Source organism: Neobacillus sp. Fa239 (genome assembly GCF_055395235.1).
The window spans coordinates 5595001-5652671 of the sequence record NZ_AP041611.1 but is presented as its reverse complement, the minus strand read 5'-3'; the positions used below and the strand labels follow the sequence as shown (position 1 = coordinate 5652671).

Here is a 57671-nt window from a genome sequence, read left to right as displayed (position 1 = left end):
CTGAATTTGCAATATTGGAACTTATAACATGATGATCTTGCTGGAGCCGGGAAACAGTGGTTTTAAGCTGAGACATATCGTTTGTTAGCTGAACGTTCATTTCACGTGCGGCCGCGAGTTCATTCGCTAAAAACATTAAAACTTCTTTTATTTGATTAGGGTCTTGTGGTAATTGGCCATATGTATCGTGTATCGCCATTCCTGTTTCATTTGGCCCTTCCAATATTTCTTGTTGTTGATAGACAATCTCTTTGGCCGTATCGTCCAGAGGCTTATCCGTATCGCGTAACGCTATAAGCGCTTCGATATCGGATTGAACAAAGATACGCCGATCGCCATCTTTTAAAAACTCATATCCATTCCGTTCTAAGATCTGACCATACTTCCGGACAGTGGGTGTAGCAATTCCCACCTCTTCAGCCGCTTCTTTCGTAGTGAAAGCACGTTCATTCGGTTGTATATCACGTCGCATATCGGACCTCCTTTTCTTTTAAATATGAAGGTTTTCAAGAGTTTTTGCAACACATATCGGCATGCGATACAAAAAAACTTCATTCCTGCAATCAAAAAGACCCCCAACTGAATTAGTTGAGAGCCTTTGAACGCATCATTAACGTTTTAATGTATTAAAATGTTTTACAACTTCTTGAGTAAGGTCGTCGTTTTCATCCAGTTCGCAAACTCCTTGAAGTACCTGTAGAACACCTTTCTCTTTAATCATCTCTTGAAGTTTTACTGCCTCTTCATCTTCCTTATTATCAAAAAGTAAGGCTGAGGCTATCGCCTTTGCAAGATTCGAGAAAGATAGACCTGCTTTCTTAGCTTCGGTTGCCGGACGGACCAAACGATCATTCGGCCCAAGTTTACGAAGAGGTGAACGGCCTACCCTTGTTACAGCATCATTCAAAATTGGATTTTTAAAACGGGAGATAATTTTGTTAATGTATTGTTGATGTTCTTCTGCATCCAAGTCATATTGTTTTATTAAATATGCACCAGTCTCAACAAGTGTCGCTTGAACCTGGGCAAGAATCTCTTCATCTGCTAAAGCCTGATCAATCGTAAATGCTTTGTTCTTAAGATAACCAAGGTAGGCAATCACTGCGTGTCCTGTATTAACTGTGAATAGCTTTCTTTCGATAAATGGGCCCAAGTCTAAAACAATTTTCATTCCGTTAATTGGCGGAATGGTTTCATCCGTTTCTACAACCCATTCATAATAAGGCTCAACCAGAACATCAAGTGAACCCTGATTGTTTTGAATTGGAACAATCCGGTCTACGGCAGAATTAAAGAAATATACTTGATCAAGTAAAGCAGCTTTTGTTTGTTCATCCAAATTTTCTGTTATGTAATTCTGTAAAAGGTCAGTTGCTGAAATTTGATTTTCACAGGCAATAACATATAATTTTTCGTCATTCGACTTCACTCTTTCTGTTAGACCCTTTGCAATTAACGGAGCAATGCGCGGAAGAATGGTTGGTCCAATCGCAGTTGTTAAAAAGGTTGCCTTCTTTATAGCTTCTATGACTTCATTTTCCTGTGTCATATTATTTAGCCCTGATACATTGGAAATAGTTAAATCTTCTTGTTGTTCTGTAGCCAATTTCACTTGATACTGCCTTTTCTCATTTAATTGATTTATAACTTGATCAGCAATATCAACAAAAGTCACATGATAACCGGATTGTGAAAAAAGAGCTCCAATAAAACCTCTGCCAATATTTCCTGCGCCAAAATGTACTACTTGTTTCATTTTTATCATTCCTTTATCACATTGTTGTATAGATATTCTAAAAAAATCTTCTCTAATCTATTTCGAATTAGATCTTCGTTCGATGATGAGAAAATCATAATTGCTTCATTATTCTCAATTAAACTCGTGCTTATCAAGCTTATTATTTCCTGCCTTCTAAAGCTCAATTCCTCAGGTGCTATCATTAACAGCAGATGCCTCATAGGCATCTCCTTCCCATCCATACCTTTTATTTCAATGGGTTCTTCTATTGAAGTGATTTGAAATATTAGCTCTTCGACGTTCTTATGTCTGCAATGGAAAAAGCCCATTTCCGTATTAGGTATTCCAAGACCGCCTAATCTTTCTCGATCCTTAAGTTCTTTCATAACAGCTTCTGGATCAATTAAAAGTTTTTCCTCCTCCGCTTCCTTTACCATCATTTTAATAATCTGTTCATGGCTTTTTAAATTAGAAAGCGGGTAGACTCGAAAGTGATGTAGAACAGATTTAATAGTTTGCCCAACATCATTTAAGTCCTGCAAAATCTCGATAATCCCTCCTTTTTCTATACCGGCTGGAGGGGATTCCTTTTGTTTTGTTTTTAGGTAATGTTTATTTGCAGTTACGTTCTCAATATTATTTCTTAAAAAGGTTCTTATTGTCTTAACATTTTCATCGGTTAATAGAGGAGAAACCAATATATAATCTTTGTTTATAAAAGGCAGACGAACCGTGGAAATGATAATATCAAAATTTTTAAAGCTCTCCTGCTGCTGTATTTCTTTAATAGAGCTGATTTCCACCAAATCAATCTCATTTATTTCCTTTTTTATTCGGCTGGCAAGCATTTTCGAGGTACCTATACCAGTAGGGCAGACCACAAGGGCCTTTATCGATATATCTTCTTCCCTCATAACGAGCGCTGAACCAAAATGGAGGACAATAAAGGCAACCTCATCATCAGGAATGAAGTCAATCTCTTTTAATTCCTTTTCTACACTGTTCTTTACTGCCATAAACAGAAGCGGGTACTTCCTTTTTATTTCCTCTGCTAAAGGATTATATAGGCCTACTTTTTGTTTAAGGCGAAATAGAGAGGGTTCCATATGTGCAAGAAGCCCTTGAAACAAAGAGAAATCATTTGTGAAATCAACATGTAGCTGTGAAGAAACACCACGGATTATATTCTTCACCATCTGGTTGAGTACAACACGATCATAAGGAACCGCATCCACTGCTTGAAGTTTAGACCCTTTAAATATGACAGCTAAATAGATAAGATCCTCTTTTGTGAAAGACACTGCATACATTCTTTCTAATTCCTGACATATTTTAATGATAAGATTATATTCATTTGTCAGTTCGTTTGAGTAAACGACCTCATCTTCTAAAAGAAAATCATCTTCCGTCCTTTGCATTGAAATGCAAATTTGTACAATTAACCCTATGTAATCACTATCTGCCAGGCGTGGTTTAATTTGATGAAATGTACTATTTACCACCCTGTTTATTACATCAAGATAACCCGCTTGAAAATAATACAAAATAATTTTTTCAGGGACTTTTCCTTTTTCTAATAAAAAAAGACTTTCAATTAGTTCGTCATTGAAATACTGTAAAAAAAAGCTTGCAAGAGCTTGACGTTTATTGGATTCCAATCCAAAAACGTCAACCCCTACCCCTTTTTTTCTGGAAATGTCAATATGGTAATCTTTTATCCAATCGGTCAATTCATCTAAAAATGCTGTTAATGTTGAAATACTGATACCAAGATAGGAAGCTAATCCCTGAATTTTGTAGGATTCTTCTTCGAGCAATGCTAAAAGGAGCAACAATTTTCTTTCCTTAGGCGTTTGGTCAACAGTGTGAGCAGCCGTTAAGTGCTGAATTAGCTTAAATAATTGTTCATTCCTTCCCTCAATAACAAGTCCTTTATTGGTATTACGTGATAGTTGAAGCTCAAAAGATTCAAGAACCTTTTCAATCGTTTTCAGATCACGATGAACCGTTCGAACACTTACATTTAAATAGGAAGCAATAGAAGAAGCAGTATGTTTTCCAGTTGTTTTAACAATTAACTCAATGATTGCTTTTTCCCTTGAGGTAATGTGCATGCTACCCACTCATTTCTGGAAAGAAATAATGAATAAAAAAGCGCAAATTGCGCTTTTTTATTCATTAGAATGAACTAATTCTTCTTTATCATTTAAGATATTCATTATTTCTTGTGCTGTTTTCGCTTTTACCATTTTTTCAATATTGGCTATATCTGAACATGTAACGGCAATTCCAGACAGAATCTCAAGATGTGTGCCATCTTTTCCGGCAATTGCGAAAATCATCCGTGCCATGTTGCCATCACCAAAATCTACTCCTTTTGGTACTTGTAAAACAGTGAATCCCGATTTAAGAACCTCTTTTTTGGCATCTTCCGTTCCATGCGGGATGGCAACATCATTCCCCATAAAGGTTGAGGTTAATTTGTCGCGCTCAATCATTGCTTCAATATAGCCTTCGTTTACATATCCTCCATTCACCAAGGCTCTTCCAGCAAAACGAATTGCTTCTTCCTTAGTGGCGAAGTCTTGGTTTAAGAAAATATTTTTCTCAAGCAGCAAGTCATCATTATGATCATTATAATCGTCCGATTTAGCGAGGTTATCTTCAGCATCGTCTACATTTTCCTGAAGTCCATTTTCACCTTGATGCTTAAGGCGGTCAATTAATTTGTCGTATTCAGGGCTGGCTAAGAAGTTATCCACCGATACATGATACGCATTTGGGACTTTATCCTTTGCCCGAGGAGTTAAACTTTCCTGGGTCACAATAATCTGGGCATCTAACGGAAGATTACTGATCGCCGTGTTTGTAACGGTAACAGGCAGTCCGGCCTCCTTAACCTTTTTGCGAAGAAGGGAAGCTCCCATCGCACTTGAACCCATACCTGCATCGCAAGCAAAGACAATTTTCTTTACATTCTCTGGGAAAACTCCCGGATTGGCTGCAAGAGCACTTGCTACTGAGCTTTTCTTACCTTTCATTTGTTGCATTTTTTCCGCTGCTTCTTCAATATTTTCATCTGTTTGTTTACTTGTTTTAAGAATGACAGAAGAAACGAGGAATGACACGGCCGCAGCTACAAAAACACCAGCCAGCACACCAAGGTAACCACCTTTAGGTGTCATTGCCAAAACAGCAAAGATACTTCCTGGTGAAGCAGGGGCTACAAGACCAGCATGAAATACTGAAAGTGTAAAGACACCAGAAACTCCACCTGCCATAACAGCAAGAATGAGTAAAGGACGCATTAATATATACGGAAAGTAAATTTCATGAATCCCACCAAGGAAATGAATAATAACTGCACCAGGAGCAGATTGTTTAGCATTCCCTTTCGCAAAAAACATATATGCAAGAAGGACGCCTAAACCAGGTCCCGGGTTTGCTTCAAGCAAGAACAAAATTGATTTCCCGGCTGCTTTTGCTTGTTCAATTCCTAATGGAACCAAAATTCCATTACCGATAGCGTTATTTAAGAATAGGATTTTTGCTGGTTCAATAAATATATTTGCTAATGGAATTAGATGGTGTTTAATTAAAAAGTCAACACCAGAGGCTAACAGATGACTTAAAAATTCAACTGCAGGACCTATTCCAAAATAAGCAAGGATCGCTAAGATAGCGCCTACAATTCCTGCCGCAAAATTATTGATAAGCATTTCAAAGCCTTGACGGATTCTATTATGGAATAACCTATCTACTTGTTTTATACAGTAACCGCCCAGAGGTCCCATAATCATAGCACCTAAAAACATCGGGACATTGGTACCTACGATGACACCAATCGTTCCGGCAGCACCTACAACGGCCCCTCGATCCCCATAAATGATTTTCCCTCCAGTGTATCCAATTAGGAGCGGTAATAAATAAGTAATCATTGGACCTACGAGTGTAGCTAGATGCTTATTCGGCAACCATCCCGTAGGTATAAATAATGCAGTAATAAGGCCCCAAGCGATAAACGCTCCGATATTCGGCATAATCATGGAACTTAATGAGTTCCCGAATTTTTGCACAGCTAGCTTTATATTTGATTGAGCCATTTGCTTCTCTCCTTTATCCTTTAAGTTACATCTTATTTTTAATCTTAAAACAGGTAACTTTGGCATTCAATAAAGAGTAAAACTGACATTGTCGCACATTAATAGACAAAGTTAGTTTTTCTCCCGACAGTGGCGAATATTCTACTATTTGAATAGGGATTTTTCCCTTCACTATCTTTTCCCGCATTTTTGCGCTTAAACAATCGGTTAATATAAAAAAGACCCCCAAGCAAAATGCTTGGGAGTCTTTGAAACATTGATAATTAACGTTTTGAGAACTGAGGCGCACGACGAGCACCTTTAAGACCGTATTTTTTACGCTCTTTCATACGTGCATCACGAGTTAATAAACCTGCGCGTTTTAAAGTTGGACGATATTCTGGATCAGCTTGAAGTAATGCGCGGGCAATACCGTGGCGGATTGCGCCAGCTTGACCAGTGTAACCTCCGCCGCTTACGTTTACAAGAACGTCATAGCTGCCAACAGTTTCAGTAGCTACTAACGGTTGATTAACAACAACACGTAAAGCTTCGAATGGGATATAATCTACGATGTCACGACCATTAACTACGATTTTACCAGTGCCTGGAACTAAGCGCACACGTGCGACAGAGCTCTTACGACGGCCAGTACCAATATATTGAACTTGTGCCAAGTTAATTCCCTCCCTTTAAATTATCCACGAAGTTCGTAAACTTCTGGTTGTTGTGCTTGGTGCTTATGTTCGCTACCAGCATATACATGTAATTTTTTAAACATTTGACGACCAAGAGAATTCTTTGGAAGCATACCTTTAACAGCAAGCTCAATCATTCTCTCAGCATAGTTTGTACGCATCTCAAGAGCAGTTCTTTGCTTTAAACCACCTGGGTGTAAGCTGTGACGGTAATAAATCTTGTCAGTAAGTTTTTTACCTGTAAGTTCTACTTTAGAAGCATTAAGAATGATCACATGATCACCAGTGTCAACATGTGGTGTAAAAGTTGGTTTGTTTTTACCACGTAAGATTGATGCAACTTCAGAAGCAAGGCGACCTAAAGTTTTACCTTCAGCATCAATCACGTACCATTTACGTTCGATATTATTAGCGTTAGCCATAAATGTTGTACGCATGAATTTCCCTCCTAATTATATCCTTTAAAGATTATTATTTCGCACAATATTTGCCATTCTGTTCCGGGAATGACACATGTGCGTTCAAGTTTCGAATTCACATATTTTCAATCACGATGAAGACTTTCCGGGGCTTTATCGTGGGATTAAAAACACACACATGTAATATAATATACTCTCACAGTCCACATGTCAAGTGTATGTTACACCTGGATAGGTTGTTTTACAAAATTTATACATACATTACTTTCCAAAGGTACAACCCGTGGGCTGGAGCAGTTTTTCCTGCAAAACGGCGATCTTTTTTTTCTAATATCTCAAGTATATCTGTTGGTTTTCGCTCTTCTGAACCAACTTCTAATAAGGTTCCTACTAAAATTCGAACCATATTATACAAAAATCCATTTCCAATAAACCTGAAAGTTAAAAACTCGCTGTCCACAACTAGTTCAATTGTTTCTATGGTACGGATTTTATCTTCCACCTCTGTTTTCGCTGAACAAAAACTCGAAAAATCATGTGTTCCAAGTAAAAGCCGCGAAGCCTCCTGCATGGAATCTATATTGAGCCTATAGGGATACCGATAGGAAAAATGCCGCTGAAAAGGATCCCGTTTTGAAGATAAATAAAGAAAATAGCGATATTCTTTCCCTATTGCATCAAAGCGGGCATGGAATTGTTCATTTGCTTTTTCAACCGATAACACAGAAATATCGTCAGGCAGCAAGGAATTGAGTGCAATTTCCCATTTTTCCTCAAGGATCATCAGCGGGGAATCAAAATGAATCACCTGACCCTTCGCATGGACGCCTGCATCCGTTCGCCCAGAGCCAGAAACCCTGACCTGCTGTCCTTTATGGATTTTGGTTAATACCATTTCCAATTCCCGTTGCACGGTCCGCTTATTCGGCTGAACCTGATATCCGGAGAATCCCGTTCCATCATATGAAATAATGCATTTATACCGCTGCATAACTTCGCTCCATTATGATCGTAGTAAAAATAAGAAAATGGCTAAAACAACAATTACTATTAATTGCATAGAATCTCTTAAATTCCAGCTTAATTGCCGATACTTCGTCCTGCCTTCTCCACCGCGATAACCTCTTGCTTCCATCGCAATGGCAAGCTCCTCTGCCCGTTTGAAGGAACTTACGAATAGCGGGATCAATAAAGGGATTACCGCCTTCATTCGCTCTCGTATAGGTCCGCTTGAGAATTCAACCCCTCTGGCCATTTGCGCCTTCATTATTTTATCCGTCTCTTCCATTAGCGTTGGAATAAAACGTAAGGAAATGGACATCATTAAGGCCATTTCGTGGACAGGAAACTTGATCTTTTTTAATGGATTCAACATTGTTTCAAGCCCATCTGTCATTTCAATAGGCGTTGTCGTCAACGTTAATAAGGATGTCATTAAAATTAAGAAAAAGAATCGCATGGAAATGAAGATCCCCTGCCTTAATCCTTCATCATATATTTTGACAGGTCCTAGTTCGTAGACGATATGCCCTTCCTTCGTAAAGAATATTTGAAGGAGAAGGGTAAACAAAACTAGCCAAATGACCGGCTTCAAACCACCATATAAAAATCGAAATGGAATCCTTGATAAGCTTAGCATTAGAATCGCATATAAACCAATAAGGCCATAAGTTATCCAGTTGTTTGCAACAAATATGATACAGACAAATAAAAAGATAATAACCAGCTTTGAACGGGGGTCCATTCGATGAACAGGGGAGTCAACTGGTACGAATCGGCCGAAAATCATTTTTTCCATCATCGGCGCTCACCTCTGTTCAAATACTCGGCAACTGCACTTGATAACTGATCGATGGACAAATATATTTTGCCCAATTGTACTCCGATTTTTTCTTCCAGCTTCAGCTGAAAACGTACCACTTCCGGAACATCAAGCCCCATTTGAATCAATTTTGCAGGATGGGAAAAAATCCGTTCAGGGGTTCCCTGGTTAACCACTTTACCTTGCTGCATGATGACAATTTGATCAGCATATCTGGCCGCATCTTCCATGCTATGCGTAACCAGAATGGTGGAAAGATTTCTTTCTTTATGGAGAGCATAGAACATATCCATGATTTCTTTTCGCCCTCTTGGGTCTAAACCGGCCGTTGGCTCGTCCAAGACGATAATATCAGGCTCCATGGCCAGTACACCGGCAATCGCAACCCGACGCATTTGCCCGCCAGATAAATCAAAGGGTGATTTTTCTAATATCTCTTCCGGTAATCCAACATGCTTTAGTGCTATTCGGGCTTTTGTTTTTGCATCCATTTCAGAGACACCAAAATTCATGGGTCCGAAAATAATATCCTTTTCAACGGTTTCTTCAAATAATTGGTGTTCGGGAAACTGAAAGACAATGCCAACCTTTTGACGGATCGCCCGAAGATTTTTATTCTTTTGCTTTGCCTTAATCTCATGGCTTCCGATCACAACGCTGCCCTTTGTAGGCCTCAATAGGGCATTTAAATGCTGAAGAACCGTTGATTTTCCGGAACCTGTATGACCGATTATCGCCATATACGTACCGGATGGAATATCGATGGAGACATCCTGAATCGCAATTCGTTCAAAAGGTGTTCTTATCTGATAACGGTACTCTACGTTTTGGAGCGAGATATCCATAGCTCTTTCACCAACTCTTCTTCCGATAAATAGTGCTTTGAAAAATCAATTCCCTGTTCACGAAACGCCTTGCTCATCTTTACTGAAAAAGGAATATCAAGACCTAAGGAAATTAATTGCTCATCCATTGAAAAAATATCTTCAGGCGTACCTTCCCGATACACTTCACCTTTGTTCATGACTATAATGCGGTCAGCCTTGGCTGCCTCCTCTAAATCATGTGTAATTGAAATAACCGTTAAAGATTTCTCCTCTTTTAACGCTCTAACCGTTTCTAACACTTCTTCCCTTCCCCGCGGGTCAAGCATAGAAGTGGCTTCATCTAAAATGATAATAGACGGTCTTAAGGCGAGTACACCTGCAATCGCAACCCGCTGTTTTTGTCCACCAGAAAGATGGTGGGGCTCTTGATTAAGAAATGGATCCATTTTGACCTTTTGCAAAGAATCTTTTACCCTAAGGATCATTTCATCCCTTGGAATTCCATGATTTTCTAACCCAAAAGCCACATCATCCTGAACGGTTGTACCTACAAACTGATTGTCCGGATTTTGAAAAACCATCCCAAGCTTACTGCGGATCTCCCAAACTGATGTTTCATTCAAATCAATACCGCAAACTGTTACCTTTCCCTGTTTTGGGAACTGTAAGCCGTTTAAAAGCTTCGCCATTGTAGACTTGCCTGAACCATTGTGGCCGACAATTGCCAGCCATTCTCCTTCATAAACTTCAAAGGAAACATGGTTAAGGGCGTTTCTTTCTTGCGTCTCATATTGAAAGGTTACATTATCAAGGGTAACAACAGGCTTTTTCAACGATACATCTTCCCCTCGCCTCAGGCTAAACTCTCCTCAAAATTTACCACAAAGAAAAAAAGCCTGCACCTCCCCCTTGCAGAAACGATCATCACTCTGCTAATAATTCGGGATTTCTAAAAATAGAAATGGGAGGAGGTGCTTGAGCTAGACGAGACGTGAAAAAGAAAACAGTTTCTTTCCATGTAGAAGGGAAACACCCTTCCGATTTGCTCCTTTAGGAAGGAGTCACGCTCATCATAACACTCGTTTGGCTTGTGTCGCAATTCGATATAATTTTAAAATACAGCAAAAGGGCATAGAACAAGTTTGTGTGTAAACTGTCCAGCGCCCTTGTTGTCTGTTAGTGTATTAAACTAACTCGATAATTACCATTGGTGCACCGTCACCGCGGCGTGGTCCAAGTTTCATGATACGAGTATATCCACCTTGACGCTCTTGATAACGTGGAGCGATGTCAGTGAAAAGTTTTTGTAATGCACTTTGATTATTTTCAGCATCAGCAACTTCATTACGAACATATGAAGCAGCTTGACGACGAGCATGTAAATCACCGCGTTTACCTAAAGTGATCATTTTTTCAACAGTCACACGAATTTCTTTCGCGCGAGTTTCTGTTGTTTCAATGCGCTCGTTGATAATTAAATCTGTTGTTAAATCACGTAGCATAGCTTTACGCTGTGCACTTGTGCGTCCTAACTTTCTGTATGCCATGAAGGGTTCCCTCCTTTGTTGAAGTCATAAACGGAATAGTATGCTGCTCGAGGAACTAAATGTTTAGTCGTCTCTGCGCAAACCTAATCCAAGCTCTTCTAGTTTCGCTTTCACTTCTTCCAGCGATTTGCGACCTAAGTTCCGTACTTTCATCATATCTTCTTCAGTTTTATTAGCTAATTCCTGAACAGTATTAATGCCAGCACGCTTTAAGCAGTTATAAGAACGAACGGATAGATCCAGTTCTTCGATAGTCATCTCAAGAACTTTTTCTTTCTGATCTTCTTCTTTCTCTATCATAATTTCAGCATTTTGAGCTTCGTCAGTTAATCCAACAAAAATATTCAAATGCTCGGTCAAAATTTTCGAACCAAGTGCGATCGCTTCTTTTGGCCCAGTGCTTCCATCTGTCCAAACATCAAGCGTTAGCTTATCATAATTTGTCATTTGACCTACACGCGTATTTTCTACCTGATAAGATACTCGAGAGACTGGTGTATAGATAGAATCAATCGGAATGACACCAATCGGTTGATCCTCACGCTTGTTTTGGTCTGCAGGTGTATAACCGCGTCCGCGTTTAGCTGTTAAACGCATACGAAGATGTCCATTTGTAGCCAATGTCGCTATATGAAGATCTGGATTTAAAATCTCGACGTCACTGTCATGAGTAATATTACTTGCTTTGACAGGTCCTTCACCTTGAACATCAATTTCAAGAGTTTTCTCTTCATCAGAGTAAATTTTAATAGCTAATTTTTTAATGTTTAAAATGATGGATGTTACATCCTCTACGACGCCTTCAATTGTTGAGAACTCATGAAGTACCCCATCGACCTGAATCGATGTAACAGCGGCACCTGGGAGTGAAGATAATAGGATACGACGTAAGGAGTTACCCAAAGTGGTACCATATCCACGCTCAAGTGGTTCTACGACGAACTTTCCGTACTTGGCATCATCGTTGATCTCAACCGTTTCGATTTTTGGTTTTTCTATTTCGATCATCAAATAACCCTCCTTCAAAACGTCGAACCTCGATTAATTAACTAATCGAAATTCCCCCATGTATACGTTCCCGTTTTGTGCACAACAACTGGAATAAATATTCTGTATGAACGGAAAAATTAGTATCATATCCCATTATAGACGCATGATACAAAATCTATACAGAAAAATTAAACACGACGACGTTTTGGCGGACGGCATCCATTATGAGGAACAGGTGTAACGTCTTTAATTGCTGTAACTTCAAGACCAGCAGCTTGAAGAGCACGGATTGCAGCTTCACGCCCTGCGCCAGGTCCTTTAACTGTTACTTCCAACGTTTTCATACCATGTTCAATGGATGTTTTAGCTGCAGTCTCAGCTGCCATTTGCGCTGCGAATGGAGTAGATTTACGAGAACCTTTAAATCCAAGCGCACCTGCACTTGACCAAGAAATTGCATTACCATGAACATCAGTGATAGTTACAATTGTGTTGTTAAATGTTGAACGGATATGTGCGATACCAGATTCAATATTCTTTTTAACACGACGTTTACGTGTATTCGTTTTACGTGCCATTTAAATAACCTCCTTTGCCGATTACTTCTTCTTGTTCGCAACAGTCTTACGAGGACCTTTGCGTGTACGAGCGTTGTTTTTCGTATTTTGTCCACGAACCGGTAAACCACGACGATGACGCAATCCACGGTAGCAGCCGATTTCCATTAAACGCTTAATGTTAAGAGAAATTTCACGGCGAAGATCACCTTCAACTTTTAACTTGTCGATGATGTCACGGATTTTGTTTAATTCGTCTTCTGTTAAATCACGCACACGAGTATCTTCAGAAACAGCTGCTTCTGCCAAGATTTTTTGTGCTGTATTTTTACCAATACCATAGATGTAAGTTAACGAGATAACTACACGCTTTTCACGTGGAATATCTACACCAGCAATACGTGCCATAATGAGCGCACCTCCTTCAAATTAACCTTGTTTTTGTTTATGTTTAGGGTTTTCACAGATAACCATAACTTTTCCGCGTCTACGGATAACTTTGCACTTTTCGCAGATCGGTTTGACAGATGGTCTTACTTTCATTATCCTAACCTCCTTAGTGGTACGGAGTGCATGCAGATTATTTAAAGCGGTAAGTAATTCTTCCGCGTGTTAAGTCATATGGAGAAAGCTCAACAGTGACTTTGTCACCCGGAAGGATTCGAATGAAGTGCATTCGGATTTTGCCGGAAACATGAGCAAGCACGGTATGACCATTTTCTAATTCTACCTTAAACATTGCGTTTGGCAAAGTTTCAATTACTTTACCCTCAATTTCAATTACATCATCTTTGGCCATCGGTCTCGTCTCCCTTCTCTTAATCAGATTGTTCAATAAAAAACTTTCAAGTGCAAAACGAAGCTCAACCATACGATTATAGCACAGGATGAACATCACGTCAGCTAGTAACTATTAGAAATTGTTAGATCCATACCAGGCTGTAGACGCAGTCCGTGTTGTAAAAAGCTGTGTCTTCATGTAAGTCTTACCAAACACCGTGTCCTGCATACTCACGTACAATTAAAAGCCGTTTGCATCCTCATAAGTTTGTTTCTTTTGGAGATGTTCGAGAGACGTTCGCCTGGTTTTCCTAAGGATCATTACATGATATCCCTAAGTAAATCTTCAATATCAGCAAATACTTTATGAATATCCTGCTGACCATTGATTGTTCGCAAATAACCCTTTGATTCATAAAAATCCAATAATGGCTTGGATTGTTTAATGTTAACATCTAAGCGATTTTGCACAGTCTCTGCATTATCATCTGCTCTTTGATAAAGCTCACCGCCGCAGCGGTCGCAAACACCCTCTTTTGCAGGAGGATTAAAAACAAGATGATAAGTAGCGCCACACTCTTTGCAAATTCGACGCCCTGTTAAGCGTTCCATTAAGATACTCTTATCAACGTCAATATTAATGACAAAATTGATTTTTCGATCTAACTCTGAAAGAAGAGTTTCTAATGCTTCAGCTTGTGGTACGGTTCTAGGAAAACCATCAAGTAAAAAGCCCTTTTGACAGTCCTCTTTACTTAACCGTTCACGAACAATCCCGATGGTTACTTCATCTGGAACAAGTTCGCCTTTATCCATAAAGGATTTAGCTTGTAATCCTAGTTCTGTTCCTTCTTTCATCGCTGCACGGAACATATCTCCAGTAGAGATATGAGGGATGCCGTATTGCTCGACAATTTTTTCGGCCTGCGTACCTTTACCAGCACCCGGAAGCCCCATTAAAACTAAATTCACACGTATTCCCCCTCGTGCTTTAAATGGGTTTTTAGGGGCATTTAGTTCCCCTAAAACCATTTATTTAATAAAACCTTTATAATGGCGTTTTACCAATTGTGCTTCAAGCTGCTTCATTGTATCAAGGGCAACACCCACGACGATGAGCAAGCTTGTTCCACCGATTTGAGCTGTTTGCGGCAAATTCGCAATATTTATGAAAAGCACCGGCAAAACAGACACAACAGCTAAGAAAATCGAACCAACAAATGTTAAGCGATACAATACACGCGTTAAATATTCTTGAGTGCTTTTACCCGGACGTATACCAGGAATATAGCCGCTTTGCTTCTGCAAGTTTTCTGCCGCTTGTTCAGGGTTTACTTGAATAAAAGCATAAAAATACGTAAAGGCGATAATCAATGCTGCGTAGAGAATCATTCCAATTGGATGGGTATAATCAAATACATTTTGTATCCAAGTCGTTACATTATTTGTTGGAAAAAATGATGCAACCGTTCTTGGAGTAACTATAAAGGAAATCGCAAAGATGACCGGGATAACCCCAGCAGCGTTAACCTTTAAAGGCATATGAGTTGATTGTCCCCCAACCGGATTACGCCCTGCAACCACACGTTTAGCATATTGAATTGGAATTTTTCGATTAGCCTGCTGGATAAATACAACTCCAACGACAACAGCGATAACTGCAATAGCAATCAGCAACAGGGTAACAATTCTTATAAATAATTGTCCGCCAACATTGGTAAATTGCTGAACAAAAATTTGATTGACTGTAGTAGGAATAGCGGAAACAATTCCGGCAAAGATGATAATCGAAATTCCATTACCAACTCCAAATTCGGTGATTTGCTCCCCTAACCACATCAAGAAACAAGTTCCTGCTGTTAATGTAATTGCAATTAAAAGATACGTACCGATTCCCGGATTTTCAATCAATTGGCCGCCAGTTAAATTATTAAAGCCATAAGCCATTCCCAGCGCTTGAATGAAACCAAGGACAACAGTAAAGTATCGGGTGAATTGAGCTGTCTTGCGACGTCCAGCCTCCCCTTGTTTAGACCATTCCGTAAATTTCGGAACAACGTCCATTTGCAAAAGCTGAATGATAATAGATGCTGTGATATACGGCATGATTCCCATAGCAAAGATGGAGAATTTTTTTAACGCTCCACCGCCAAAGGTATTTAAAACCCCGAAAACACTTAGTTTATCTTGAGCACCTAATACATCTGCATTTACATTTGGAACAGGAATAAAGGTACCTAAACGGAAGATGGCTAACATTAAAAGGGTGAATACGATCTTCCGTCTTATATCACCCACGCGCATAAAATTGGAGATTGTCTGGAACATTAAATCACCTCAGTAGTTCCACCAGCAGCTTCGATAGCTTCCTTAGCAGCAGAGGAGAATTTATGAGCTTTAACAGTCAATTTTTTCTCAATCGTTCCATTTGCAAGTACTTTAATTCCTGCTTTTTCGTTTTTAACAACACCTGTTTCGATAAGAAGTTCTGGAGTAACTTCTGTACCTTCTTCAAAGCGGTTAAGAACGGTTAAGTTTACAACAGCATATTCTTTACGGCTGATGTTTGTAAATCCACGTTTTGGTAAACGACGGAATAGAGGGGTTTGACCACCTTCAAAACCAAGTCGTACACCGCCGCCGGAACGGGCGTTTTGACCTTTATGACCTTTACCAGCAGTCTTTCCTTGGCCAGAACCGATCCCACGTCCTAAACGTTTACGTTCTTTACGAGAACCTTCCGCAGGTTTTAATTCATGAAGTTTCATATTGGCACCTCCTTATGAAAGAAAACAATTAATTATTGTTCTTTTACTGTTACAAGGTGAGCAACTTTGTTAATCATACCGCGAATAGCAGCGTTATCTTGATGCTCAACTGTTTGATTTACCTTACGTAAACCTAATGCAGTAACTGTTGCGCGTTGATCCTCAGGGCGACCAATTACGCTGCGGTTGAGGGTAACTAATAGTTTATTCGCCATTTGAATTCCCCCCTTATCCTAACAGTTCTTCTACTGATTTACCACGTAATTTTGCTACGTCTTCAGCACGTTTTAATTGTTTTAAACCATCAACTGTTGCACGAACCATGTTGATTGGTGTGTTTGTTCCAAGTGATTTAGAAAGGATATCAGCTACCCCAGCTAATTCAAGAACGGCACGGACTGGGCCTCCTGCGATAACTCCTGTACCTTCAGAAGCAGGTTTTAGAAGAATTTCGCCAGCTCCAAAACGTCCAATTACTTGGTGAGGAACAGTTGTTCCAACCATTGGCACCTCAACTAAGTTTTTCTTAGCATCTTCGATAGCTTTACGGATCGCATCTGGTACTTCTTGTGCTTTACCAGTACCGAAACCGACATGACCGTTTTTATCTCCAACTACTACAAGAGCAGAGAAACGGAAACGACGTCCGCCTTTAACAACTTTCGCAACACGGTTTACCGTAACTACGCGTTCTTCTAGTTCAAGTTTGTTTGGATCAATACGACGCATCTTTTTGTGTCCCTCCTTTGTCTATTAAAATTGTAGGCCGTTTTCGCGGGCAGCATCAGCTAGTGCTTGAATACGTCCATGATAAAGGTATCCGCCACGATCAAAGATAACATCAGTGATACCTTTTTCTACTGCACGTTTAGCAACTAATTCTCCGACCTTTTGTGCAGCTTCAACATTACTTGAAGACTCAAGATTAAAATCTTTATCTAATGTAGAAGCACTTGCTAAAGTAACTCCATTCATGTCATCGATAATTTGAGCATAAATGTGTTTGTTAGAACGGAACACATTTAGACGTGGACGAGTTGAAGTACCGCTAAGTTTCGCACGAACACGAGCATGTCTTTTCTTGCGAACAGCGTTTTTATCAAGCTTCGTAATCATTTACGTCACTCCTTTCGTTTACCCAATAAGGCTATTACTTACCTGTTTTACCCTCTTTACGACGAACAAATTCGCCTTCGTAACGAATTCCTTTACCTTTGTAAGGCTCTGGAGGACGAACTCCGCGAATATTGGCAGCTAATGCACCAACACGTTCTTTGTCTGTACCTTTAACAACTACTTTTGTATTTGATGGTACTTCAATTTCAAGACCATTTTCAGGTTCGATTTCAACTGGATGAGAGTAACCAACGTTTAATACAAGCTTGTTACCTTGCTTTGAAGCACGGTATCCAACCCCGATTAATTCTAGATTTCTTGTGAATCCAGTAGAAACACCTTCAACCATGTTTGCAATAACCGCACGTGTTGTACCGTGCAATGCGCGGTGTTCTTTTGCATCTGATGGACGAGTGATCGTAACTACGTTTTCTTCAACGTTAATGGTGATTTCAGGATTAAAAGAGCGAGAAAGTTCTCCTTTAGGTCCTCTAACAATAACGGAATTATTATTAACAGTAACTGTAACTCCAGCTGGAATTTCAATCGGTTTTTTCCCTACGCGAGACATTTAGTGCACCTCCATTCATTCAGAAACTCTTTTACCAAACGTAAGCTAATACTTCTCCGCCAATTTGCTTAGAACGAGCTTCTTTATCAGTAATAACACCTTGTGATGTTGAAACTAACGCGATACCAAGACCGTTAAGTACACGAGGTACCTCAGTTGATTTTGCGTAAACGCGAAGACCAGGCTTGCTTATGCGCTTCAGACCAGTAATAACACGTTCGTTATTTGCACCGTATTTTAAGAAGATACGGATGATACCTTGTTTATTGTCTTCGATAAATTCAACGTCACGTACGAAACCTTCACGTTTTAAGATTTCAGCAATTTCTTTTTTCATATTAGAAGCAGGCACTTCTAACTTTTCGTGACGCACCATATTCGCATTACGAATGCGAGTAAGCATATCAGCAATTGGATCTGTCATGACCATTATTTTTACCTCCTTCCACAACTCTGGTTTTTACCAGCTAGCTTTTTTGACACCAGGAATTTGTCCTTTGTATGCTAATTCACGGAAACAAATACGGCAAAGCTTAAATTTACGATATACAGAGTGTGGACGGCCGCAGCGTTCGCAGCGAGTGTACTCTTGTACTGCATATTTAGGCGCGCGTTTTTGTTTCGCAATCATTGACTTTTTAGCCACGTTTTCGCCTCCCTTATTTAGCGATTACTTTTGGAATGGCATTCCAATTTGAGTTAACAGTTCACGAGCTTCTTCATCAGTGTTAGCAGTCGTAACGATAACGATATCCATACCACGAATTTTGCTTACTTTATCGTAATCAATTTCAGGGAAGATTAATTGTTCCTTAATACCCAAAGTATAGTTACCGCGACCGTCAAATGCTTTCTTAGATACACCACGGAAGTCACGTACACGAGGTAAAGAAACAGAAACTAATTTATCCAAGAATTCGTACATACGCTCTCCGCGAAGAGTTACCTTCGCACCGATCGGCATACCTTCACGAAGACGGAAGCCAGCGATAGATTTCTTTGCACGAGTTACTAATGGCTTTTGACCAGTAATTGTAGCAAGTTCTTCTACTGCATTATCTAGTGCTTTAGCGTTTTGAACAGCGTCACCAACGCCCATGTTCAGAACGATTTTTTCAATTTTTGGTACTTGCATAACTGATTTATAGTTGAATTTGCTCACAAGAGCAGGAGAAATTTCTTTAACAAATTTTTCTTTGAGGCGGTTCACTTATTGTACCTCCCTTCTTAATTTAAACTATTTATCTAAAACTTCACCGGATTTTGCTACGCGCACTTTCTTGCCATCAACCGTTTTGTAACCTACGCGAGTTGGGTTACCAGACTTAGGATCGATAGGCATAACGTTTGATACATGAATAGGAGCCTCGAAGCTTAAGATTCCGCCCTGCGGATTCGCTTGAGAAGGCTTAGAATGCTTTTTGACAATGTTTACGCCTTCTACTAGTACGCGGCTTTCTTTTGGATAAGCTGCTAGGATAACGCCTGTTTTGCCTTTATCCTTACCAGAGATGACTCTTACTTTGTCACCTTTTTTCACATGCATCTGTTCGCACCTCCTTAAAGGCATTTGAATTTAAAATTATAATACTTCTGGAGCTAATGATACGATTTTCATGAAGTTGTTATCGCGAAGTTCGCGGGCAACTGGTCCGAAGATACGAGTACCGCGTGGGCTCTTATCATCTTTGATAATTACACATGCGTTTTCGTCGAATTTAATGTAAGTACCGTCAGCGCGTCTAGCACCACTTTTAGTACGAACAATAACAGCTTTAACAACGTCACCTTTTTTAACAACGCCACCTGGTGTTGCTTGTTTTACTGTACAGACGATCACATCGCCAATACCTGCAGTTTTACGGCCTGAACCCCCAAGTACTTTAATGGTAAGTACTTCACGTGCACCAGAGTTGTCAGCAACTTTTAAACGTGATTCTTGTTGAATCATGTGTGTAACCTCCCTTCGGAATCAAGCTTTTCCGAACAATTAAATAATAACAGCTTTTTCTACTACTTCTACTAAACGGAAGCGTTTCGTAGCTGAAAGCGGGCGAGTTTCCATGATACGTACGATATCGCCAACTTTTGCCTCGTTTTGCTCATCATGAGCTTTAAACTTTTTAGAGTACTTAACGCGTTTACCGTATAATGGATGCTTTTTGTGTGTTTCGACTAAAACAGTAACGGTTTTATCCATTTTGTCAGAAACAACGCGTCCAGTGTAAACTTTGCGTTGGTTGCGTTCACTCATCGGGTGAACCTCCTCTCAATATTACTTGTTTACGCTGATTTCTCTCTCACGAATCACAGTTTTCATGCGAGCAATCGCTTTGCGTACTTCACGGATACGAGCAGTATTTTCAAGTTGTCCTGTCGCCAATTGAAAGCGAAGGTTGAAAAGCTCTTCTTTTAAGGATTTAACTTTTTGTTCAATTTCAGCAGTGGTAAGGTCACGAATTTCATTAGCTTTCATTTGATTCACCACCAATTTCTTCTCGTTTTACAAACTTACATTTAACTGGAAGTTTGTGCATTGCAAGACGAAGAGCTTCACGAGCGATTTCTTCTGAAACGCCAGCGATCTCAAACATAATTTTCCCTGGTTTAACGACGGCTACCCATCCTTCAGGTGCCCCTTTACCAGAACCCATCCGCACCTCAAGAGGCTTAGCAGTATATGGCTTATGAGGGAAGATTTTAATCCAAACTTTACCGCCACGTTTCATGTAACGTGTCATCGCAATACGGGCAGCTTCGATTTGACGGTTCGTGATCCAAGAAGCTTCTAAAGCTTGTAGACCATATTCACCGAATGTTACTTCAGTGCCGCCTTTTGCGTTACCACGCATTTTCCCACGGTGTTGACGGCGATATTTTACGCGTTTTGGCAATAACATATTATTTGCCTCCTTCCTCAGTTTTCTTCTTAGTAGGAAGGACTTCTCCACGATAGATCCATACTTTTACGCCAAGCTTACCGTAAGTGGTGTCTGCTTCAGCCGTAGCATAGTCGATGTCGGCGCGAAGTGTATGAAGTGGAACTGTTCCTTCGCTGTAGTGTTCTGAACGAGCAATATCTGCACCGCCTAAACGACCGGAAACCATAGTTTTGATACCTTTAGCACCTGCACGCATAGCACGTTGAATAGCTTGTTTTTGTGCACGACGGAAAGATACACGATTTTCTAATTGACGAGCAATATTTTCAGCAACTAGTTTTGCATCAACATCAGCTTTCTTGATTTCAAGAATGTTGATATGAACACGTTTGCCAGTTAATTGATTTAATGCTTTACGAAGTGCTTCAACTTCCGTACCACCTTTACCGATAACCATTCCTGGCTTCGCAGTATGAACAGTTACGTTCACACGGTTAGCAGCACGTTCAATTTCTACTTTAGAAACAGAAGCATCTTTTAAACGCTTCGTGATGTACTCACGAACTTTAAGGTCTTCGTGTAAAAGATCAGCAAAGTCTTTACCTGCGTACCATTTAGATTCCCAATCACGGATGATTCCGATACGCAAACCGACTGGATTTACTTTTTGACCCACTGATTATCCCTCCTTCTTTTCTGATAGAACGATTGTAATGTGGCTTGTGCGCTTATTAATTTGGCTAGCACGACCCATTGCGCGAGGACGGAAACGTTTTAACGTTGGTCCTTCATCAACAAAAGCTTGAGTTACTACCAAGCTATTAACGTCCATTTCATAATTGTGCTCGGCATTTGCCATAGCAGATTTTAATACTTTTTCAACGATTGGAGAAGCAGCCTTAGGTGTGAGATTTAAAATCGCCACAGCTTCACCAACTTGCTTTCCTCGAATTAAATCGACGACTAAACGTGCTTTACGAGGAGCAATTCGAACTGTTCTTGCAACAGCTTTAGCTTGCATTTGGATGCCCTCCTCTCTTAACGTCTTGTTTTCTTATCATCATTACCGTGACCTTTGTAAGCACGTGTTGGAGCAAATTCTCCAAGTTTGTGTCCTACCATGTCTTCAGTAACATACACAGGCACATGTTTGCGGCCATCATAAACAGCGATTGTGTGGCCAATAAATTGTGGGAAAATCGTAGAACGACGTGACCAAGTTTTAACAACTTGCTTACCATCGGTTTCATTTAACTTTTCAATCTTAACCATTAAATGATCATCAACGAATGGTCCTTTTTTTAAGCTGCGACCCATGAATGAACCTCCCTTCGTGACAGTTCTACGGTTCCGCATTTGAACCGTAGCCAAGTCACGTTATTTTTTACGACGACGTACGATAAACTTGTCGGATTTATTTTTCTTCTTACGTGTTTTGAATCCAAGAGTTGGTTTACCCCATGGAGACATTGGTGATTTACGTCCGATTGGAGCGCGACCTTCACCACCACCGTGTGGGTGATCATTAGGGTTCATAACAGATCCACGAACAGTTGGGCGTTTGCCTAACCAGCGGTTACGACCTGCTTTACCAATCTTAATTAGTTCATGTTGTTCGTTACCAACTTGACCGATTGAAGCACGGCACTCAGATAGTATCATACGAACTTCGCCAGAAGTCAAACGTACAAGTACGTATTTTCCTTCTTTACCAAGAACTTGTGCAGAAGTACCTGCAGAGCGTACCAATTGTCCGCCTTTACCAGGTTTTAACTCAATGTTGTGTACCACAGTACCAACAGGAATATTTGCTAATGGAAGAGCGTTACCCACTTTAATGTCAGCCTCAGGACCAGACATAACCTCCATACCTACTTGAAGGTTTTTTGGAGCTAGGATATAACGTTTTTCTCCATCTACATAATTGATTAATGCAATGTTTGCAGAACGGTTTGGATCATACTCAATTGTGGCAACGCGTCCTGGAATGCCATCTTTTGTACGTTTAAAGTCGATTAAACGATATTGACGCTTATGGCCGCCACCTTGATGACGAACAGTTAACTTACCTTGGTTATTACGGCCGCCTTTTCTCGTTAATGGAGCTAATAGAGATTTTTCTGGTGTGCTAGTTGTGATTTCTGCGAAATCAGAACTTGTCATACCGCGACGACCATTAGAGGTAGGTTTGTACTTTTTAATCGCCATTTTATTTCCCTCCTCTTCTTGTTAGATTCTTACGACTCAAAGAATTCGATTTCTTTGCTGTCAGCAGTTAATTTTACAATTGCTTTACGACGTTTATTTGTGTAACCACCGAATTTGCCCATGCGCTTAAATTTACCTTTATAGTTCATGATGTTAACTTTCTCAACATCAACGCCGAAGATTTCTTCAACAGCATCTTTAACTTGAGTTTTGTTAGCTTTTACATCAACTTCAAATGTATATTTTTTCTCAGCCATTAGGTCAGTAGAACGTTCAGTGATAACGGGGCGCTTAATGATATCGCGTGCATCCATTATGCAAGCACCTCCTCTACTTTTTCAACCGCTGCTTTCGTCATGATCAACTTATCATGATTTACAACGTCTAATACGTTGATTCCATCAGCTGTTACAACAGTTACACCAGGAATGTTACGAGCAGATAATGCTACGTTTTCATCTAGGTCAGCAGTAACGATAAGTGCTTTCTTCTCTACAGAAAGACCACCTAATACTGATTTGAATTCTTTAGTTTTTGGCGCATCGAAAGTTAAGCTTTCAAGTACCAAGATTTTTTCGTCTAACACTTTAGATGAAAGTGCAGATTTGATCGCTAAGCGACGCACTTTTTTCGGTAATTTATAGCTGTAGCTGCGTGGTGTTGGACCGAATACAGTACCACCTCCGCGCCATTGTGGAGAACGGATAGACCCTTGACGAGCACGACCAGTTCCTTTTTGACGCCATGGTTTACGTCCACCGCCGGCTACTTCAGAACGACCTTTTACTTTATGAGTTCCTTGACGTAGTGAAGCACGTTGCATAACGATTGCTTCAAATAATACGTGTTGGTTTGGCTCAAGACCAAATACTGAATCATTAAGTTCGATTTCACCAACTTGTGATCCCGCTTGGTTTAATAATGCTACTTTAGGCATGCTTTTGTTCCTCCTTTCTTACGACGTAATTATGCTTTAACCGCACTTTTAATTTTTAATAGAGCTTTTTTCGCTCCTGGAACATTACCTTTGATTAAAAGCAAGTTGCGCTCAACGTCAACTTTGACAATTTCAAGGTTTTGTACAGTTACTTGTTCTCCACCCATACGTCCAGGTAATGCTTTACCTTTAAATACACGGTTAGGAGCAACAGGTCCCATTGAACCAGGACGACGATGGTAACGAGAACCGTGAGCCATAGGGCCGCGAGATTGTCCGTGGCGCTTGATCGAGCCTTGGAAACCTTTACCTTTTGAGATTCCTGTTACATCTACAGTTTCACCTGCAGCAAAAATATCAACTTTGACTTCTTGACCAACTTCATACCCTGCTAAGTCAACTCCGCGAATTTCGCGAACGAAGCGCTTAGGAGCAGTATTTGCTTTCGCAACATGGCCTTTTTCTGGTTTGTTAGCTAATTTTTCACGTTTGTTTTCAAATCCTACTTGGATAGCTTCGTAGCCATCAGTTTCAACTGATTTCTTTTGAAGAACAACGTTCGCAGCTGCCTCAACCACAGTTACTGGGATTAAATTGCCGTTCTCAGCAAATACTTGAGTCATACCAATCTTTCTTCCTAAGATTCCTTTGGTCATTTAGTCACACCTCCTATATTATATCTTGATTTATTGTTATTAAAGTTTAATTTCGATATCAACACCAGATGGTAAATCTAAACGCATTAATGCATCAACTGTTTGTGGAGTTGGATTAACGATGTCGATTAGACGCTTATGTGTCCGCATTTCGAATTGCTCACGAGAATCTTTGTACTTATGAACCGCACGAAGGATCGTGTAAACTGATTTTTCAGTCGGAAGTGGAATCGGACCAGATACGGCTGCACCAGAACGTTTCGCTGTTTCCACGATTTTTTCAGCTGATTGATCAAGAATTCTGTGATCATATGCTTTTAAACGGATACGAATTTTTTGTTTTGCCATTATTTTCCCTCCTTTATCGCCTATTTTCTAAATAGACATACTCAGTGAAAATTTCCCACACACTCGCCATGGCAAAGCGGCCGGGTGTGTCAGCAACCTTCCACATCATCGCAGTCAAAGACCAACATTGTCTATTATACATAAAAGTTATATCAAACGCAACATATATCTTGATTTTCTTTTATGTTTCTTGTGCTCTAGCACACTTTTATTATTATAACGACTCGGCAATGGTTTTTCAAGTAATATTCGCGTTCTCCAATAATATCCTAAATTTAAAGATCAAATGTGTCATTTTAGTGAGTTTTCAGGACCAATGCACTTCCATATAGAAGTATAAAAATTCATTCAATATATAATAGAAGAAACTCGTTTTTGTTTGATCAAAATAAAAAGCAGGTGGATCGTCACCCACCTGCTTTTTTATAAAAAATTATTCTTGGATTGTAGTGATTGAACCTGAACCTACAGTACGTCCGCCTTCACGGATAGAGAACTTTGTACCTTCTTCGATTGCAACTGGAGCGATTAGCTCAACAGTCATTTCGATGTGGTCACCAGGCATAACCATTTCTGTACCTTCTGGAAGATTACAAATACCTGTAATATCAGAAGTACGGAAATAGAATTGTGGACGGTAGTTTGTGAAGAATGGAGTATGACGTCCACCTTCTTCTTTAGATAATACGTAAACTTGTGCTTTGAACTTTGTGTGTGGAGTGATTGACTTTGGTTTAGCCAAAACTTGTCCACGTTCGATTTCTTCACGAGCTACCCCACGAAGAAGTGCACCAATGTTGTCTCCAGCTTCTGCAAAGTCAAGAAGCTTACGGAACATTTCTACACCTGTTACAGTAGTAGATTTTGGCTCTTCAGTGAAACCAACGATTTCAACTACGTCACCAACTTTAACTACACCACGCTCTACACGTCCTGTAGCAACAGTTCCACGACCAGTGATTGAGAATACATCCTCAACTGGCATCATGAAAGGCTTGTCAGTGTCACGAGTTGGAGTTGGGATAAATTCGTCAACAGCAGTCATAAGCTCAATGATTTTTTCTTCCCATGCAGCATCGCCTTCTAATGCTTTAAGAGCAGAACCTTTGATAACTGGAGTGTCATCGCCAGGGAATTCGTATTCAGAAAGAAGGTCACGGATTTCCATTTCTACTAATTCAAGAAGTTCTTCGTCATCAACCATATCACACTTGTTCATGAATACTACAAGGTATGGAACACCTACTTGACGAGAAAGAAGGATGTGCTCACGTGTTTGTGGCATTGGACCATCAGTTGCAGATACAACAAGGATACCGCCGTCCATTTGTGCAGCACCAGTGATCATGTTTTTAACATAGTCAGCATGTCCTGGGCAGTCTACGTGTGCATAGTGACGAGCATCAGTTTCATATTCTACGTGTGCAGTAGAGATTGTGATACCACGTTCTCTTTCTTCTGGAGCACCGTCGATTTGATCATATGCGCGTGCTTCTGCTTTACCAGATTTAGCAAGAACAGAAGTGATTGCAGCTGTTAAAGTTGTTTTACCATGGTCAACGTGACCAATTGTACCGATATTTACGTGTGGCTTTGAACGGTCGAATTTAGCTTTACCCATTAGGAAGTCCTCCTTTAAATTATAAAAGTTTAAGTATAGTTATTTATGGAAGCTGCATAATGGTTGTCGCAGCTTCCATGCTTACATTAGTAGTTATACTTTAATGAAAGGTGAAAATCAATTATTCACCTTTATTTTTTTTGATAATTTCTTCAGAAACTGATTTTGGTACTTCTTCATAGTGGTCAAAGTGCATAGAGAATACTCCACGACCTTGAGTGCTTGAACGAAGTGCAGTTGCATAACCAAACATTTCTGAAAGTGGAACCATTGCACGAACAACTTGAGCGTTACCGCGAGCTTCCATACCTTCCACACGGCCGCGTCTTGCTGTGATTTGACCCATGATATCCCCTAGATACTCTTCAGGGATAACAACTTCAACTCTCATAACAGGCTCTAAGATGACTGGTTGACACTTAGAAGCTGCGTTTTTCAATGCCATGGATGCGGCAATTTTAAACGCCATTTCAGAGGAGTCAACATCATGGTAAGAACCGTCGAATAATCTTGCTTTAATATCAACTAATGGATACCCAGCAAGAACACCGCGATTTAGAGCATCTTCAAGTCCAGCTTGAACTGGAGCGATGTATTCACGAGGAACAACACCACCGACAATACCGTTTTCAAATTCGAATCCTTTACCTTCTTCGTTAGGTGAGAATTCGATCCAAACGTGACCGTATTGTCCACGACCACCAGATTGACGAGCGAATTTACCTTCCACTTGTGCAGAAGCACGGAATGTTTCACGGTAAGCAACCTGTGGTGCACCTACATTTGCTTCAACCTTAAATTCGCGACGCATACGGTCAACGATGATATCAAGGTGAAGTTCACCCATTCCGGCGATGATAACCTGTCCAGTTTCTTGGTCGGTATGTGCACGGAATGTTGGGTCTTCTTCTTGAAGCTTTTGCAATGCAGTTGTCATTTTGTCTTGGTCTGCTTTTGATTTTGGTTCAACAGAAAGTTGAATAACTGGTTCAGGGAATTGCATAGATTCTAGGATAACAAGGTTTTTATCATCACATAGAGTGTCGCCAGTTGTTGTATCTTTTAAACCTACTGCTGCTGCAATATCACCGGCATAAACCTTAGAGATTTCTTGACGGCTGTTTGCGTGCATTTGCAGGATACGTCCTATACGCTCACGCTTGCCTTTAGTAGAGTTCTGAACATATGATCCAGACTCTAGAGTACCAGAGTAAACGCGGAAGAACGTTAATTTACCAACATAAGGGTCAGTCATAACTTTGAATGCAAGAGCTGAGAATGGCTCTTCATCACTTGAATGACGTTCAATAACTTCTTCTTCATCATCAATAGCGTGACCTTTAATAGCAGGTACATCTAATGGAGATGGAAGGTAGTCAATAACGGCATCTAGCATTAACTGAACACCTTTGTTTTTGAAAGCAGATCCACAGATTACTGGGTAGAATTCAACATTAACAGTACCTTTACGAATCCCTGCTTTAAGTTCTTCTTTGGTGATTTCTTCACCGCTAAGGTATTTTTCCATTAATTCTTCATCTAGTTCAGCAACCGCTTCAACTAATTTCTCATGATATTCATCAGCTTGCGCACGGTATTCATCAGGAATTTCACGAACTTCAATGTCAGTACCTAAGTCATTACCATAGAATACAGCATTCATTTCCACTAGGTCAATGATTGCTTCAAACTGATCTTCAGCACCGATTGGAAGCTGAATTGGGTGAGCATTTGCTTGTAAGCGGTCATGAAGTGTTCCTACAGAATATAAGAAGTCAGCTCCAATTTTGTCCATCTTATTAACGAATACTACACGTGGTACTCCATAAGTTGTTGCTTGACGCCAAACTGTTTCAGTTTGAGGTTCAACACCTGATTGCGCATCAAGAACGGCTACAGCACCATCAAGTACACGGAGGGAACGTTCAACTTCAACTGTGAAGTCTACGTGTCCTGGAGTGTCAATGATGTTAACGCGGTGACCATGCCATTGCGCAGTTGTTGCTGCGGAAGTAATGGTAATTCCGCGCTCCTGTTCTTGCTCCATCCAGTCCATCTGAGATGCACCTTCGTGTGTTTCACCGATTTTATGAATTTTACCAGTGTAATAAAGTACACGCTCAGTGGTGGTTGTTTTACCGGCATCGATGTGAGCCATGATGCCGATATTGCGAGTATTTTCCAAGGAGAACTCTCTTGCCATTGGGTCTTTCTCCTTCCTAGTATGAAAGTTTTTATATTGAAGGTTAAATTACCAACGATAGTGAGCAAACGCTTTGTTTGCTTCTGCCATTTTGTGTGTATCTTCACGTTTCTTAACTGATGCGCCAGAGTTGTTAGCTGCATCCATGATTTCGTTAGCTAGACGCTCTTCCATTGTTTTTTCACCGCGAAGACGCGCATAGTTAACTAACCAGCGAAGACCTAGTGTTGTACGACGGTCTGGGCGCACCTCAACTGGTACTTGGTAGTTCGCACCACCTACACGGCGTGCTCTTACCTCTAGTACTGGCATGATGTTTTTCATTGCTGCTTCGAATACTTCCATAGGTTCTTTTCCAGAACGTTCACGAATTGTATTGAATGCAGAATAAAGAATTTCTTGTGATTTACCTCTTTTACCGTCGATCATCATTTTGTTGATCAAACGAGTCACTAGCTTTGAGTTGTAAAGTGGATCTGGTAATACATCTCTTTTTGCTACAGGACCTTTACGTGGCATATTTTTTCCTCCTTTCAAAGAAGCTGTTATTTATATCGATTATTTTTTAGCAGCTTTTGGTCTCTTAGTACCATATTTTGAGCGTCCTTGCATACGGTTGTTAACACCAGCTGTATCAAGTGCTCCACGTACGATGTGATAACGTACCCCTGGTAAGTCTTTTACACGTCCTCCGCGAATAAGAACAACGCTGTGCTCTTGAAGGTTGTGGCCAATACCAGGAATGTATGCAGTCACCTCAATACCGTTCGTTAAGCGTACACGAGCATATTTACGTAACGCTGAGTTCGGTTTCTTTGGAGTCATTGTACCAACACGAGTACATACTCCGCGTTTTTGTGGTGAAGATACATTTGTTTGTGATTTTTTAAAGCTGTTATAGCCTTTATTAAGCGCAGGTGATTTTGATTTTTCCTCTTTTGTTTGACGAGGTTTGCGCACTAACTGATTAATAGTAGGCATGATTTTTCCTCCCTTCATAAATTGTAAGCCCACACATCCAGGCGGTTCATTTTTTTGCAAAAACAAAGTTTTTGCAGACTACTCTATCTACAAAAACAGTTTTTAACGGATAATAGCAACAGCAGAAGCACCAACTTCAATTCCACATGCATTTCCGAGTTTGTACATCGAGTCAACATATTGGATTGGTACACCTGTTGCAAGAGCTTGATTTATAACAATAGCTGTCACTCTCGCTTCAGCATCGTCAGCAACGATCAATTCTTGCACCTGACCTTCTTTAAGTGCTTTTACTGTTTGTTTTGTTCCTATAACGAGCTTTTTAGCCCGTAATACTTTTTCATAAGACATTTTCATATCCTCCAAAGTACTAGGTGAATAGGAGCACCTTTGATATATTAACACCTTAGTAAAAAGATGTCAACTAAAGTTCAAAAAAATATTTAAGATTACTCTTTAAAATGAGGATGACTTATGAGTCATCCTCATTCCAAAAATTTGTTTAGTCAATCGTTACCGTTTCATCTGAAAGTGAATCTGTTAAGACCGGTTCAGCTTTACGGTACCTCTGCATACCAGTACCTGCTGGTACAAGCTTACCAATGATAACATTTTCTTTTAAGCCAAGCAATTCATCGCGCTTGCCTTTGATCGCTGCATCGGTAAGAACCCTTGTGGTTTCTTGGAAGGATGCCGCAGACAGGAATGAATCTGTTTCAAGGGAAGCCTTCGTAATACCAAGTAATACTGGACGTCCAGTTGCAGGTAATTTACCTGATAGCAACGCTTTTTCATTGGCATCAGTAAATTGGTGAATATCTAAAAGTGTACCCGGAAGAACATCAGTTTCACCCGCATCAATCACACGTACTTTGCGAAGCATTTGTCGTACCATTACCTCAACGTGTTTATCGCCGATTTCTACCCCTTGCATACGATAAACCTTTTGTACTTCACGCAATAGGTATTCTTGAACAGCGTTTACGTCTTTAACCTTGATTAATTCTTTCGGGTCAATTGAACCTTCTGTTAATTCTTGACCACGGGCCACTTGATCATTCACAGCCACTTTCAAGCGTGCGGTGTATGGAGCATTGTAAGTCCGAGACTCCACTTCACCTTGAACCACAATTTCATGCTGACGGTCGCGTCCTTCGTTAATACCGACGACAATACCATCAATTTCGGAAATAACGGCAACCCCTTTAGGATTACGAGCTTCAAAAATCTCTTGAATACGTGGTAAACCTTGAGTGATATCGTCTCCGGCAACCCCGCCTGTATGGAATGTACGCATGGTTAACTGTGTCCCTGGTTCACCGATAGATTGTGCAGCAATAATACCAACTGCTTCACCCACTTCAACCTCTTGACCAGTTGCTAAGTTACGGCCATAACATTTTTTACATACACCATGGCGTGTGTTACATGTAAAGGCTGAGCGGATTTTAACTTCTTCAATTCCTGCTCCAACAATGATTTCAGCTAAATCTTCTGTGATCAAGCCGTTTTCAGGTACAAGGACTTCCTTCGTTTCAGGATGTTTAATTGGATTTCGAGCATAACGGCCAATTAGACGTTCTTCTAATGATTCGATAACCTCAGTACCATCTTTTAACGATCTGATTAACAATCCTCGGTCTGTTCCACAATCATCGTCACGGACAATAACATCCTGAGCCACATCAACCAGACGACGTGTTAAATAACCTGAGTCAGCTGTTTTAAGGGCAGTATCGGCAAGTCCTTTACGCGCACCGTGTGTGGAAATAAAGTATTCCAATACCGTTAATCCTTCACGGAAACTTGATTTAATTGGTAATTCGATAATACGTCCAGCCGGGTTGGCCATCAGTCCGCGCATACCAGCAAGCTGTGTAAAGTTCGATGCGTTACCACGGGCACCTGAATCACTCATCATGAAAATTGGATTGGTCTTGTTCAAGGATTTCATTAGCTTTCCTTGAATGACATCCTTCGCCTGACTCCAGATTGCAATGACACGGTCATAACGCTCATCTTCCGTGATTAAACCACGTCTGAATTGTTTCATAACATTATCAACTTTCGCCTGTGCTTCATGAAGGATTTGCTGCTTCTCGCCAAGAACGACGATATCCGCAACACCAACTGTAATACCAGCTTTTGTTGAGTGCTTAAATCCTAAGTCTTTCATGCGGTCAAGCATTTTAGACGTTTCGGTAATTTTGAATCGCTTGAATACCTCAGCGATAATATTTCCAAGAATTTTCTTCTTAAATGGATCAACGATTGGCATTTCTTTAATTCTTGCTATAACATCTTCCCCTTTTTCAACAAAATACTTTTCAGGGGTTTTCACCTCTAAATTGTCCCTTGTCGGTTCATTGATATATGGGAAAGATTTCGGCAGAATTTCATTAAAAATTAATTTACCTACCGTGGAAATGAGAAGTTTTTGATTCTGTTCTTCAGTAAAGGTCTCATTTTTTAAAGAACCGGCATGCACGGCAACGCGTGTATGGAAATGCACATAGCCATTCTGGTATGCAAGTATTGCCTCATTTGTATCTTTAAAAATCATTCCTTCACCGACTGCACCGTCTCGTTCCAACGTCAAGTAATAGTTACCAAGCACCATGTCCTGGGAAGGGGTAACAACTGGCTTTCCATCTTTCGGATTCAAGATATTTTGAGCAGCCAGCATTAACAAACGTGCTTCAGCTTGCGCTTCTGCAGATAGTGGAACGTGTACCGCCATTTGGTCACCGTCAAAGTCGGCGTTATAGGCTGTACAAACAAGCGGATGAAGGCGAATCGCCCGTCCTTCAACAAGTGTCGGTTCAAATGCCTGAATCCCTAATCTATGCAATGTAGGGGCACGGTTTAATAGAACCGGATGCTCTCTAATGACATCTTCGAGCACATCCCACACTTCTGGTGACACTCTTTCAATCTTCCGCTTTGCAGACTTAATGTTGTGAGCTAAGCCCTTTTCAACAAGTTCTTTCATGACAAATGGTTTGAAAAGCTCAAGAGCCATTTCTTTTGGAAGTCCGCATTGATACATTTTTAAGTTTGGACCTACAACGATAACGGAACGTCCTGAATAGTCTACACGTTTCCCAAGCAGGTTTTGACGGAAACGGCCTTGTTTCCCTTTTAACATGTGGGAAAGTGATTTTAATGGACGGTTACCAGGTCCTGTAACTGGTCGGCCGCGGCGGCCGTTATCAATAAGTGCATCCACTGCTTCTTGTAACATCCGCTTTTCGTTTTGAACGATGATGCTTGGTGCACCAAGGTCTAATAAACGCTTTAGACGGTTGTTACGATTGATTACACGACGATAGAGGTCGTTTAAGTCGGACGTAGCAAATCTTCCCCCGTCTAATTGAACCATCGGGCGAAGTTCTGGAGGTATAACAGGCAGTACATCAAGAACCATCCATGACGGCTCATTTCCTGAACCACGGAAAGCCTCTAATACTTCAAGACGCTTAATCGCACGAGTGCGGCGTTGTCCTTGAGCTGTTTTTAATTCTTCTTTTAAACCGTCTACTTCTTTATTTAAATCAATATCCGATAAAAGCTTTTTAATAGCCTCAGCACCCATGGAAGCTTGGAATTTGTTTCCGAACTTCTCGCGATATGCCCGATATTCCTTCTCGGATAAGAGCTGCTTCTTATCAAGAGCTGTATCTCCGGATTCTGTCACAACATAGGAAGCAAAATAGATTACTTCTTCCAATGCGCGAGGAGACATATCTAATACTAGCCCCATCCGGCTCGGGATTCCTTTGAAATACCAAATATGTGATACAGGAGCTGCAAGCTCAATGTGTCCCATCCGCTCACGGCGCACTTTTGCACGAGTGACTTCTACACCGCATCGATCACATACTACACCTTTATAACGAACCCGCTTATATTTTCCACAATGACATTCCCAGTCCTTTGTAGGACCAAAAATTCTTTCGCAGAATAAGCCGTCCTTTTCTGGCTTCAACGTACGATAGTTAATGGTTTCTGGCTTTTTCACTTCTCCGAATGACCATGAACGGATTTTATCCGGTGAAGCAAGGCCAATCTTCATATACTCAAAATTATTAACATCCAGCAAGGGGCCTACCTCCCTTTTGATCTCCAGGTTTTACCCTTATGAAAAAGAAAAACAGCAGCGCACTCGAATATGCCAACTTTATTAGTCTTCCCATGCAAGTGCACTGCTTAAATTAATCTACTCTTTTGAACCAACTTTTTCCGATTCAAAGTTCTGGGCTTCAGGAACAATGTTTAATGTATCGACCTGCTGTAAGTCGTCTTCATCTTCCAAATCACGCATTTCAATTTCCTCTTCATCGCCGGAAAGGATTTTCACATCCATACCAAGGCTCTGAAGTTCTTTAATTAGAACCTTGAATGATTCTGGAACACCTGGCTCCGGAACATTTTCGCCTTTTACAATTGCTTCATATGTTTTCACACGGCCGACAACATCGTCTGATTTAACCGTAAGAATTTCCTGAAGCGTATAAGCTGCACCGTATGCTTCCAGTGCCCAAACCTCCATCTCACCAAAACGCTGACCGCCAAATTGCGCTTTACCGCCAAGAGGCTGCTGCGTAACAAGTGAATAAGGTCCAGTGGAACGGGCATGCAATTTATCATCAACCATGTGAGCAAGCTTGATCATATACATGACCCCAACTGATACACGGTTATCAAATGGCTCACCGGTACGGCCATCATAAAGAACCGTTTTGGCATCACGAGCCATACCTGCTTCTTCAATAGTTGACCAGACGTCTTCTTCACGCGCACCGTCAAATACCGGTGTTGCTACGTGAATGCCGAGCGATCTCGCCGCCATACCTAAATGGAGTTCAAGCACCTGCCCGATATTCATACGGGAAGGAACCCCTAATGGATTTAACATGATATCAACAGGTGTACCATCCGGTAAATACGGCATATCTTCTTCAGGTAAAATCCTGGAGATAACCCCTTTATTACCGTGGCGTCCCGCCATTTTATCGCCTTCGTGAATCTTACGTTTCTGAACGATATAAACGCGGACAAGCTGATTTACTCCTGGTGGAAGTTCATCGCCATCTTCACGATTGAAGACCTTGACATCATGAACAATTCCTCCACCGCCATGTGGTACCCGCAGTGATGTATCACGAACTTCACGTGCTTTCTCACCAAAAATAGCATGTAGGAGGCGTTCTTCTGCTGTTAATTCTGTTACCCCTTTTGGTGTTACTTTACCAACAAGAAGGTCTCCGTCTTTAACTTCAGCACCTGTACGAATAATACCTCGTTCATCCAAATTGCGAAGGGCATCTTCCCCCACATTTGGAATGTCTCTGGTAATCTCCTCCGGTCCAAGCTTCGTATCACGAGATTCCGACTCATATTCCTCAATATGAATCGAAGTATAAACGTCATCTTTTACCAGACGTTCACTCATAATGATGGCATCCTCGTAGTTGTAACCGTCCCATGTCATAAACGCGACAAGAACGTTTCGTCCAAGTGCCAATTCACCAAGCTCCATGGATGGACCATCAGCAAGAATTTCTCCTTTTTTCACACGGTCACCAGCAGCTACAATTGGACGCTGGTTATAACAAGTACCTTGGTTGGAACGGATGAACTTTAATAGTCGATACTTTTTAAGATCGCCTTTTACTTCTTGGCCATCTACTTCTTTTATTTCACGAACCCAAACTTCACGAGCCTCAACATGTTCAACAATTCCGTCATGCTTACAAATGACCGCCGCCCCTGAGTCTTTTCCCGATACGTATTCCATACCAGTTCCCACTCTTGGTGCTTCCGGCTGCATAAGCGGCACGGCTTGACGCTGCATGTTCGCTCCCATTAACGCACGGTTGGAGTCATCATTTTCAAGGAACGGAATACATGCAGTTGCTGCAGAGACAACCTGTTTTGGTGATACATCCATATAATCGATTCGCTCACGATTCACGACGGTGTTCTCACCGCGGAAACGAGCTACAATATCATTATCCAAGAAAGCACCGTCATCACCCAAGCGCGAGTTCGCCTGTGCGACTACATAATTATCTTCCTCATCCGCTGTCAAGTAGTCGATACGATTCGTTACTTTCCCGGTGTCTGGATCGACACGGCGGTAAGGTGTTTCGATAAAACCAAATCGGTTAACCTTCGCATAAGAGGATAATGAGTTAATCAAACCAATGTTCGGACCCTCTGGGGTTTCAATCGGACACATACGGCCATAGTGAGAATAATGCACGTCGCGAACCTCGAAACCGGCACGCTCACGTGTTAATCCACCAGGTCCTAATGCAGATAACCGGCGCTTATGTGTTAATTCTGCCAACGGGTTGGTTTGGTCCATGAATTGCGATAATTGTGAGCTTCCGAAGAACTCTTTAATCGACGCAATGACAGGACGGATATTAATTAATTGTTGTGGAGTGATCGTTGCAGTATCTTGAATCGACATTCTTTCACGTACAACACGCTCCATACGGGACAAACCAATTCTGAACTGATTTTGTAAAAGTTCACCAACTGAGCGCAAACGGCGATTTCCCAAATGGTCAATATCGTCTGTATCACCCACACCATGTAGTAAGTTAAAGAAGTAACTAATCGATGCAATGATGTCAGCCGGTGTGATATTTTTAATTGGCTCTGCTACATATGCATTGCCCAACACATTAATAACCTTTTCATTTTCATCATTCGGAGCATAAATCTTAATGCTTTGCAGAATAATTTCCTCTTCAACAACGCCGCCCGTAGGATTAAAGCCCTTAAAGTTAATATTTTTTTCAAGTGCAGGGAGGACGCGGTCCAGATTTCTTCTGTCAAGCACGGTTCCTTTTTCAGCGATGATTTCACCAGTCTCAGGATCCACAAGTGATTCTGCTAATCGTTGATTGAATAATCGGTTTTTAATATGGAGCTTTTTATTGATTTTATAGCGGCCCACATTCGCAAGGTCATAGCGCTTAGGGTCAAAGAAACGAGATACTAGTAAGCTCTTCGCATTTTCAACAGTCGGTGGTTCACCCGGACGAAGGCGTTCATAGATTTCTAAAAGTGCTTTCTCAACACCCTCTGTGTTGTCCTTCTCCAACGTATTGCGAATGTACTCGTTATCTCCAACCAATTCAATGATTTCTTGATCAGAGCCAAACCCAAGTGCACGCAAAAGAACCGTAACGGGCAGTTTCCGAGTACGATCTATTCTGACATAAACAACATCTTTGGCATCTGTTTCATACTCAAGCCAAGCACCGCGGTTTGGAATAACAGTGGCTGTATAGCCTCTTTTTCCGTTTTTGTCCACCTTACCGCTAAAATAAACACTTGGTGAACGAACAAGCTGAGAAACAATAACACGTTCAGCACCATTGATGACAAACGTACCTGTCTCTGTCATAAGTGGAAAATCACCCATAAAAACGTCCTGATCTTTCACTTCACCTGTTTCTTTGTTAACAAGACGCACTTTTACACGAAGTGGCGCAGAATATGTAACGTCCCGTTCTTTTGATTCCTCAACTGAATACTTTGGATCGCCAAGGCTGTAATCAATAAATTCAAGTGATAGGTTACCAGTAAAGTCCTCAATCGGTGAAATATCCTGGAACATTTCCCGCAAACCCTCATCAAGAAACCATTGATAAGAAGAGGTTTGGATTTCAATAAGATTTGGTAATTCTAAAACTTCACTGATACGCGCGTAACTCCTCCGCTCTCGGTGTCGTCCATACTGAACTAGTTGACCTGTCAACTGATTCACCCCTCAAATCAAGCGTTATAATAAAAAATGTATTTACGTCCTCCAAGAAGAAATGTACACTCTTCTTATCAGACAAAAAGAAAAAGGGTTTTTTAACTCAAAAACCACATTTTCACATTTAGACTATTATTTTGTCATCATTTCCGTCTTAATCCAATTTTATACAGAAAATTTAACGTTTTTAGGAATAATTCGGTAAATATTATGATGGCATTTTATAATGCTAACATAGTGGCATTTTAGAGTCAACTATTTTGTTGCTTTTATAATAAAATAACCTTTTTCCTTGTCAACGACCATCACATCGGAAAATAACTCTTTTAATTTTTCAATAGCAGATGGTGCACCTTGTTTTTTCTGAATAACCACCCAAAGCTCACCGCCAGGTAGTAAATGCTGAAAGCTTTGTTCAAAGATTTCGTGAACAACCTGTTTACCTGCCCGAATGGGCGGGTTCGTTAAAACAGCAGAAAAATTTTCTTCTTTTACATTTTCCAAGCGGTCACTTTCATATACGTCAACATTCCGAATTTGATTTAGCTCTGCATTTTCTTTTGCTAAAGCTAATGCCCGTTCATTCACATCAATCATATGAACCACACGGTCTTGATTGGTTTTAGCAATCGAAAGACCAATAGGTCCGTAGCCACACCCAACATCCAATACAGGTCCGGCTGCCAGAGGCATGATAAAGGCTTCAATTAATAAACGCGAGCCAAAGTCTACTTCCCTTTTTGAAAAAACTCCATTATCAGTTTTAAAACGAAAAGGAGTATTCTTTAGGGTGTAATCCCAAAATTTCGGATCACTCTCAACCTTTTGCGTACGGGAATAGTAGTGTTCAGGCATATATTCACCTCCAGAGGAGAGATTGTAATAGAAGATATATGGAGGAATAATGAATGAGCCAAAAAAAGCCCGCTTATACAGCGAGCTTTTTTAAAGGTTTATTACTTAACTTCAACGTTAGCTCCAACTTCATCAAGCTTAGCTTTGATTGCTTCAGCTTCTTCTTTAGAAACGCCTTCTTTGACTGGTTTTGGAGTGTTGTCAACAAGGTCTTTTGCTTCCTTAAGACCAAGTCCAGTGATTTCACGAACAACTTTAATAACTTTGATTTTTTGATCTCCAGCGCCAGCTAGGATTACATCAAATTCAGTTTTTTCTTCAACAGCAGCAGCGCCAGCTCCGCCAACCATTGCTACAGGAGCAGCAGCAGTTACGCCGAATTCTTCTTCGATTGCTTTTACTAGATCGTTAAGTTCTAAAACAGTCATATTTTTAACTGCTTCAATGATTTGTTCTTTAGTCATTTTAAATTTCCTCCTTAGTTTTCGTTCGATTTAATATTGTAGCGATAAGATTAACTTACGCGCCTTGTTCTTCTTTTTGTTCTGCAACAGCTTTTGCTGCAAGAGCAAGATTGCGGATTGGAGCTTGAAGTACAGAAAGTAACATAGAAAGCAAGCCTTCGCGTGAAGGAAGTTCAGCAAGAGCTTTAATCTCTTCAACTGTCGCAACATTACCTTCAATTACACCCGCTTTTAGTTCAAGTGCTTCATGCTTTTTCGCAAAGTCGTTCAAAATTTTAGCTGGTGCTACTACATCTTCAGCACTGAATGCGATTGCGTTCGGACCTGTTAATGCATCGTTTAAACCTGCAAGCTCAGCTGCTTCAGCTGCACGACGAGTCATGGTGTTTTTGTAAACTTTGAAATCGACTCCAGCTTCACGAAGCTGTTTACGAAGTTCTGTTACTTCAGCAACAGAAAGGCCGCGGTAGTCAACAACAATTGTTGATACGCTTGATTTTAATTTATCGGTGATTTCATCAACGATTAATTTTTTTGATTCAATTGCATTGCTCATCTTTACACCTCCTGTAGATTGTCTACATTTATACCAGGCAAAGTAAAAGCCTCCACATACGTTCAGGACATGGAGGCTGCATTGATCAACTGAAAGTATCAGCTAATTATATCGCATTACCTCGGCAGGATGATTAAGCATTTTCAGCCCCTGCTGTCTACAGTACAAATGTTTATTTATTTAAACAACATAAATTAGTATAGTAAATGTAATCTACATTGTCAACTGGAATTATTTTGCTGCAACAGATGATGGATCTACCTTCACGCCAGGTCCCATTGTAGAAGCAACTGTTACGTTCTTCATGTAAGTACCTTTTGCAGCTGAAGGTTTAACTTTTAGCATAGTATCGAAAATAGTTTTGAAGTTTTCAACAAGCTTCTCATTTTCGAAAGAAGATTTACCGATTGGCACATGGATGTTACCAGCTTTATCAACACGGTATTCAACTTTACCTGCTTTAATTTCATTAATTGCACGTGTTACATCAAATGTAACAGTACCAGTTTTAGGGTTTGGCATTAAACCTTTAGGACCTAATACACGACCTAATTTACCAACTTCGCCCATCATATCTGGTGTAGCTACGATAACATCAAACTCAAACCAACCTTGTTGAATTTTATTGATGTATTCTGTATCGCCAACAAAGTCAGCACCTGCAGCTTCTGCTTCTTTCAACTTTTCACCCTTTGCAAACACTAATACGCGTTGAGTTTTACCAGTACCGTTTGGAAGAACAACTGCTCCACGGATTTGCTGGTCTGCTTTCTTAGGGTCAACACCTAAACGGAAAGCAACCTCTAAAGTTGCATCAAATTTAGTATAGTTAGTTTGTTTTGCAAGTTCAATTGCTTCTGCAATCGGGTATGCTTTTGTACGATCTACAAGCTTTGCAGCTTCTAAATACTTTTTACCTTTTTTAGCCATTTTTATTTCCTCCTAGATTGTGGTTTTAACGTTGGACAACTCCCACTTCGAAAAGCGGAGGCGCCAGTTCCAGCCCCGACAAGCGCTGGAGGGCCTGACAGTGAAGTCGTTCTTTGACTTCATTGGCAGGACTGAAGCGACTCGAGGGGCTTGGCGCCGCAGCCGGACAAAACAAAGGTTGCGAGTATATTAAAACACCGCAACCCCTCATTACATCAAACAGTTGTTTTACATGGATTAGTCTTCGATAACGATACCCATGCTGCGTGCAGTACCTTCAACCATGCGCATTGCTGCTTCAACGCTAGCTGCGTTTAGGTCAGGCATTTTCTGTTCCGCAATCTCGCGTACTGTTCCGCGCTTAACTGTTGCTACTTTATTACGGTTAGGCTGGCCTGAACCAGACTGAATTCCAGCTGCTACTTTCAAAAGAACGGCAGCAGGAGGAGTTTTCGTAATAAATGTAAATGAACGGTCTTCAAATACCGTGATTTCAACAGGAATAATTAAACCAGCTTGATCTGCTGTACGAGCGTTAAACTCCTTACAGAATCCCATGATATTAACACCGGCTTGACCAAGTGCTGGACCAACTGGCGGTGCAGGGTTTGCTTTACCAGCAGGGATTTGTAATTTAACGACTTTAATTACTTTTTTAGCCACGAGACACACCTCCTTAAAGTCCGTGATGTGGTAATAGGGTTTTACCCTCCCACTCAAGGCATCTGTCTTTATATAAAGATAAAGAACTGACAAATAGTCTTGTCTCCAAGTGGAGACATACTGACCTATGAAATATTACCACTTTTTAAAATCAATTTCAAGTTTTTTTCAATTACAATTTCTCAATTTGTGTAAAATCCAGTTCTACCGGCGTATCACGGCCGAACATATTAACTAGAACTTTTAGCTTGGATTTGTCTTTTTCCATCTCTTCAATGGAGCCGGTAAAGTTCGCAAATGGACCTTCCTTCACTCGGACGGTTTCACCGATTTCATAATTCACATCAATTCGTTTTTCTTCTACTCCCATGCGCTTAAGCAATACGGTTACCTCTTCCGGAAGAAGCGGAGTCGGCTTTGAACCGGAACCAGCAGAACCAACGAAACCAGTTACCCCTGGAGTATTTCGAACCACATACCATGAATCATCCGTCATGACAATTTCAACTAACACATAACCAGGAAAAACCTTTCGTTTTACAACTTTCTTTTTACCATTTTTTATTTCTGTTTCTTCTTCTTCCGGTACAACGACGCGGAAAATTTTATCCGCCATACCCATTGATTCAACACGTTTTTCTAAATTGGCTTTTACTTTATTTTCATAGCCTGAGTAAGTATGCACTACATACCAGTTTTTTTCCATTCAAGAGGACTAAAGCGTCCGTCCCTCCCTATGCTATTTATCTGAATTCGAAAATTTTTTCCAAATGAAAAAACCCGCAGTAACGGGTTTTATAGAAAAATTTCCTTATTAATGACCATTATACCATGAATGAACGTTTATTATTCAAGAATTAAACGAATCAATTTTGAAATTCCTAAATCTAGCACGCCAAAGAATATGGCAAAAAAAGCAACTGTCGTTATAACTGTTATCGTATAACGAGTCAATTCGCCGCGTCTTGGCCAGCTAACCTTTCTTATTTCGCGAAGCACATCACTGAAGAATTTCTTTATGCGTTGCATTCTGTAACCCCCAACTAGGTAAATAGTACTGCCAGAGTCTATTAAAATTATTTTGTTTCACGGTGGATTGTATGGCAATTGCAAGCCTTGCAAAACTTTTTCAATTCTAATCGTTCCGATTTTAATTGTTTCCCAATCGTTGAGTAATTCCTAGTACCGCAATCAACGCATGCCAAGATAATTTTTTTACTCACTTCGACACCTTCAATTATCATTCTTTAATCTATAAAAATGTACCATGCTCCCCTAATTTCTGTCAATAACCCTGAGAACAGATTCATTTAACTGACAAAATTACCTCTAGATTGAAAATTCACGGAGTTCGAGATATCTTTCAAGCTTTCTTTTCACACGCTGCAGTGCATTATCAATGGACTTCACATGACGGTTTAGTTCCTCCGAAATCTCTTGATAGGACTGCCCGTCCAAGTAAAGCGCTAAGACTTTCCTTTCCAAATCACTCAATAATTCGGTCATTTTAACCTCGATGTGGTCAAATTCTTCCTGATTAATGATCAATTCTTCCGGGTCAAGAACCTTCGCTCCTGATAAAACATCCATAAGTGTTCGGTCTGATTCTTCATCGTAAATAGGCTTGTCCAATGAAACATATGAATTTAAAGGAATATGCTTTTGTCTTGTTGCTGTTTTGATCGCCGTGATAATTTGCCTGGTGATACATAATTCAGCAAAGGCTTTAAAGGATGTAAGCTTGTCCTCCCGAAAGTCACGGATGGCTTTGTAAAGCCCAATCATCCCTTCTTGGACAATATCCTCCTTGTCAGCGCCAATTAAAAAATAGGATCTTGCTTTAGCACGGACAAAATTGCGATACTTGTGGATTAAATAATCCAATGCTTCACTTTCGCCTTGGTGCACTAGGTCTACAATTTCTTCATCTTCCAGTGAAAAAAATTGTTCGTTGATTTTTATCCCGAAGTCTGTACCCACTAAGATCCCCTCCACCGAACAAGCATAGATATGATTATTATACTGCAGAATTTTTTGAATAGTCAACGCTTACTTCTGATCTCTGCGCCATTTTTCAAAAATTTCTGCAAGCTCTTTGCTGATTGGTATCTTCGAGACGGGCCTTTTTTCTTTGATTTTCTTAACCTTTTTTTCAATTCCTTTTTCAACGGTGGACATTTCAATGAGCAGCTCCCGCGCTGATTTGCGTAAGGCACCTTGTCCAAAAATGGCCCATTGCTCTGTAAAATCAGAGGTGGCAACATGAATTTGCGTTCTCCGATTGTTGAGGCTGATGGCTAATTTTTCGATTCGCTCATCTGCTGTTTCGTTTTTTTTGGTGAAAATAACTTCAACCTTGTGATCTTTATATTTTTTCTCAGTTCCATGAACGTATTGGGCATCAAAAACAACTATCACCCGAAATCCAGAGTAGGCCTGATATTCCGCCATTTTTTCTATTAATCGATCCCGTGCGGCAGGCAAATCGCGTTCCTTTAAATCCCTCAAATCCGGCCAGGCCCCGATAATGTTATAGCCGTCGACAAGCAGGATATCCATCGCTATCCCTCAAGCGGCTGTCTTTTTCGATATACCTCATACATGAGCAATGCAGCTGCAACGGAAGCATTTAGAGAGGTTACTTTTCCTACCATCGGCAATTGAATGAGAAAATCACATTTATCTCGGATGAGTCTGCCCATTCCTTTGCCCTCACTGCCGATCACAATTCCAAGCGGAAGTGTACCATCTATTTGCCTGTAATCTTCTTTTCCCGATGCATCTGTTCCAACAATCCATACACCGCGTTCCTTAAGCTCCTCGATTGTCCGTGCCATATTCGTCACGCGGACTACTGGAATATATTCAATTGCACCAGTTGAGGCTTTAGCAACGGTTGCTGTTAAACCGACAGCTCTCCTCTTCGGAATAATAATGCCATGTGCCCCCACCGCATCAGCCGTTCTCATTATCGAGCCAAGGTTATGCGGATCTTCAATTTCATCTAATAATAAAAAGAATGGCGGCTCATTTTTCTTCTCTGCAGCTGTAAATAAATCATCCAGTTCTGCATATTGATAGGCTGCAATATAGGCAAGGACTCCTTGATGATTTTGATCGGTAATTTGATCAATTTTTTTCTTTGGAACAAATTGAACGAGCACATTCCCTTCCTTGGCCAACTGGGTTATTTGCTGCATCGAACCGCGCTGCGACCCTTCTGCAATGAGGATTTTATTGATATCCCGATTTGACTTCAACGCTTCAATTACCGGATTTTTACCAATGATGTATTCCAATTCCATGTTATTTTTCCTCCCTTCTATCATCTACATATAAAAATGCCTTTTGAATAAGCTCCTCCAGCCTTTCCATTTCACCAGTTAAGTACAAGTATCCCATCAATGCTTCAAACGCTGTGCTGTATCGATAGGTTTGAACATCCGTATTTTTAGGGACCGTATTGGACTTTGCATTACGCCCCCGCATGACAACAGCCTTTTCACTCTCCGTCAGCACTTGATCCTCCATCAACTGAAAAAGGATGTGGCATTGGGCTTTTGCGGATACATATTTGGTACCGGCACGGTGCAGTTGATGTGGCCTTACCTGCCCGCTGAACAGTAGATGCCGCCTTACATAGTTTTCAAAAACTGCATCCCCCATATAGGCAAGAGCCAGGCTATTCAATTGTTTGGCGTCCACCTTATTCTCATAATCCAGCATGAATCAGCCTCTTTTCCATCTTGTTCCTTGTGCCGTATCTTCTAAAATAATATTCATACTCTTTAATTTATCCCGAATTTCGTCTGCTAATTGGAAATTCCGATCCTTACGGGCCTGAATTCGTTCTTCCAATAAAGCATCAATCTCTTCGTCCAACATTTCTTCTTTTTCGAAGGATAATCCCAATACATGAAACAATTGTTCAAATTCCAGTAAGAAGGCATCAATCACTGCAATGGCTGTATTCTTTTCCAACAGATAATAATTAGCCAGCTTTGACAGCTCAAATAAGATTGAAATGGCATTGGCCGTGTTAAAATCATCATCCATATCCCTGACAAATTGCTCGTGTAAATCACTTATTTTATCAAGCCATTCCTGATTGTTATCCGTCAGATCCGTGCTGGCCGTTTTGCGGTGCTGTAAATTTTGATAGGAGGTTGTGATCCGTTCATATGCAGCCTTTGTGCTCCCCAGCAGCTCTTCACTATAATTAATTGGGTTGCGGTAATGAACAGACAGCATAAAGAATCGCAGCACCTGAGGATTATGCTTCTTGATAATATCGTGAACAAGGACAAAATTACCAAGTGACTTCGACATTTTCTCATTGTCGATATTGATATAGCCATTATGCATCCAGTAACGGGCAAATGTTTTGCCGGACAGTGCTTCTGATTGGGCAATTTCATTCTCATGATGCGGGAAGGTTAAATCCTGTCCGCCGGCATGGATATCAATCGTTTCCCCGAGGTATTTTTTGGCCATGGCCGAGCATTCAATATGCCATCCCGGTCTTCCGATTCCCCAAGGACTGTTCCAATAAATTTCCCCTTCTTTTGCCGCCTTCCAAAGGGCAAAGTCTAAATCATCCTGTTTCTTCTCGCCAACCTCGATCCTTGCACCTACACGCAATTCATCAATGGATTGATGCGATAGCTTTCCGTAGTCATCAAATTTCCTCGTACGGAAATAGACATCTCCTTCTGACTCATAGGCAAAGCCCTTGTCAATCAACTGGCTGATAAATTCAATGATGATCTCCATATTCTCCATCACTCGCGGATGAACATCCGCTTTTTGGCAGCCTAAGGCAGTGACATCTTCAAAGTAAGCATTGATAAAACGGTCCGCTATAGTCGGGACATCTTCGCCTAACTGGTTTGCTGCGCGAATCAGCTTATCATCGACATCGGTAAAGTTTGAGACGTATTCGACATCATAGCCCCTGTAAGATAAATAGCGGCGAACGGTATCAAAAACAATAGCCGGACGGGCATTTCCAATATGAATATAATTATAGACAGTCGGTCCGCAAACATACATTTTGACCTTTCCCTCTTCGAGCGGAACGAAGACTTCCTTTTTTCGAGTAAGCGTATTATAGAGTTGTATGGCCATTTAAATTGTTCCTTTCCTCTTCTAATTCTTTCAATTGTTTTTTTAGTTGATTCAGCTCATTTTGCATTTCCATTAACCGATCGGCAACTGGATCCGGAAGATCACAATGATTGAAGTCCTTATTAATTCGTCTTCCATCTTGAATGACAACTCTGCCGGGAACTCCTACAACGGTTGAATTTGGCGGAACTTCTTTTAAAACAACAGAACCCGCCCCAATTTTAGAATTCTCTCCAATTGTGATCGATCCTAATACTTTTGCACCTGTGGCAATTAAGGCATTGTCTTTTATAGTTGGATGCCGTTTCCCTTTTTCTTTACCTGTACCACCCAATGTTACCCCTTGGAAGATGGTAACATTATTTCCAATCTCGCATGTTTCCCCAATCACAACACCCATGCCATGGTCAATAAATAATCTCCTGCCTATTTTTGCCCCTGGATGAATTTCAATTCCCGTTAGAAAACGGCTAGTTTGAGAAATGGCTCTGGCAATAAAATAAAATTTTCTTTTATATAAAACATGGGCAATTCGATGCCACCATATGGCATGTAAACCAGAATAAGTTAAGATAACTTCCAAATAGCTCCTAGCTGCCGGATCTTGTTCAAAGACGACTCCAATGTCTTCTTTCATCATTTTAAACACCGTTGTTTCCCCCCTTTGTTCAATAAAAAAACGTCTCTGTCAAATCGACAGAGACGCTTTGTGCGCGGTTCCACTCTGATTAGACCACTATTGCAAAAATGCCTCCTGGTCTCACTCCACCTGTTAACGGATCGGTTCCGCCCAGACCTACTCGGAATAGTCCTTTTGAAATGGGGCTCAAAGGTGCATTTCAAAAAATGAGAGGCTTAAACCACTTTCAGCCGCTGATGGTTCTCTCTTTCAAGCTTCATTTTTCTACTTATCCTTTTCAACACTTTAATACTTATGAAGTTACTTTCTTTTACTATATTATATTTTCGCTCCATTGTTAACTGATAATTTTATTTATTCTTGATTGTACCTTTTCTTTTCCTAATAATTCAATTGTTTGAGGGAGATCCGGCCCATGGGTCTGACCGGTAACGGCTGCACGAATTGGCATAAAGAGATTTTTTCCCTTTTGACCAGTCGATTTTTGGACAGCTTTCATCGCTGCTTTTATTTCCTCTGCTTTAAACGTTGGAAGCTGATCAAGCTCAGCGGAAAATGCCTTCAATACTTCCGGAACGGTTTCACCAGAAAGGATTTCCTTTGCCTCTTCTTCATTTTCTGATTCATCCGTAAAGAACATATCCGTCAGTTCCACAATCTCTGCTCCAAAGCTCATTCTTTCTTGAAAAAGAGAAACGAGGTTTTTCGCCCATTGCTGCTCTGCTTCTGTCATATTCTCAGATAATCGCCCTGCTTTAATTAAATGGGGAACAGCAAGATTATAAACTCTTTCAAGCTCTACCTTTTTCATGTATTGGTTATTCACCCATTCAAGCTTTTGCTGATCAAATAAGGCTGGAGATTTGGACAGGCGGTCTGCATCAAACAGCTCGATAAATTCCGCTTTGGAGTAGATTTCCTCTTCCCCTGCAGGTGACCATCCCAGCAAAGTGATAAAGTTAAATAATGCTTCCGGCAGATAACCTAATTCTTCATACTGCTCGATGAATTGAATAATCGTTTCATCGCGTTTGCTTAATTTCCTTCTGCTTTCATTTACAATCAGCGTCATATGCCCGAAAATTGGCGGCTCCCAGCCTAGTGCTTCGTAAACTACCAATTGTTTCGGCGTGTTGGAAATATGGTCATCACCACGTAATACATGGGAGATTTCCATCAAATGATCATCAATGGCAACCGCAAAGTTATAGGTCGGAGTACCGTCCTTTTTCACGATTACATAGTCGCCAATTCCTTCGGATTCAAAGGAAACAACCCCTTTAACCATATCGTCAAATGTAAAAGTTTTTCCTTGAGGAACAGCGATTCGAATGCTTGGCTGGCGTCCTTCGCTTTCCAGGTGGCTGAGCTGTTCAGCAGTTAAATGACGGCACTTCCCAGAATATTGCGGGTTTTCGCCTCTTTCAAGCTGGCCTTCGCGTTCTGCCTCCAATTCTTCTTCCGTGCAATAGCATTTATAGGCTTGGCCGCTCTCAAGCAATTGATTGTAGTAGGTTTCATACAGATGATTTCTTTCAGATTGACGGTACGGGCCGAATTCACCGCCGATATCGACACTTTCATCCCAGTCCATTCCAAGCCATTTTAAATATTTTAATTGGCTTTCCTCACCGCCGGCAATATTCCGTTTTTTATCGGTATCTTCAATGCGGATAATGAACTTACCGCCTTTATTGCGGGCAAATAAATAGTTAAACAATGCCGTACGGGCATTTCCGATATGTAAATGTCCTGTTGGACTTGGAGCGTATCTTACACGTACTTGGTTTGACATTAGCATGAAGCCTCCTGTTAACTTCAGTTTTCACCTCGTCTATTTTACCACTGTGAAGCATAAAGATTAAGCATTTATTTTCTTTAATAACACAACAGCCTGAGCCGCAATTCCCTCTTCTCTTCCGGTAAAGCCAAGTTTCTCTGTTGTGGTGGCTTTTACATTGACCTGATCGGAGGCGGCTTCGAGTAATTCAGCAATCCGCACCTTCATCTGTTCAATATAAGGCGCCATCTTCGGCTTTTGCGCAATGATTGTACAATCGGTATTGACCAGCTCGTACCCTTTTTCTTTAACCAGCTTCCATACATGCTCCATCAGCTTGGCGGAATCAGCGTCCTTAAAGTTTGGGTCTGTATCCGGAAAGTGCTTTCCAATGTCCCCTTCCCCAATTGCCCCCAGACATGCATCCGAAATCGTATGCAATAGAACATCTGCATCGGAATGACCTAATAATCCTTTTTCATAAGGTATCCGGATTCCTCCGATAATAAGCGGACGACCTTCAGTAAGTTGGTGGACATCAAACCCTTGACCAATTCGAAACATATTACTGTTCACCTTTTCTTTTTTTTAATATTGCTTCAGCAAAAAATAAATCCTCTGGAGTTGTAAGCTTAATATTATCATAATCGCCTTCTACCATCATTACCGGAAAAGGAATCCTCTCGACTAAGCTTGAGTCATCCGTTCCTAAAAAACCATCCTGTTCTGCTTTTTCATAGGCTTTTAATAAGATGGACATGCGAAAAGCTTGTGGGGTTTGAACAGCCCACAAGCTAGATCGTTCGACCGTTTCTACGACCGTTCCATTGCGTACAGTTTTCATCGTATCCTTCGCTTGCACTCCAATGATTGCTGCGCCGGTTTCCATTGCTTTTTCTGTTAACCGTAAAATTGCCTCTTTAAGAATAAAAGGACGGGCTGCATCATGGACAAGGATGATCCCGTCGCTGTCAAACGTTTTTAATGCCTGATAAATGCTGTCCTGACGTTCCTTTCCGCCAGGAACCAATCTTTTCACCTTGTGTATGTTATATTTTGTCAGCAAGGCTTTAAATGCTGCTTCATCCTGATGATGGATGGCTAAAATCATTCCCTCACAGTGCTCATCTTCCTCAAACACCCTTAAAGTATGGATCAGAACAGGGATTCCATTAAGCTCAATTAAAAGCTTATTTTTCCCCGCCCCCATTCTCTTCCCCTGGCCAGCAGCAGGGATAATGACTTGGTAAGCCATAAAAAAACCCCAATCTAAAAATCTTCTTATAGCGCTTTTTCCAATAACTTTGGTTTAGCAAAAATCATTCTGCCGGCTGATGTTTGAAGAACACTCGTAACAAGAACCTGAATTCTTTTTCCGATATATTCTCTTCCCTCTTCGACAACAATCATCGTGCCATCATCCAAGTAGGCAACACCTTGATGATATTCTTTGCCATCTTTAATGACCTGTACCGATAATTCCTCACCTGGAAGCACCACCGGTTTAACCGCATTGGCTAAATCATTGATATTTAGAACGGAAACATTTTGCAATTCACAAACTTTGTTCAGATTAAAATCATTCGTGACAAGAATGCCATTTGTCAGTTTTGCCAGCTTCACTAATTTGCTGTCAACCTCTTGAATTTCTTCAAAATCACCTTCGTAAATTTCCACTTTTATCGCAAGTTCCTTTTGAATTCGGTTGAGAATATCCAACCCTCTTCGGCCGCGATTTCGTTTCAAAACATCCGATGAATCGGCAATATGCTGCAATTCCTCCAGCACAAATTGGGGAATCACGATCGTCCCTTCTAAAAAGCCTGTCTGGCATATATCCGCCACCCGGCCGTCAATAATAACGCTTGTATCTAAAATCTTCAAGGATTGGCGGCTTGATTTTTCATTCTCATCTTCGCTTGATTTTTTCTTGCCAATCCGGTTCGTAAAGAGGTTTAATAGTTCATCCCTCTTCTTAAAACCTACCTGAAAACCAAGATACCCAAACAATAGTGTCAATAAAATGGGAGCGACCGTATGAAGAATCGGTACTTGTACCGCATTAAGGGCAAAGCCGATTAAAAAAGCGACTACCAGGCCAAAAATTAAGCCGATACTGCCGAAGAGCACGTCAGTTACCGGTACTTTTACCAGTGAATCTTCCGCCCACTTAATAAAATCAAATACATAATCAACTGCCCAAAAGGTAAGAAGATAAAAAATAATTGCACCTAATAAAGCCGTGACATACGAGTTGCTGATAATTGGAATGTCATTCATTTTCATTAATTGCAATAGTTCAGGGATTAATAGTATTCCTAATGTTCCTCCGATAATAAGGAAGCACGCTTGAACGATTCGTTTTAACATTCCCTCACCTCCTCTACTCATTATAAACAGATTCATAAAATTGAAACCTTTGTTTAATGATTATTTTTCCAAAATGTAATCATAATGAAATAAAATTTCGATTACCACAATCAACATTTCTTTCCAATAGGGTAGCACCTTTGAAAAGGATATGTCAAAGATTTGGAAAAGAATTTAGACGGTTTTTAAAAATGCCGTTCAGTATTTAGCCGTTCCTTAACTAATTTAAAACCTTCTTTTATTTTCTTTGCCCGTACTTCCCCAATTCCTTCAACATCATCTAACTCTTCGACGGTAGCATAAATAATTTTTGAAAGCTCGCCAAAGCTGGTGATTATATTTTCGATGATGACCGCCGGAAGCCGTGGAATCTTATGTAGGATACGATACCCTCGCGGACTTTTATTTTCATCGAGATGAACATAACCTTGGTACCCAATCATTTTTAATAGGACCAAGTCATCAATTGTTTCGTTATTGGTCATAGCCTGCAGACGATGGATTATCTCCCTGGACTTAATCTCTCTATCAAAGGAATAATCCTTGATGATCAGCATCATTTCCTCTTCTAATTCCGTTAAAATTTCATTCATTTGCAAGCGGATCAGCCTGCCCTCTGTCCCCAGTTCATTCAGATAGGTTAATAATTCCTTCTTAATCCTTAGAACCATTTCAAAGCGATGAAGGACCAGCAGAAAATCATTATATGTAACAGACTCCTCAAATTCCAAAATACTTAAATTCGTAATACTTTGTTCGAGAACAACTTTATATTTCTCAAGCGTTTGAATCGCTTGATTGGCTTTCGTTAAAATTACGGCGATATCTCTTAAGGCATAGCGGAAATTACCCTGGTACAGGGTAATGACATTTCTCCTTTGCGAGATGGCAATCACAAGGGCCTTTGTTTGTTTAGCTACCCTTTCTGCTGTCCGGTGGCGCATCCCCGTTTCTGAGCATGGAATATCCGAATCTGGTGCAAGCTGTGCATTCGCAAAAAGTATTTTATTCCCTAAATCGTTCAGGATGATCGCACCATCCATTTTGGCTAACTCATACAAAAAGCTAGGCGAAAAAGAACAGTTTATTTGAAATCCGCCATCGACAATATTCTTCACCTTATCATTATAACCAACAACGATTAGCCCCCCGGTATTTGCCCTGAGAACATTATCAATTCCTTCCCGAATTGGTGTCCCCGGAGCAATAAATTGCAATACCTCACTAACCGTTTGTTCCCCCAGTTTTTTACTATCCATTCACTATCCTCCTAGCGCTGCCATTAATGCTTCGCTTACAGATGAAACACCAATAAGCTCTATTCCCTTTGGTCCCTTCCATCCGGTTAGATTATTAGCCGGCAAGATAACTCGTTCAAATCCGAGCTTTGCCGCTTCCTGAACCCGTTGTTCTATACGAGAAACCCTTCTGACTTCCCCTGTTAAGCCCACTTCCCCAATGATACAGTCTGTCGGCCTTGTCGGTTTATCACGAAAGCTGGAAGCAATGCTTACAGCTACAGCGAGATCGATGGCCGGTTCATCTAATTTTACTCCGCCGGCAACTTTTAGGTAAGCATCCTGATTTTGCAGGAGCATACCTACGCGTTTTTCCAGAACGGCCATTAAGAGCGGGACCCGGTTATGGTCAATACCAGTTGCCATTCTTCGCGGATTCCCGAAGCTAGTTGGTGAAATTAACGCCTGAATTTCCACCAAAACAGGGCGTGTCCCTTCCATGGAAGCAACAACAGTCGAGCCTGCCGCCCCCCTTGACCTTTCTTCAAGGAAAATTTCAGACGGATTAGCCACTTCATCGAGACCAAATTCTTTCATTTCGAAAATTCCCATCTCATTCGTTGAACCAAATCGGTTTTTTACAGCCCTTAAAATCCGATAGGTATGATGCCGTTCTCCTTCAAAATATAAAACCGTATCGACCATATGCTCCAATAACCGCGGGCCGGCAATCGAGCCTTCTTTTGTAACATGTCCGACAATAAAAATAGCAATCCCCTTCGTTTTCCCAATTCTCATTAACTCCGCTGTGCATTCACGAACCTGCGAAACACTCCCCGGCGCTGATGTAACATCCGGATGATAAACGGTTTGAATGGAATCGATAATGACAAATCCAGGATTCGTATTTTCTATAGTACGGTTAATTTCCACTAAGCTTGTTTCCGCATAAACAAACAAATTTTCAGAAGAGATTCCTAAACGTTCAGCTCTGAGCTTAGTCTGGCGTAATGATTCCTCCCCGGATATGTAGAGCACCTGGTTTCCCTTATTCGCAAGCTGTGACGATACCTGCAAAAGCAGTGTGGACTTCCCAATCCCCGGGTCGCCGCCGATTAATACTAATGATCCTTTTACAACACCGCCGCCCAGCACTCGGTTTAGTTCATGTAAATCGGTTAATATTCTTGGTTCACTCTCTGTTTCAATCGATGTGATGGGTGTGGGCTTTGCGACGATTCCTTGTGAATGGGTAAAGGCAGCCCTTCTATTCGCACCCGTTACCTCAACTTCCTCCACCATCTTATTCCACTGTCCGCATCCAGGGCATTTTCCCATCCATTTCGGAGATTCATACCCGCATTCCTGACACATAAACTTTGTTTTCCGCTTTACCATTCTTTCCAACCTTCCATTCAAAAAAAATAAAGAGGTACACGATGAAGCTTTATGAACGTGTACCCCCTGGTAATGCGACTAGTAAAGCTAGATGAAAATCCGAGGCAAATCTATTTAGTTAGTTCCGCCGTTCTTACAGTAAATTCACCATTATCTACATCAATTATAACATTTTGACCATTTAAAACTGTACCTCTTAATAATTCTTCCGATAAGCGGTCCTCGATATGCTTTTGAATAGCCCGGCGCAGCGGTCTAGCTCCGTATTCCGGATCATAGCCCTCCTGCGAGATCTTACCCTTTGCCGCTTCCGTTAACTCAAGCGTAATATTCTGTTCCCTCAATCGTTTTACCAGCTGCTCAGACAATAAAGTAACAATCTCTTCTAAATGCTTCTTCTCTAAAGCATGGAACACGATAATTTCGTCAATCCGGTTTAAGAATTCAGGACGGAAGGCCTTTTTCAATTCTTCCATCACTTTTCCCTTCATATCCTTGTAGTCTTGTGCTCCATCCTGGATATTAAAGCCGACATATTTGTTTCGTTTTAATGCCTCTGCACCGACGTTTGAAGTCATGATGAGCACCGTATTTCGGAAATCAACGGTTCTGCCCTTTGAGTCGGTTAAGCGGCCGTCTTCAAGGACCTGCAAAAGAATATTAAAGACATCTGGATGGGCCTTTTCAATTTCATCCAGAAGGATGACGGAATATGGCTTTCTTCTTACTTTTTCCGTTAATTGTCCACCCTCTTCATATCCTACATATCCTGGAGGAGAACCAACCAGCCTAGAGGTAGAGTGCTTCTCCATATATTCAGACATATCAATGCGAATCATCGCTTCCTCATCACCAAACATCGCTTCTGCAAGCGCACGGGCTAATTCGGTTTTCCCTACTCCTGTTGGACCAAGGAATACGAAAGAACCAATTGGACGTTTCGGATCTTTTAGACCTGCCCGCGCACGACGAACAGCTTTTGAAACGGCTATGACTGCTTCTTCCTGTCCAATTACACGAGAATGGAGAATCGATTCTAAATTCAACAGCTTCTCCGTTTCTGTTTGGGCAAGTCTTGAGACAGGTACTCCCGTCCAGCTTGAAACAACATTCGCAATATCTTCTACTGTTACTTCATTGTTTTCTTTTCCTTGCTTTTCTTTCCAAGTCTTTTTCGTCTCTTCTAATTGTTCACGTAAACGCTGTTCAGTATCTCTTAAGGAAGCAGCCTTTTCAAATTCCTGACTTTGAACTGCGGCATCCTTTTCTTTACGGACTTCCTCAAGCTTCACTTCTAATTCCTTTAAATTTGGCGGTGTTGTATAGGAACGAAGCCGCACCTTGGATCCTGCCTCATCAATTAAATCAATCGCTTTATCCGGCAGAAAGCGGTCGGAAATATATCGATCAGACAGCTTTACAGCTGCTTCAATCGCTTCATCCGTAATCGACACACGATGGTGGGCCTCATAACGGTCCCGCAAGCCTTGTAAAATTTGGATGGATTCTTCCGATGTCGGTTCATCCACGCGGATCGGCTGGAAGCGGCGCTCTAATGCAGCATCCTTTTCAATATATTTTCGGTATTCATCAAGGGTAGTGGCACCAATACATTGAAGTTCACCGCGAGCTAACGATGGCTTTAAGATATTGGAAGCATCGATGGCCCCTTCAGCCCCTCCTGCACCAATTAAAGTGTGCAATTCATCAATAAAGAGAATGATATTTCCCGCCTGGCGGATCTCATCCATTACTTTTTTCAAGCGATCCTCAAATTCACCGCGATATTTGGTCCCGGCAACGACCGTTCCCATATCAAGCGTCATCACCCGTTTATCGCGAAGAATTTCCGGAACCTCATTATTCACAATTTGTTGAGCCAGCCCTTCAGCAATAGCTGTTTTACCAACGCCCGGCTCCCCGATTAATACCGGGTTGTTTTTGGTGCGCCGGCTTAACACTTCAATAACACGTTGAATTTCTTTACTGCGGCCAATAACCGGGTCAAGGCTTCCTTCCCGAGCAATCGCCGTTAAATCACGCGCCAAGCTATCAAGTGTCGGAGTATTAGCACTGACAGATGCCCCGCCTTGATGCCCCCCTGACTCATTGCTGCCCAAAAGCTGCAGCACCTGCTGACGGGCTTTATTCAAGCTGACTCCCAGGTTGTTCAGTACCCTCGCTGCAACCCCTTCACCTTCACGGATTAATCCAAGCAGAATATGCTCCGTTCCAACATAGGAATGTCCCAGTTTTCGCGCTTCATCCATTGACAGTTCAATCACTTTTTTGGCTCTTGGAGTATAGTGAATAGTCTGCGAAGTTTCCTGGCCTTTGCCGATTAAGTTTTCGACTTCCTTTTGGATTTTATCCGAGCCTAATCCCAGGCCGTATAATGCTTTTGCCGCAATCCCTTCACCTTCACGAACCAATCCTAATAAAATATGTTCAGTTCCAATATTATTATGGCCAAGACGGATTGCCTCTTCCTGTGCTAACGCTAAAACCTTTTGAGCTCTTTCAGTAAAACGTCCAAACATCATATTCCCTTCCTCCTCACCATTATCCTATTCCATTTTTAGTCGTTCTCTTATTAATGCAGCACGTCTAATATCTCTGTCCTGCGGCCTTAATGGTCCGCCGGCATACTGTTGTAAGAATCCAGGCTGGGTCAAAATCATCAATTCATTTAATATATTCTTAGGCATATTCGAAATATAGCCCATATCAATTCCAAGCTGTACATCGGATAAGCATCTGGCAGCTTCCTTCGATTCAATGATTCGGCTGTTGGTTAAAACGCCTAGGGAGCGAAACACCCTGTCTTCTAATTGTATGTTTGAAGTTTTTCGTAATGCTTCACGTGCCGACCTTTCTTGTGAAATTAACTGGCTGACAACCCCTTTTAAATCGCGCCCAATGTCCTCTTCGGATTTCCCAAGAGTGATTTGATTCGATATTTGAAAAATATTGCCGAGCGCTTCACTGCCTTCTCCATAAATTCCTCTTACCACCAGTCCCAGCTGATTGATTGCAGGAATAATCCGGTTAATCTGCTGAGTCAAAATCAATCCCGGCAAATGCATCATGACGGAGGCACGGAGACCTGTTCCAACATTGGTCGGACAGCTTGTTAAATAGCCAAGCTTTTCATCAAAAGCAAATTGAATCTGACTCTCAAGCCAGTCATCAATTTCATTCGCAGCATTTAATGCTTCAGATAACTGCAGTCCTGGAAATAAACACTGAATTCGAATATGGTCTTCTTCATTAATCATAATACTGACTTCTTCATTTTCAGTTAACAGGACGGCTCCATAGGATGAATCCTCTGCTAAGTGAGGGCTAATTAGATGCTTTTCCACTAACACACGTTTCTGAAGCGGCTGCAGCGTGTCAATTTTTAATAACTCCATTGGCCCAAACTTATTTAAATTAGATTCAGTTAAAACCTCTTCCATTTTAAAAATAACCGCTTTTGCTTCTTCAGGCGAAAACAAGGTTGGAAATTTATAATCCTCAAAGTTTCGAGCTAATCGGATCCGTGAACTCAGAACAATATCTGAATCAGGTCCTTCTGCACTCATCCAGGAGCTGACAGCTTGATTAATAAATCGTTCAAGCGACACGTTATTCCCCTCCCTCTTGACTGCTTGATAATGTCTTTTCTAAAATTCGGATTTCATCACGGATCATGGCAGCCTGCTCGAATTCCTCCTGGAGGATCATTTCCCTTAACTTGTACTTCAATTCTTCAAGTTGTTTCCGGAGTTGAATACCTCCGCCGATTCGTTTCGGGATTTTCCCGTTGTGTGCCCCGTTTCCGCTGTGCAGGCGCCTTAAAACAGGCTCCAGCTGATCCTTAAAAGTTTCATAACAATGAGCACATCCAAATCTGCCAATTTTTAAAAATTGCTGAAAAGTCATCGAACACTGCTCACATTGGAAAATTTCTTCCTGATGGAAAGGGTTTTGATTTGTTTTTTGAAAAGTAGGATCGATATTTAAGAGACCGGCTAATAGATTATTAAAGGCAAAGCCCGAACCTCCATTTATCATAAACAAATCGCCCTTTTCCTGTGCACACTTTTCACAAAGATGTACTTCCGTTTTTTC

Annotated in this window: 69 protein-coding genes and 2 other annotated features (2 of these 71 only partly in view); all 69 genes read right to left on the bottom strand. The window is 40.9% G+C overall.

The window, feature by feature from the left end:
* Positions 1-472 carry the 5' portion of a hypothetical protein gene (locus tag ACZ5XR_RS28010; protein ID WP_464499665.1) on the bottom strand. 236 nt of this gene lie to the left of the window's left edge, so the window shows 472 of its 708 coding nt (coding positions 1-472); the start codon lies at positions 470-472; its stop codon lies off the left edge, out of view.
* Positions 473-610: 138 nt separating this feature from the next.
* Positions 611-1756, bottom strand: a complete 1146-nt coding sequence (locus ACZ5XR_RS28005; protein ID WP_464499664.1) for a mannitol-1-phosphate 5-dehydrogenase — start codon at positions 1754-1756, stop codon at positions 611-613.
* 5 nt (positions 1757-1761) lie between these two features.
* On the bottom strand, positions 1762-3852 hold the full coding sequence (locus ACZ5XR_RS28000) for a BglG family transcription antiterminator (protein WP_464499663.1): 2091 nt from the start codon (positions 3850-3852) through the stop codon (positions 1762-1764).
* 57 nt (positions 3853-3909) lie between these two features.
* A complete protein-coding gene (locus ACZ5XR_RS27995; protein ID WP_464499662.1) occupies positions 3910-5841 on the bottom strand; it encodes a PTS mannitol transporter subunit IICBA in 1932 nt (643 codons plus the stop codon).
* 263 nt (positions 5842-6104) lie between these two features.
* Positions 6105-6497 (bottom strand): 30S ribosomal protein S9, encoded by a 393-nt coding sequence (gene rpsI / locus ACZ5XR_RS27990; protein WP_307413378.1) that lies wholly within the window; start codon positions 6495-6497, stop codon positions 6105-6107.
* A 20-nt stretch (positions 6498-6517) separates the two neighbouring features.
* Positions 6518-6955 carry a 50S ribosomal protein L13 gene (gene rplM, locus ACZ5XR_RS27985; protein ID WP_464499661.1) on the bottom strand — a complete coding sequence of 146 codons (438 nt, stop codon included), beginning with the start codon at positions 6953-6955 and terminating at the stop codon, positions 6518-6520.
* 232 nt (positions 6956-7187) lie between these two features.
* Positions 7188-7928, bottom strand: a complete 741-nt coding sequence (truA, locus tag ACZ5XR_RS27980) for a tRNA pseudouridine(38-40) synthase TruA (RefSeq protein ID WP_464499660.1) — start codon at positions 7926-7928, stop codon at positions 7188-7190.
* A gap of 12 nt (positions 7929-7940) precedes the next feature.
* On the bottom strand, positions 7941-8738 hold the full coding sequence (locus ACZ5XR_RS27975; protein ID WP_464499659.1) for an energy-coupling factor transporter transmembrane component T family protein: 798 nt from the start codon (positions 8736-8738) through the stop codon (positions 7941-7943).
* Positions 8735-9604 (bottom strand): energy-coupling factor ABC transporter ATP-binding protein, encoded by an 870-nt coding sequence (locus ACZ5XR_RS27970; protein WP_464499658.1) that lies wholly within the window; start codon positions 9602-9604, stop codon positions 8735-8737. The genes ACZ5XR_RS27975 and ACZ5XR_RS27970 overlap by 4 nt, the downstream gene beginning before the upstream one ends.
* The gene (locus tag ACZ5XR_RS27965; RefSeq protein ID WP_464499657.1) at positions 9580-10419 is read right to left on the bottom strand and encodes an energy-coupling factor ABC transporter ATP-binding protein; all 840 of its coding nucleotides are present in this window, start codon (positions 10417-10419) and stop codon (positions 9580-9582) included. The genes ACZ5XR_RS27970 and ACZ5XR_RS27965 overlap by 25 nt, the downstream gene beginning before the upstream one ends.
* A 351-nt stretch (positions 10420-10770) precedes the next feature.
* Positions 10771-11133 carry a 50S ribosomal protein L17 gene (gene rplQ, locus ACZ5XR_RS27960; protein WP_464499656.1) on the bottom strand — a complete coding sequence of 121 codons (363 nt, stop codon included), beginning with the start codon at positions 11131-11133 and terminating at the stop codon, positions 10771-10773.
* A 63-nt stretch (positions 11134-11196) separates the two neighbouring features.
* A complete protein-coding gene (locus ACZ5XR_RS27955; protein ID WP_464499655.1) occupies positions 11197-12141 on the bottom strand; it encodes a DNA-directed RNA polymerase subunit alpha in 945 nt (314 codons plus the stop codon).
* Positions 12142-12311: 170 nt separating this feature from the next.
* A complete protein-coding gene (rpsK, locus tag ACZ5XR_RS27950; protein ID WP_026574109.1) occupies positions 12312-12701 on the bottom strand; it encodes a 30S ribosomal protein S11 in 390 nt (129 codons plus the stop codon).
* 21 nt (positions 12702-12722) lie between these two features.
* Entirely contained in the window at positions 12723-13088 is a 366-nt protein-coding gene (gene rpsM / locus ACZ5XR_RS27945; protein WP_464499654.1) for a 30S ribosomal protein S13, read from the bottom strand.
* A gap of 21 nt (positions 13089-13109) precedes the next feature.
* Positions 13110-13223: a 50S ribosomal protein L36 gene (gene rpmJ / locus ACZ5XR_RS27940; RefSeq protein WP_000868344.1), complete on the bottom strand. Its 114-nt coding sequence runs from the start codon at positions 13221-13223 to the stop codon at positions 13110-13112.
* Between the two features lie 37 nt (positions 13224-13260).
* A complete protein-coding gene (gene infA / locus ACZ5XR_RS27935; protein ID WP_007085268.1) occupies positions 13261-13479 on the bottom strand; it encodes a translation initiation factor IF-1 in 219 nt (72 codons plus the stop codon).
* A gap of 302 nt (positions 13480-13781) precedes the next feature.
* Positions 13782-14432: an adenylate kinase gene (locus tag ACZ5XR_RS27930; protein ID WP_464499653.1), complete on the bottom strand. Its 651-nt coding sequence runs from the start codon at positions 14430-14432 to the stop codon at positions 13782-13784.
* 60 nt (positions 14433-14492) lie between these two features.
* On the bottom strand, positions 14493-15788 hold the full coding sequence (gene secY, locus ACZ5XR_RS27925; protein ID WP_464499652.1) for a preprotein translocase subunit SecY: 1296 nt from the start codon (positions 15786-15788) through the stop codon (positions 14493-14495).
* On the bottom strand, positions 15788-16228 hold the full coding sequence (rplO, locus tag ACZ5XR_RS27920; RefSeq protein ID WP_464499651.1) for a 50S ribosomal protein L15: 441 nt from the start codon (positions 16226-16228) through the stop codon (positions 15788-15790). Before rplO ends, secY begins: the two co-directional genes overlap by 1 nt.
* A 32-nt stretch (positions 16229-16260) precedes the next feature.
* A complete protein-coding gene (gene rpmD, locus ACZ5XR_RS27915) occupies positions 16261-16443 on the bottom strand; it encodes a 50S ribosomal protein L30 (RefSeq protein ID WP_464499650.1) in 183 nt (60 codons plus the stop codon).
* Positions 16444-16456: 13 nt separating this feature from the next.
* The gene (rpsE, locus tag ACZ5XR_RS27910) at positions 16457-16957 is read right to left on the bottom strand and encodes a 30S ribosomal protein S5 (RefSeq protein ID WP_223595843.1); all 501 of its coding nucleotides are present in this window, start codon (positions 16955-16957) and stop codon (positions 16457-16459) included.
* A 24-nt stretch (positions 16958-16981) separates the two neighbouring features.
* Positions 16982-17344: a 50S ribosomal protein L18 gene (rplR, locus tag ACZ5XR_RS27905; protein ID WP_464499648.1), complete on the bottom strand. Its 363-nt coding sequence runs from the start codon at positions 17342-17344 to the stop codon at positions 16982-16984.
* A 34-nt stretch (positions 17345-17378) separates the two neighbouring features.
* A complete protein-coding gene (gene rplF / locus ACZ5XR_RS27900; protein ID WP_464499647.1) occupies positions 17379-17915 on the bottom strand; it encodes a 50S ribosomal protein L6 in 537 nt (178 codons plus the stop codon).
* A 31-nt stretch (positions 17916-17946) separates the two neighbouring features.
* Positions 17947-18345, bottom strand: a complete 399-nt coding sequence (gene rpsH / locus ACZ5XR_RS27895) for a 30S ribosomal protein S8 (RefSeq protein ID WP_464499646.1) — start codon at positions 18343-18345, stop codon at positions 17947-17949.
* A 30-nt stretch (positions 18346-18375) separates the two neighbouring features.
* Positions 18376-18561 (bottom strand): type Z 30S ribosomal protein S14, encoded by a 186-nt coding sequence (locus tag ACZ5XR_RS27890; RefSeq protein ID WP_464499645.1) that lies wholly within the window; start codon positions 18559-18561, stop codon positions 18376-18378.
* Between the two features lie 24 nt (positions 18562-18585).
* Complete coding sequence (rplE, locus tag ACZ5XR_RS27885) at positions 18586-19125, bottom strand: 50S ribosomal protein L5 (RefSeq protein WP_464499644.1); 540 nt, start codon at positions 19123-19125, stop codon at positions 18586-18588.
* Positions 19126-19152: 27 nt separating this feature from the next.
* Positions 19153-19461, bottom strand: a complete 309-nt coding sequence (gene rplX / locus ACZ5XR_RS27880) for a 50S ribosomal protein L24 (protein WP_464499643.1) — start codon at positions 19459-19461, stop codon at positions 19153-19155.
* A 36-nt stretch (positions 19462-19497) separates the two neighbouring features.
* Entirely contained in the window at positions 19498-19866 is a 369-nt protein-coding gene (gene rplN, locus ACZ5XR_RS27875; RefSeq protein ID WP_464499642.1) for a 50S ribosomal protein L14, read from the bottom strand.
* Between the two features lie 39 nt (positions 19867-19905).
* Positions 19906-20169, bottom strand: a complete 264-nt coding sequence (gene rpsQ, locus ACZ5XR_RS27870; RefSeq protein WP_464499641.1) for a 30S ribosomal protein S17 — start codon at positions 20167-20169, stop codon at positions 19906-19908.
* 21 nt (positions 20170-20190) lie between these two features.
* Positions 20191-20391: a 50S ribosomal protein L29 gene (gene rpmC, locus ACZ5XR_RS27865; RefSeq protein WP_251472022.1), complete on the bottom strand. Its 201-nt coding sequence runs from the start codon at positions 20389-20391 to the stop codon at positions 20191-20193.
* On the bottom strand, positions 20381-20815 hold the full coding sequence (rplP, locus tag ACZ5XR_RS27860) for a 50S ribosomal protein L16 (protein WP_026574094.1): 435 nt from the start codon (positions 20813-20815) through the stop codon (positions 20381-20383). The genes rpmC and rplP overlap by 11 nt, the downstream gene beginning before the upstream one ends.
* A 1-nt stretch (position 20816) precedes the next feature.
* On the bottom strand, positions 20817-21473 hold the full coding sequence (rpsC, locus tag ACZ5XR_RS27855; RefSeq protein ID WP_464499640.1) for a 30S ribosomal protein S3: 657 nt from the start codon (positions 21471-21473) through the stop codon (positions 20817-20819).
* A gap of 3 nt (positions 21474-21476) precedes the next feature.
* Positions 21477-21818: a 50S ribosomal protein L22 gene (rplV, locus tag ACZ5XR_RS27850; protein ID WP_464499639.1), complete on the bottom strand. Its 342-nt coding sequence runs from the start codon at positions 21816-21818 to the stop codon at positions 21477-21479.
* A gap of 17 nt (positions 21819-21835) precedes the next feature.
* Positions 21836-22114 (bottom strand): 30S ribosomal protein S19, encoded by a 279-nt coding sequence (gene rpsS, locus ACZ5XR_RS27845; RefSeq protein ID WP_312473838.1) that lies wholly within the window; start codon positions 22112-22114, stop codon positions 21836-21838.
* A gap of 60 nt (positions 22115-22174) precedes the next feature.
* The gene (gene rplB / locus ACZ5XR_RS27840) at positions 22175-23005 is read right to left on the bottom strand and encodes a 50S ribosomal protein L2 (protein ID WP_464499638.1); all 831 of its coding nucleotides are present in this window, start codon (positions 23003-23005) and stop codon (positions 22175-22177) included.
* Between the two features lie 29 nt (positions 23006-23034).
* Positions 23035-23319, bottom strand: a complete 285-nt coding sequence (rplW, locus tag ACZ5XR_RS27835; RefSeq protein ID WP_464499637.1) for a 50S ribosomal protein L23 — start codon at positions 23317-23319, stop codon at positions 23035-23037.
* Positions 23319-23942: a 50S ribosomal protein L4 gene (rplD, locus tag ACZ5XR_RS27830; protein ID WP_464499636.1), complete on the bottom strand. Its 624-nt coding sequence runs from the start codon at positions 23940-23942 to the stop codon at positions 23319-23321. Before rplD ends, rplW begins: the two co-directional genes overlap by 1 nt.
* A 29-nt stretch (positions 23943-23971) precedes the next feature.
* Positions 23972-24598 (bottom strand): 50S ribosomal protein L3, encoded by a 627-nt coding sequence (rplC, locus tag ACZ5XR_RS27825; protein WP_464499635.1) that lies wholly within the window; start codon positions 24596-24598, stop codon positions 23972-23974.
* Between the two features lie 39 nt (positions 24599-24637).
* Positions 24638-24946, bottom strand: a complete 309-nt coding sequence (gene rpsJ / locus ACZ5XR_RS27820) for a 30S ribosomal protein S10 (RefSeq protein WP_007085291.1) — start codon at positions 24944-24946, stop codon at positions 24638-24640.
* Between the two features lie 433 nt (positions 24947-25379).
* Entirely contained in the window at positions 25380-26567 is a 1188-nt protein-coding gene (gene tuf, locus ACZ5XR_RS27815; protein WP_464499634.1) for an elongation factor Tu, read from the bottom strand.
* A gap of 121 nt (positions 26568-26688) precedes the next feature.
* The gene (gene fusA, locus ACZ5XR_RS27810; protein WP_464499633.1) at positions 26689-28770 is read right to left on the bottom strand and encodes an elongation factor G; all 2082 of its coding nucleotides are present in this window, start codon (positions 28768-28770) and stop codon (positions 26689-26691) included.
* Between the two features lie 48 nt (positions 28771-28818).
* On the bottom strand, positions 28819-29289 hold the full coding sequence (gene rpsG / locus ACZ5XR_RS27805; protein ID WP_213121086.1) for a 30S ribosomal protein S7: 471 nt from the start codon (positions 29287-29289) through the stop codon (positions 28819-28821).
* A 39-nt stretch (positions 29290-29328) separates the two neighbouring features.
* A complete protein-coding gene (gene rpsL / locus ACZ5XR_RS27800; protein WP_027322663.1) occupies positions 29329-29751 on the bottom strand; it encodes a 30S ribosomal protein S12 in 423 nt (140 codons plus the stop codon).
* A 102-nt stretch (positions 29752-29853) separates the two neighbouring features.
* On the bottom strand, positions 29854-30102 hold the full coding sequence (locus ACZ5XR_RS27795) for a 50S ribosomal protein L7ae-like protein (protein WP_464499632.1): 249 nt from the start codon (positions 30100-30102) through the stop codon (positions 29854-29856).
* A gap of 151 nt (positions 30103-30253) precedes the next feature.
* Complete coding sequence (rpoC, locus tag ACZ5XR_RS27790; RefSeq protein ID WP_464499631.1) at positions 30254-33853, bottom strand: DNA-directed RNA polymerase subunit beta'; 3600 nt, start codon at positions 33851-33853, stop codon at positions 30254-30256.
* A gap of 117 nt (positions 33854-33970) precedes the next feature.
* Positions 33971-37531: a DNA-directed RNA polymerase subunit beta gene (gene rpoB / locus ACZ5XR_RS27785; protein WP_464499630.1), complete on the bottom strand. Its 3561-nt coding sequence runs from the start codon at positions 37529-37531 to the stop codon at positions 33971-33973.
* A gap of 258 nt (positions 37532-37789) precedes the next feature.
* The gene (locus ACZ5XR_RS27780) at positions 37790-38389 is read right to left on the bottom strand and encodes a class I SAM-dependent methyltransferase (RefSeq protein ID WP_464499629.1); all 600 of its coding nucleotides are present in this window, start codon (positions 38387-38389) and stop codon (positions 37790-37792) included.
* 101 nt (positions 38390-38490) lie between these two features.
* Positions 38491-38853, bottom strand: a complete 363-nt coding sequence (rplL, locus tag ACZ5XR_RS27775; protein ID WP_464499628.1) for a 50S ribosomal protein L7/L12 — start codon at positions 38851-38853, stop codon at positions 38491-38493.
* Positions 38854-38908: 55 nt separating this feature from the next.
* The gene (gene rplJ / locus ACZ5XR_RS27770; protein WP_464499627.1) at positions 38909-39409 is read right to left on the bottom strand and encodes a 50S ribosomal protein L10; all 501 of its coding nucleotides are present in this window, start codon (positions 39407-39409) and stop codon (positions 38909-38911) included.
* Between the two features lie 33 nt (positions 39410-39442).
* Positions 39443-39590, bottom strand: a sequence feature (ribosomal protein L10 leader region).
* Positions 39591-39640: 50 nt separating this feature from the next.
* Complete coding sequence (rplA, locus tag ACZ5XR_RS27765; protein WP_464499626.1) at positions 39641-40339, bottom strand: 50S ribosomal protein L1; 699 nt, start codon at positions 40337-40339, stop codon at positions 39641-39643.
* A 237-nt stretch (positions 40340-40576) separates the two neighbouring features.
* A complete protein-coding gene (gene rplK, locus ACZ5XR_RS27760) occupies positions 40577-41002 on the bottom strand; it encodes a 50S ribosomal protein L11 (protein ID WP_223595882.1) in 426 nt (141 codons plus the stop codon).
* 172 nt (positions 41003-41174) lie between these two features.
* Positions 41175-41708 carry a transcription termination/antitermination protein NusG gene (gene nusG, locus ACZ5XR_RS27755; protein ID WP_464499625.1) on the bottom strand — a complete coding sequence of 178 codons (534 nt, stop codon included), beginning with the start codon at positions 41706-41708 and terminating at the stop codon, positions 41175-41177.
* A 140-nt stretch (positions 41709-41848) separates the two neighbouring features.
* Positions 41849-42031 carry a preprotein translocase subunit SecE gene (gene secE / locus ACZ5XR_RS27750; protein WP_464499624.1) on the bottom strand — a complete coding sequence of 61 codons (183 nt, stop codon included), beginning with the start codon at positions 42029-42031 and terminating at the stop codon, positions 41849-41851.
* Between the two features lie 47 nt (positions 42032-42078).
* Positions 42079-42225 carry a 50S ribosomal protein L33 gene (gene rpmG / locus ACZ5XR_RS27745; protein WP_464499623.1) on the bottom strand — a complete coding sequence of 49 codons (147 nt, stop codon included), beginning with the start codon at positions 42223-42225 and terminating at the stop codon, positions 42079-42081.
* Positions 42226-42331: 106 nt separating this feature from the next.
* Positions 42332-42982: an RNA polymerase sporulation sigma factor SigH gene (gene sigH, locus ACZ5XR_RS27740; protein ID WP_464499621.1), complete on the bottom strand. Its 651-nt coding sequence runs from the start codon at positions 42980-42982 to the stop codon at positions 42332-42334.
* A gap of 69 nt (positions 42983-43051) precedes the next feature.
* The gene (locus ACZ5XR_RS27735; protein WP_464499620.1) at positions 43052-43561 is read right to left on the bottom strand and encodes an NYN domain-containing protein; all 510 of its coding nucleotides are present in this window, start codon (positions 43559-43561) and stop codon (positions 43052-43054) included.
* A gap of 2 nt (positions 43562-43563) precedes the next feature.
* Positions 43564-44307, bottom strand: coding sequence for a 23S rRNA (guanosine(2251)-2'-O)-methyltransferase RlmB (gene rlmB / locus ACZ5XR_RS27730; protein WP_464499619.1), 744 nt, complete (start codon positions 44305-44307; stop codon positions 43564-43566).
* A 1-nt stretch (position 44308) separates the two neighbouring features.
* Entirely contained in the window at positions 44309-44728 is a 420-nt protein-coding gene (locus ACZ5XR_RS27725) for a Mini-ribonuclease 3 (RefSeq protein ID WP_464499618.1), read from the bottom strand.
* 3 nt (positions 44729-44731) lie between these two features.
* Entirely contained in the window at positions 44732-46129 is a 1398-nt protein-coding gene (gene cysS, locus ACZ5XR_RS27720; protein WP_464499617.1) for a cysteine--tRNA ligase, read from the bottom strand.
* A complete protein-coding gene (cysE, locus tag ACZ5XR_RS27715) occupies positions 46110-46778 on the bottom strand; it encodes a serine O-acetyltransferase (RefSeq protein WP_464499616.1) in 669 nt (222 codons plus the stop codon). Before cysE ends, cysS begins: the two co-directional genes overlap by 20 nt.
* 46 nt (positions 46779-46824) lie before the next feature.
* Positions 46825-47059: a binding site (T-box leader), on the bottom strand.
* Between the two features lie 47 nt (positions 47060-47106).
* Positions 47107-48564 (bottom strand): glutamate--tRNA ligase, encoded by a 1458-nt coding sequence (gltX, locus tag ACZ5XR_RS27710; protein ID WP_464499615.1) that lies wholly within the window; start codon positions 48562-48564, stop codon positions 47107-47109.
* A 66-nt stretch (positions 48565-48630) separates the two neighbouring features.
* Positions 48631-49113: a 2-C-methyl-D-erythritol 2,4-cyclodiphosphate synthase gene (ispF, locus tag ACZ5XR_RS27705; protein WP_464499614.1), complete on the bottom strand. Its 483-nt coding sequence runs from the start codon at positions 49111-49113 to the stop codon at positions 48631-48633.
* Position 49114: 1 nt separating this feature from the next.
* The gene (ispD, locus tag ACZ5XR_RS27700) at positions 49115-49804 is read right to left on the bottom strand and encodes a 2-C-methyl-D-erythritol 4-phosphate cytidylyltransferase (RefSeq protein WP_464499613.1); all 690 of its coding nucleotides are present in this window, start codon (positions 49802-49804) and stop codon (positions 49115-49117) included.
* A gap of 26 nt (positions 49805-49830) precedes the next feature.
* Complete coding sequence (locus ACZ5XR_RS27695; RefSeq protein WP_464499612.1) at positions 49831-50919, bottom strand: PIN/TRAM domain-containing protein; 1089 nt, start codon at positions 50917-50919, stop codon at positions 49831-49833.
* A 185-nt stretch (positions 50920-51104) separates the two neighbouring features.
* Positions 51105-52178, bottom strand: a complete 1074-nt coding sequence (gene disA, locus ACZ5XR_RS27690; protein ID WP_464499611.1) for a DNA integrity scanning diadenylate cyclase DisA — start codon at positions 52176-52178, stop codon at positions 51105-51107.
* A gap of 3 nt (positions 52179-52181) precedes the next feature.
* Entirely contained in the window at positions 52182-53555 is a 1374-nt protein-coding gene (radA, locus tag ACZ5XR_RS27685) for a DNA repair protein RadA (RefSeq protein ID WP_464499610.1), read from the bottom strand.
* 110 nt (positions 53556-53665) lie between these two features.
* Complete coding sequence (gene clpC, locus ACZ5XR_RS27680) at positions 53666-56098, bottom strand: ATP-dependent protease ATP-binding subunit ClpC (protein ID WP_464499609.1); 2433 nt, start codon at positions 56096-56098, stop codon at positions 53666-53668.
* A 24-nt stretch (positions 56099-56122) separates the two neighbouring features.
* Complete coding sequence (locus ACZ5XR_RS27675; RefSeq protein ID WP_464499608.1) at positions 56123-57184, bottom strand: protein arginine kinase; 1062 nt, start codon at positions 57182-57184, stop codon at positions 56123-56125.
* A gap of 1 nt (position 57185) precedes the next feature.
* On the bottom strand, positions 57186-57671 hold the 3' portion of the coding sequence (locus ACZ5XR_RS27670) for a hypothetical protein (protein WP_464499607.1). It continues 63 nt past the right edge of the window; 486 of the gene's 549 nt are visible here — the last part of the coding sequence; the start codon falls outside the window, past its right edge — the gene reads right to left on this strand; it ends in the stop codon at positions 57186-57188.

Excerpts from the sequence above, each read along its gene's own strand:
- rplW (WP_464499637.1), bottom strand. The coding sequence starts at position 23,319 with ATGGATGCACGCGATATCATTAAGCGCCCCGTTATCACTGAACGTTCT.
- rplN (WP_464499642.1), bottom strand. The coding sequence starts at position 19,866 with ATGATTCAACAAGAATCACGTTTAAAAGTTGCTGACAACTCTGGTGCA.
- rpsM (WP_464499654.1), bottom strand. The coding sequence starts at position 13,088 with ATGGCACGTATTGCTGGTGTAGATATTCCACGTGAAAAGCGTGTAGTT.
- rpsS (WP_312473838.1), bottom strand. The coding sequence starts at position 22,114 with ATGGGTCGCAGCTTAAAAAAAGGACCATTCGTTGATGATCATTTAATG.
- rplL (WP_464499628.1), bottom strand. The coding sequence starts at position 38,853 with ATGACTAAAGAACAAATCATTGAAGCAGTTAAAAATATGACTGTTTTA.
- ispF (WP_464499614.1), bottom strand. The coding sequence starts at position 49,113 with ATGTTTCGAATTGGTCAAGGGTTTGATGTCCACCAACTTACTGAAGGT.
- ACZ5XR_RS27970 (WP_464499658.1), bottom strand. The coding sequence starts at position 9,604 with ATGGATATCTCGCTCCAAAACGTAGAGTACCGTTATCAGATAAGAACA.
- rpsQ (WP_464499641.1), bottom strand. The coding sequence starts at position 20,169 with ATGAGTGAACGCAACCAACGCAAAGTTTACACTGGACGCGTTGTTTCT.
- rpsL (WP_027322663.1), bottom strand. The coding sequence starts at position 29,751 with ATGCCTACTATTAATCAGTTAGTGCGCAAACCTCGTCAAACAAAAGAG.
- ACZ5XR_RS27780 (WP_464499629.1), bottom strand. The coding sequence starts at position 38,389 with ATGCCTGAACACTACTATTCCCGTACGCAAAAGGTTGAGAGTGATCCG.
- rpsH (WP_464499646.1), bottom strand. The coding sequence starts at position 18,345 with ATGGTCATGACAGATCCAATTGCTGATATGCTTACTCGCATTCGTAAT.
- truA (WP_464499660.1), bottom strand. The coding sequence starts at position 7,928 with ATGCAGCGGTATAAATGCATTATTTCATATGATGGAACGGGATTCTCC.
- rpsE (WP_223595843.1), bottom strand. The coding sequence starts at position 16,957 with ATGCGTCGTATTGATCCAAACAAACTTGAACTAGAAGAACGCGTAGTT.
- rplP (WP_026574094.1), bottom strand. The coding sequence starts at position 20,815 with ATGTTATTGCCAAAACGCGTAAAATATCGCCGTCAACACCGTGGGAAA.
- ACZ5XR_RS27695 (WP_464499612.1), bottom strand. The coding sequence starts at position 50,919 with ATGTTAAAACGAATCGTTCAAGCGTGCTTCCTTATTATCGGAGGAACA.
- clpC (WP_464499609.1), bottom strand. The coding sequence starts at position 56,098 with ATGATGTTTGGACGTTTTACTGAAAGAGCTCAAAAGGTTTTAGCGTTA.
- ACZ5XR_RS28005 (WP_464499664.1), bottom strand. The coding sequence starts at position 1,756 with ATGAAACAAGTAGTACATTTTGGCGCAGGAAATATTGGCAGAGGTTTT.
- rplA (WP_464499626.1), bottom strand. The coding sequence starts at position 40,339 with ATGGCTAAAAAAGGTAAAAAGTATTTAGAAGCTGCAAAGCTTGTAGAT.
- rplM (WP_464499661.1), bottom strand. The coding sequence starts at position 6,955 with ATGCGTACAACATTTATGGCTAACGCTAATAATATCGAACGTAAATGG.
- ACZ5XR_RS27995 (WP_464499662.1), bottom strand. The coding sequence starts at position 5,841 with ATGGCTCAATCAAATATAAAGCTAGCTGTGCAAAAATTCGGGAACTCA.
- rplV (WP_464499639.1), bottom strand. The coding sequence starts at position 21,818 with ATGCAAGCTAAAGCTGTTGCAAGAACAGTTCGAATTGCTCCTCGTAAA.
- ispD (WP_464499613.1), bottom strand. The coding sequence starts at position 49,804 with ATGGCTTACCAAGTCATTATCCCTGCTGCTGGCCAGGGGAAGAGAATG.
- tuf (WP_464499634.1), bottom strand. The coding sequence starts at position 26,567 with ATGGGTAAAGCTAAATTCGACCGTTCAAAGCCACACGTAAATATCGGT.
- secE (WP_464499624.1), bottom strand. The coding sequence starts at position 42,031 with ATGCAACGCATAAAGAAATTCTTCAGTGATGTGCTTCGCGAAATAAGA.
- fusA (WP_464499633.1), bottom strand. The coding sequence starts at position 28,770 with ATGGCAAGAGAGTTCTCCTTGGAAAATACTCGCAATATCGGCATCATG.
- rplD (WP_464499636.1), bottom strand. The coding sequence starts at position 23,942 with ATGCCTAAAGTAGCATTATTAAACCAAGCGGGATCACAAGTTGGTGAA.
- rplB (WP_464499638.1), bottom strand. The coding sequence starts at position 23,005 with ATGGCGATTAAAAAGTACAAACCTACCTCTAATGGTCGTCGCGGTATG.
- secY (WP_464499652.1), bottom strand. The coding sequence starts at position 15,788 with ATGTTCCAGACAATCTCCAATTTTATGCGCGTGGGTGATATAAGACGG.
- ACZ5XR_RS27975 (WP_464499659.1), bottom strand. The coding sequence starts at position 8,738 with ATGATGGAAAAAATGATTTTCGGCCGATTCGTACCAGTTGACTCCCCT.
- rplC (WP_464499635.1), bottom strand. The coding sequence starts at position 24,598 with ATGACCAAAGGAATCTTAGGAAGAAAGATTGGTATGACTCAAGTATTT.
- infA (WP_007085268.1), bottom strand. The coding sequence starts at position 13,479 with ATGGCCAAAGATGATGTAATTGAAATTGAGGGTAAAGTAATTGAAACT.
- nusG (WP_464499625.1), bottom strand. The coding sequence starts at position 41,708 with ATGGAAAAAAACTGGTATGTAGTGCATACTTACTCAGGCTATGAAAAT.
- rpmD (WP_464499650.1), bottom strand. The coding sequence starts at position 16,443 with ATGGCGAATAAACTATTAGTTACCCTCAACCGCAGCGTAATTGGTCGC.
- rpmJ (WP_000868344.1), bottom strand. The coding sequence starts at position 13,223 with ATGAAAGTAAGACCATCTGTCAAACCGATCTGCGAAAAGTGCAAAGTT.
- rplR (WP_464499648.1), bottom strand. The coding sequence starts at position 17,344 with ATGATTACGAAGCTTGATAAAAACGCTGTTCGCAAGAAAAGACATGCT.
- radA (WP_464499610.1), bottom strand. The coding sequence starts at position 53,555 with ATGGTAAAGCGGAAAACAAAGTTTATGTGTCAGGAATGCGGGTATGAA.
- rpsJ (WP_007085291.1), bottom strand. The coding sequence starts at position 24,946 with ATGGCAAAACAAAAAATTCGTATCCGTTTAAAAGCATATGATCACAGA.
- disA (WP_464499611.1), bottom strand. The coding sequence starts at position 52,178 with ATGGATAGTAAAAAACTGGGGGAACAAACGGTTAGTGAGGTATTGCAA.
- rplX (WP_464499643.1), bottom strand. The coding sequence starts at position 19,461 with ATGCATGTGAAAAAAGGTGACAAAGTAAGAGTCATCTCTGGTAAGGAT.
- rplF (WP_464499647.1), bottom strand. The coding sequence starts at position 17,915 with ATGTCTCGCGTAGGGAAAAAACCGATTGAAATTCCAGCTGGAGTTACA.
- ACZ5XR_RS27955 (WP_464499655.1), bottom strand. The coding sequence starts at position 12,141 with ATGATCGAAATAGAAAAACCAAAAATCGAAACGGTTGAGATCAACGAT.
- rplQ (WP_464499656.1), bottom strand. The coding sequence starts at position 11,133 with ATGGCATACAGAAAGTTAGGACGCACAAGTGCACAGCGTAAAGCTATG.
- rpsK (WP_026574109.1), bottom strand. The coding sequence starts at position 12,701 with ATGGCACGTAAAACGAATACACGTAAACGTCGTGTTAAAAAGAATATT.
- ACZ5XR_RS27735 (WP_464499620.1), bottom strand. The coding sequence starts at position 43,561 with ATGGATATCCTGCTTGTCGACGGCTATAACATTATCGGGGCCTGGCCG.
- gltX (WP_464499615.1), bottom strand. The coding sequence starts at position 48,564 with ATGTCAAACCAAGTACGTGTAAGATACGCTCCAAGTCCAACAGGACAT.
- cysS (WP_464499617.1), bottom strand. The coding sequence starts at position 46,129 with ATGGCCATACAACTCTATAATACGCTTACTCGAAAAAAGGAAGTCTTC.
- rplO (WP_464499651.1), bottom strand. The coding sequence starts at position 16,228 with ATGAAACTTCATGAATTAAAACCTGCGGAAGGTTCTCGTAAAGAACGT.
- rpmC (WP_251472022.1), bottom strand. The coding sequence starts at position 20,391 with ATGAAAGCTAATGAAATTCGTGACCTTACCACTGCTGAAATTGAACAA.
- rlmB (WP_464499619.1), bottom strand. The coding sequence starts at position 44,307 with ATGGAATTGGAATACATCATTGGTAAAAATCCGGTAATTGAAGCGTTG.
- ACZ5XR_RS27725 (WP_464499618.1), bottom strand. The coding sequence starts at position 44,728 with ATGCTGGATTATGAGAATAAGGTGGACGCCAAACAATTGAATAGCCTG.
- rplJ (WP_464499627.1), bottom strand. The coding sequence starts at position 39,409 with ATGAGCAATGCAATTGAATCAAAAAAATTAATCGTTGATGAAATCACC.
- rpsG (WP_213121086.1), bottom strand. The coding sequence starts at position 29,289 with ATGCCACGTAAAGGTCCTGTAGCAAAAAGAGATGTATTACCAGATCCA.
- ACZ5XR_RS28000 (WP_464499663.1), bottom strand. The coding sequence starts at position 3,852 with ATGCACATTACCTCAAGGGAAAAAGCAATCATTGAGTTAATTGTTAAA.
- ACZ5XR_RS27795 (WP_464499632.1), bottom strand. The coding sequence starts at position 30,102 with ATGTCTTATGAAAAAGTATTACGGGCTAAAAAGCTCGTTATAGGAACA.